The following is a 57,671-nucleotide window of genomic DNA, read 5'->3' as shown; positions in this document are numbered from 1 at the left end:
ATGAGTTATGTGGCGATTGTAATACTCGTTTAGAGTCAAATCCATTACGAGTTTTAGATTGTAAAAAGGATCATAATCATCCTTCAATGAAGACAGCTCCTTCAATTTTAGATTATTTAAATGAGGAATCTGTAAAGTACTTTGAAGCTGTTCAATCTTACTTAACTGCTATGAAGATTCCATTTGAAATTGATGCAAACTTAGTGCGTGGTTTAGATTACTATAATCACACGGTATTTGAAATCATGTTAGAAGGTAAAGGATTCGGTTCAATTTCAACATTAAGTGGCGGTGGTCGCTATAATGGTTTAGTTGAAGAAATCGGTGGCCCAAATACGCCAGGTATTGGCTTCGCATTAAGTATTGAGCGTTTATTATTAGCTCTTGAAACTGAAGAAATTGAGCTTCCTATTCAACAAGAGATGGATGTATTCCTAATTGCACTTGGAGACGAAGTGAAAAAAGAAGCAACAGCTATTTTATATCAATTACGTAAAGCTGGTCTTGTTTGTGAAAAAGATTATCAAGACCGTAAAATAAAAGCTCAGTTCAAAGCAGCTGAACGTTATAAATCAAAATTTGTAGCAGTTCTAGGTGAAGATGAATTATCACGAGGAGTTATTAATTTAAAGGACCAAGAAACTGGTGTACAAGAGGAAGTCGCATTAGACATCTTTGTAAAATACGTAAGCTCTAAATAATCAAGTGGGGGAATTGAAAATGGAACAACGAACGCATTTATGTGGAGAACTAAGAGAATCACATATAGGTCAAAGTGTAACACTTAAAGGATGGGTACAAAAAAGACGTGATTTAGGTGGATTAATTTTCATTGATCTACGTGACCGTTCTGGACTTGTACAAATCGTTTTTAATCCTGAAACTTCAGGTGAAGCTTTAGCTTTAGCGGAAACTGTGCGTAATGAATTTATTCTTCATGTTCACGGGAATGTAGTTTCTCGTGGTGAAGGTACAGTTAATACAAATCTTGCTACAGGAGCAATTGAAGTTTCTGCAGAAAAGCTTGAGATTATTAACAAAGCTAAAAATCCTCCATTTGCGATTGAAAATAAATCAGATGTTGCAGAAGACCTTCGTTTAAAATATCGTTATTTAGATTTACGTCGTCCGGTTATGTATGACACGTTTAAATTACGTTCGAAAATTACAAAATCAGTTCGTGATTTCTTAGACGGTGAAGACTTCTTAGAAGTTGAAACACCAATTTTAACGAAGAGTACACCTGAAGGAGCTCGTGACTATTTAGTACCTAGCCGTGTACATCCAGGTGAGTTTTACGCTTTACCACAATCACCTCAAATCTTTAAACAATTATTAATGGTTTCAGGCTTTGAGCGTTACTTCCAAATTGCTCGTTGCTTCCGTGACGAAGATTTACGTGCTGACCGTCAACCAGAATTTACTCAAATAGACATCGAAACTAGCTTCCTTTCTCAAGAGGAAATTATGGAGATGACTGAAAGAATGATGGTTAAAATGATGAAGGAAACAAAAGGTGTAGAATTAGTTACACCACTTCCTCGAATGAGCTATGATGAAGCGATGAATCGTTATGGTTCTGATAAACCAGATACTCGTTTTGGATTAGAGCTAATCGATGTTTCTTCTTTCGCAAAAGAAAGTGGATTTAAAGTATTTACTTCAGCTGTAGAAAATGGTGGCCAAGTAAAGTGTTTAAACGTGAAAGGTCAAGCGGCAAAATATTCTCGTAAAGACATCGATGGACTTCAAGAATATGCTGGTCGTTATGGAGCAAAAGGCCTCGCTTGGTTAAAACTTGAAGAAGATGGTTTTAAAGGACCAATAGCAAAATTCTTTAGTGAAGAAGAGTTTGCTACTTTAAAATTAGCTGTAGAAGCTGAAGCTGGTGACTTAATTTTATTCGTAGCATCAGATGCTTCAGTAGTTGCAAACAGCTTAGGAGCACTTCGTTTAAAACTAGGAAAAGACTTAGATTTAATCGATCAATCGAAATTCAATTTCTTATGGGTTACTGAATGGCCTTTACTTGAGTACGATGCAGATTTAAACCGATATTTTGCTGCACACCATCCATTCACATCACCTGTTCGTGAAGATATTGCGAAATTAGATACTGATCCTGGTAGTGTAAAAGCACAAGCTTATGACTTAGTTCTAAATGGTTACGAGCTTGGTGGTGGATCTGTACGTATTTATGAAAGAGACATACAAGAAAAAATGTTCAAATGCTTAGGATTCTCTGAAGAAGAAGCGCAAGCTCAATTTGGTTTCTTAATGGAAGCATTTGAATATGGAACTCCGCCACACGGCGGAATTGCGTTAGGTTTAGATCGTATTGTCATGTTACTTGCAGGTCGTACAAACTTGCGTGACACAATTGCATTCCCTAAAACGGCGTCAGCAAGTTGCTTATTAACAGAAGCACCAAGCCCAGTTTCTTCTGCACAATTAGAAGAATTAGCGTTAAAAACAACTGTAGAAGAGTAAAATAAAAAGGAAGGGGAAAGGAATTTATTTTCTTAATCCTTTCCTTTTTATTGTTGTAAGATTATTAAAATTCTTTATTTCTAAAATTCAAGCTTGATGTAAATAGCTTGTATCATGTATATTTAAATCATTGTAATCTGATTAAGATAGTGGGAGTTGAACAAATGTTACACCAATTTTCTCGTAATGAGCTTGCTTTTGGTAAAGCAGGTTTAGAGCGTTTACAAAACAGTACGGTTGCTATTTTAGGTATTGGAGGAGTTGGCTCATTCTCCGCAGAGGCTTTAGCTCGTTCTGGAGTCGGTCGTTTAATACTAGTTGATAAAGATGTAATCGATATAACAAACGTGAATAGACAAATTCATGCTTTATTATCGACTGTCGGTGAGCCTAAAGTAGAAATGATGAAGCAACGTATTCTTGAAATTAATCCTGAATGCGAAGTAATTACACATAGAATGTTTTATACAGAAGAAACATTTGAAAAGTTTTTCGAAATTCCATTAGATTATGTAATTGATGCTTCTGATACGATTACATATAAAATTCATTTAATTAAAGAGTGTCGCCGTCGAGGAATTCCACTTATTTCAAGTATGGGTGCTGCTAACAAGATGGATCCAACACGATTTAAAATTGCAGATATTTCTAAAACAACACATGATCCAATTGCAAAGGTTATTCGAACAAAGCTGCGCAAGGAAGGTATTCAAAAAGGGGTAACAGTGGTCTTTTCAGATGAAAGCCCTATTGTCATTCGTGAAGATGTACGTAAAGAAATCGTACCAGATGAAAATACAAAAATTCGTAAAGCAAAAATGCCGCCATCTTCAAACGCATTTGTCCCTTCAGTTGCTGGCTTAATCGCGGCAAGTCATGCTGTACGTGAATTAATAAAAGATATTGAAATTAAACGTGTAGGTAAAGAATAAAAAAATTAGTGGTAGTCAGACTGTAGGAATTAATTTCCTACAGTTTTTTTATTTATAAATGCAAAAACTAACCTTAAAGTAGGAGGTGTTTGATGTTGAATAGAACATTGAAAGTATGTTGTGCTTTCGGATTATCATTAACAATTTTATCTGCCTGTAGTAGTACGAATAACATGGAAAAAGATCGAACTCAGCATAATGTAGATAATTTATCCAATCGGTTAAATGTTTTATATAAAAAGAAAGATAATGTCGTCAAGAAGAAAGGTAAAGTTGGCAAAGACGGTGTTGTTAACGATATGGAATCAATTGAAATGAATAAACGAAAACCTAATAAGTAAAAAAAGAAACCCTCAAGAAATTGGGGGTTTTAAACTGCTCGCTTTCTTTTGTTTCGCTGTTTTGTGATGCTCAAAAAGAATCTGTGGAATTATCTTAAACCTGTTACATATTTATGTCTTTTTCATTTTTATTTTTACTTTTATGCCTGCGAACAAATCTTCGACCAATTAAAGAAATCACTACAAGCAAAATAACAAGTAGGAATATTTGAATTGTTGATAAGTTAAAATATTTTGCGCCAGTTACAATCAAAAGTGTAGAGAATGTACCTTTAATAATAAAAAATATAATAATCCATAAACCGCCCTTTTTCCAATTCATTTTATTATACTCCTTACTACCCGCATTCGTTTTATTACTTCATTATACAATAGTACAAGTTAGAAAATACGGTAAATGTTTTACAGTATTTTGTCTAAATTAATCAGCTAAATTGATCAATACATCTTGTTTCTTTTGGATCAGCATTTTTAAATTGATTATTTTCTTGTACAATTCCTCATTTTCTATTTTTATTTTCATGACGTTTTCTTTTAAAATGAAATTTTGTTCAATGATTTGAGAATTTGGTTGTAAATTCGTTAAAAATTGAATGACTAAATCTAAATTTAATGAATGATTATTTATAGGTGTTTCGACGATTTGGTTTTTCTCTTTTAATTCATTGCTTTGATTTGTTGATAGTTTTCGGTATCTAGACGCGCATGCGGCTTTTGTCCGATTGACAATATTTGCGACCATTTCAAATGCTTCTTGCTTCGATTTACCTTTGCTTTCATAATTGTTTACTAGTTCGATTAATGTATTTTCATCCTCTATGGACCATTTAGATTTAGGAATATTCATTTTTTCACCTTCTTGAATTCATCTATTATTATCATCACCAATTAATTTGTTTAGTAATGAGAAATATTTTCTAGTGCAGATGAAAAATGTTTCCAATTCATTTACAATAGAAAAAAGAGTTTGTTAAAAGGAGGGTGAAAAATGAGTCATGAACCTCTAGCATACCGTATGAGACCTAGGACAATTGATGAATTGATCGGTCAAGAAAAAATAATCGGAAAAGAATCAGCGTTATATCGATTAATACATAATGGGCGAGTGCCTTCAATGTTAATACATGGAGAACCAGGAATAGGCAAGACTTCATTTGCCCATGCTATTGCTGGTACAGTTGATAAACGATTTGTCACTGTAAATGCTACTACTTCTGGGAAAAAGGAACTTGAGGATATCGTACATGAAGCAAAAATGTTCGGTGAGATCATTCTTTTTGCTGATGAAATTCATCGTTGGTCGAAGCTACAGCAGGATTATTTATTATCGTATGTAGAAAGTGGATTTATTACTTTAATTGGTGCGACAACTGAGAATCCATACCACGATGTAAACAGTGCGATTAGAAGTCGGTGTAACCATATATTAAAATTAGAGCCTCTCTTGCCAAAGCATATTTATAAACTATTAGATAAGGCCTTAAGAGATGAAGATAGAGGATTAGGAAATTTACAAGTTCAAATTTCTGAGGAACAAATATTAAAAATAGCTCATGGAGTGAATGGGGATGCAAGATCATCCTTAAATATATTAGAATCAATTGTTTATGGTTCACCAAAAGAATCAGACGGTACAATTGTAGTACAAGATGAAATCATCGATGAATTCCTTCGTTCGAAAGGATTTAATCATGATAAAAATGGAGATTTTCACTACGATACATTGTCTGGATTTCAAAAAAGTATTCGTGGAAGTGACGTAAATGGAGCGCTTTATTATTTAGCAAGGTTAATTGAAGCGGGTGATATAACTAGTATTATCCGTAGATTATTAGTTATTGCTTATGAGGATATCGGATTAGCTGGTGATCCATGGAAGGTTGTACTAGCTTGTGAAGCAGCAAAACAAGTTGGTTTTCCTGAAGCGAGAATTATACTCTCAAATGCGGTAATTGAACTTTGTTTATCATCGAAATCTAATTCAAGTGTTACATCAATTGATCGCGCATTAAATGATGTAAGAAGTGGGCTACATGATGATATTCCGGCACATTTAAAGGATAGTCATTATGCCGGGGCAAAAGATATGGGTCATGGAATTGGGTATATTTATCCACATGATCATCCATTAGGTAATTTTGGTGGATGGGTAAATCAGCAATATCTTCCAGATCGTCTTGTCAATCAAATTTACTATAAACCAAAAGACGCTGGTAACGAAAAACGTTATGGGGCTATATTTGAAAAACTACAGCAATTTAAGAAGGATCGAAAATAAAAAGGAAGTTCGATTTAAGCGAGTGTATTCGCTTAATCGAGCTTCCTTTTAATATGTTTCTTTAAAATGATCCACTCAATAATGATAAAATTAAGTAATAAGCCTACCCATATATTCACGTTTAAGGCTACTTCGACCATTTTCTCTCTACCACCAGGTATATGCATTCCATTCAGCAAGAAGTAAGCTAAAAATAAAATAGGTACTAAAATTCTAGCACTAACGGCAACTAAAGTAATCCCCATACTTCGAATCATCCAGATTTTGTGATCCATATAATTTTTCTTCTTAATGCTATACACACCTTGAAATGTAGTAAAGATCCAAAGTAATGTTAAAGTAAGAAAAGACGTTGCCCGCGTAAAATCTTCAACATAAAAAATGACAATCAACGCTAAAAGTCCACTTATGTAGACACTTATAAAGTAAACTTTTCCAATCATTCTGTGGATTTGCGGATTACGAATCCTAATACTTTTAACAAATTGTAAGAAACCAGTAATTAGAGCTATCAATGCAAAAAAGATATGTGCTATTAAAGCAGGGTACTGTATTGAAGTAGAAGATATTTGAATACGACTATTTTCTGGATTAAATAGAAAATAAGGAACTATAAATGGAATCATGACACAAAGTGAGAGAATAAATAAAATCCACCAAGTTTTTTTTGAATACATCAAATCTGCCTCCATTATAAAATCTAGCATCATCATAACACCCTAATATGAACCGAGCATGAATAAAAAAGCCGAGATTTTATCTCGGCTTCATTGTTTAGACAAAATACAAAAGCTTGATTTTCAGACTGATTGCAAGCGCTTGTCTTTCGAGCCGCGAAGTCTGGTGAGGAGCGGAGTTACCTAAACGGTAATGAGCACCACAGACAGGCGAAGCAACGAAGAAAGCGAGCGTTTGTCAACAGTCTAAAGCCGAGATTTTATCACGGCTTTAGGCACTGACATCATTTTCAAAAACTTCAACAATTGGAGTTTCAACTAAATGATTTGTTAATAATTTTATTTCAAAGAAAAGTAGCTCTGGTTTAATAAAAGTTGAAGGAATAGAAAGAATTTCTTTGTCTTCCTTATCATAGAAAACAATATAATTTACTTTTCTTTGATAAGCTGCCATTTTCCCTTCATTTTTACCCCATTTTCGAAGCTCGATTTTCATCCGATTTATTTTATGAAGCTCGATTGACTTTATTTCATTTCCTTTTTTAAAGGTTAATTGTCTAGTTGTTAAAATCACTTTTGACTCTTTTCGTAGCTGGATTGTTGCATACACTTTAAACAAGAAAACAATCCATAGTACAGATAGTAGTACGAAATAAAATGGATCGTGATTTCCGAAAGCAGTACCTGTACGAATGGCTGTTAAAAAACCTAAGAAGTACGTGCCAAAGTGCCAACTTGGCTTTGATTCTAATATGACTTCTTGACCTAATTTATCGTTTTCGGTTTTATTTAGTAACTCAAGTTGTTTCTTATGTTCATCTAGCGTATATTTGTCCCAACTCGTAAACGCTGTAATTGTCTCATCAATAAATCTAGGACTTGGGATTTGTTCAGTAATATAGGCTCCGACATATGCTGCCATCCAATCATTTTCGTCCCAGTTTTCTTGGTTACTACGAAATCTAGTTAAATAAAAAGTTACTTCTTCTTCATAATAGTTTGCAGTATCAAATCGTTTAACGACTTCAATATCATCAGGGATGACCCCAAAATCCTCATGTGAAATTAAATAAAGAAACAATCTGTTTTTTACAAAACTATATTGATGGTCTTCGGTAAACGAATACAACTTATTTTTTGACCCTTCATTTAGCTTTGTATAAAACCAATTGGCAGATTCAATATTGTGAGCACAATAGTCGAGTATTTCCATTTCAATCTGAACGTCTTGCTCCATTAATGAGATAACGGCATCAACTTTTAAATACGGGTCTTTAAAATCAATTGCCTCTTCTAAATATCCATGCATAAAATCATCATAATAAAATTGCATTAATTGAAGACAAATACCCATTTCAGTACGAACAAATAAGTATGATTCCTTCCAAGCTTGATAAACGTATTTTAAGTCATAATCGTCATCATAATTTAAATATGAATCGCGTTTAAACTTGTAATAATGTTTAATTTGTTCTTTTACATAATCGGCTTCTTCAGATGTAAAAGAAAGAGATTTTGAATTTCTATGACACAATAGAATTAAATGGAATATTGATACAGCAGTTTCATTGTTTTCAATTAAATGTAGTAATTTTTTTACTAAATGAGGAGTCCAATTTGTCTCTTCAAAAATGAACTGTACATCAATATCTAGTGAAAATTGTAAAATATATTTATCGATTATTCGTATATAAACATCTCTAGCTAAGTCTGATTTAAGATTTATTAATAAATACAGTGATTGAAGTTTTGCTCGTTCACTGTATGCCTCAAAATTTTGTTCGATTGGAATGATCAATTCTTGTATTTCGAACTCTGAACAAAATCCAACTAGATGATAGCTTCCATCATCCCAATCCTCTTTTGATTTTGGGAAGTTACTGCCGGCTTCCTCTAATAAATAAATTAAAGATTCGATTGAAGCACCAGAACCTAGAGACTTCCTAAGTTGGTCTATTCCTTTTGCCCGCTGATATAAATCTTGATGGTGTAGTTGTTTTACGATAGTCTTGAATTTTCTTTGTACGGCCAACTTATTACCTCCTATAGCAGCTTTGTAATTCAAATATATCATAATAAGGTTATTGGGAAATAGTTAATTAGACTTATAGTTTTTTAGGTTAAATATTATTGTAGGACTATTAACTTGTTTTTTGTCACAATTGGATAATTTTTACAAGATTGTTTTGATAATTTTTTTTCTAGCTTTTATAATAATAAGTACAAGCTGTTCATACTTTAATATAGAACTTGTCCAATCCTAGCGATCATTTCGATTAATTTATATTCGAAACGAAAGTAGGAATTTTTTTTGTACCTAAAATTAAGAACGGAGGATGAACATGGTTAAGCTCTATGTCTTGGCGATCGTCATTGGTGGAGTGACCGGATTTATTTTTCACATCCTGTTTAACAAAGGTACGATTATGCTCCCAGTGAGACGAAAGAAAGGCTTTTATTTAGGATTTCTTGCGGATATTTTATTTGGAGCAACAGCCTCGACATTATTTGTTTCTTTATTTATACCAGAGAACATGTTAAAAGATATGCGTATGGTAATTGGATATTGTATATTAGCTGGCCTCTCATCACAGAGCTTTCTTTTAAGTAGGGCACTTAACACTGAACGGGAAAGGGTAAGTTCGCTGCATAATATTTCGAAGCAAATAGTATAGTAGTTTCGATAATATTCTTAGCTAAAAATGAAGGAGGCATGTAATGAGGTTAGTGCTAACACCTGAAGAGAAAGCAATTTATTTAGATTTACTAGAGGACTTATTAAATGCTGATACTGAATACGAAATAAAAAGCATCGAATTCAACATCTTAAATTTTTTAAATAACATAAAAGATTCTAGAAAAAATGTTGAAGATTTCGATGAAAAAGCGGCAGCAGCTCAGTTCGTTCGGGCTGGAAAGTTGAAAAGTTAAGAAAAACGTTATAAGAAATAGTCTCGTAAATATTATCGCTATAATTATAATAAAAAATGAATTGCCTTTCTATTAATTTATATTAAATTCTAATTAAAAGTGGTATTTGAGCGAAAAGGAAAATTTTCTGGATTCCAATAATTGTATTTATCATTACCACTTCTGCATATTACGTGTGCGGTGATTTGTTTAACATTGAATCTTTAAAATGGTTTAATTTTGAGGAAACCACAAATGGCGGATTTACTATTGGTGGTTCATTGAACCCAATTATATTTGGTTTTGCTATTGGTTTCATTGTGGAATGGATCTATAATAGCAGGGATAAAAAGCGCACAGCTTAGTAAAACATTAGCCATGAAAAAACTGGAACTCTATAAAAAGAGTTCCAGTTTTTTTAGTTAACACCAAGTTTTGCTTTAATTGTTTGGATTGTTTGTCCATTCAGCACTTGGACTGGGCTTGGTGTATTTAACACATAGTCATTTTCTTTTAAGTAATTTGATTCTAGTAATTTAAAGTCTTTAGCATCTGTAATACCGTCAAAGTTTATGTCTGTGTTTCGGTTGTTTTTATTCCAATTCGCTTCAAGTAATAGTACATCATTTAGATCTACTACGTTGTCTTTATTTATGTCTCCAGCTTTAGACTTTGCAGTGTAATAAAAAATGCTTTCTCCAATGCTTATATTCCCGTCTTGTCTTCCAACTTCAAGCGGAGTATAAGTTGTAAAGTGTCCTGGAACATCTACGATTACCGTGAATAAAGGTTCGTTTGCTGGTAAGTTATTTATAAAAATTTGACCGTTCTTTTGTATTTCCCCAGCGTATAAATTACCTTTAGAATCTTGTGCTTTAACAGTTGCACCTACAGTTGTGTAATCAGTTGAATAATTGTACGTACCATCTTCCTTATATAAGCCTTGTGCTCCAAGCTGTGCTTGTACTTTTGAATACGATGCATAAATTGGAAGTAGACCTGTTTGGATTAGCGGTCTTACAGTTGCTCCATTCACATCTTTGTATGCACCACCATAAATATTAAAGAGTTGACTAAGCACATTTACGTACTCATCTGCTTTTGTATCAAATACGAGATCAAGTAAAGGTACATCGCCTGAAATCCCCTCGTTAGGCATTTTCAATGTAATGTTTGTTGTTAAACTAGTTGTACCATTAGTAGTCGAAGTTAGTTCGGTTCCTTCTGGTAATGCTTTGTTTTTTACAATCTCTGCTGAATCAAAATATTTACTTAAATAATTTAATGAGAAGCTCATTTCTTTTGCATTCTTTAATCCATGGCTATACAGAGTATACGTTACTTTATCACCCATTGTAATTGATTCTTTATTAGGTTTAGCATAAATATACTGCGTTCCTGCTTTGACATAGTAAATAACCCTTGGAGCAATAGATGTATTTCCAGCTCGATCAGCGCCTACAAATTGAAGCATTGTAGCAGTTGAAGAACCAGTTACAGAGATTTCTTTAGAGAATTTACCATTTTCATCAACGTTAATACTTAAAGCAGGTCCATTAGAACCGTAATATACCTTGTTATTAGCTTGCGTTACATTAATCCCATTATTTTGCATTTCCGTGACTTCGTTATCAATTACAGTACCCGATAAAGTGACTGTTTTTTGATCTGGTGCTAATTCAACAAATGGAAGATTTCCTTTAGGAGTAGCATTTGTTTGATCTAGGGAAAGCTTTGCACCGGAATTATCGATGTATACTTTATCAGTTTGTACAAATTGCTTTCCAACCTGATTTGTTCCAATTGCTTTAATTTTATAAACGCCTTCTGGAGCTAAAATCGAAGTAAACCCAATTGGCTTTTTAGCGTTTCCGGTAAAAGGGAAGTATCTTCCTGTAAATCCGTCTTGAAGATAATAATCATAGTCTACAGTAGCACCAGTAGTATTAATTGAGGTGATTAAACCTAAATCTTTATTTGTTTTTGGATCAACTAATACAAAATCGATCGTTTTCATAGGCGAATTAAAGTTGAAATCTAAATCTGAATCTTTAACACTGTATGGAGCTATTACACGATTAGTTGAGATCGAAGGGGAGTGGACTTTGAAATATTTAAAACCTTCTTCAACAACTCGTGTTCCAAAAGGAATTTGATAATTCTCTTCAGGATTTTTTTCATTTTCAATATGAATATATCCTTCATAGGTTCCTTTCTCAGCTGTTTTTGGAATTGATAATAAAACAGAAATCTCTTTTTGACTACCGGATTTTAACTTTAAAGAGTTCTCAGATACGGTTAAATTTACACCGTTTTTCTGTGCATCTAAAGAACCTTGTGCGCCTATATTATATTCAACAGAAACAGTATATTTTTTCGTTTTTTTGCTTGAGTTAGAGATTACAATTTTTTTTGAATTGTTATATGAAGTATCATCATCCATAGGGATAATTCCGTAGCTTAGACCACCTGTTTGCTCCTGAATGATTTGTTCTTGTCCATTATCGATATACGGAGTTTCATCTGAAACTGAGATTTCTGTGTCTGAATGGATAGCTTCATACGGATCAACTCTGCCAGCACCTACTTCAAATACACTATACTTATCTTTTAAAGGATCTGCTGTATTCATTAAAATGGTTTTAATGATAGCTGGTGTATAATTTGGATTTGCCTGCAGCAATAAAGCTGCTATACCTGCCACATGAGGAGTTGCCATAGATGTCCCTGACATTCTTTCATAAGCAGATGAGTAATCACTCTGATCATTTTTATTTCTAATATAAGAAGGAACTGTCGATAATACATTGACGCCAGGTGCTGTTACTTCAGGTTTTATATCGTATAAAGTACCTGACGGACCTCTTGAGCTAAAGTCTGCTAATACGTCACCAGAAATTTCACTTTCACCTAATGTACCAAATGAAACAGCCATAGTACCAGTTTGTAATAAATCCCTAACTGCTGATCCAGTATTATTATCTAATGAGAAAACTGGTATATAATCATTACTTTCACCTAAGTAATATGGAATTTGTCCTTCAGCGAAATTATTGTTGTAAATAATTATTCCTGCTGCACCGTTTTGTTTAGCATATTGCATTTTATCGATCAAAGCATATGTACCACGTACAACTAATGCTATTTTTCCCTTTACATCTTTTCCAGCATAATCATTTGGACCACCTTCACCAACATTGACAATATTAAATGATTTACTAGATAGGTTACTAAAGTCATCCGTCCACTTTTTAGTCATCAACTGTAAAGTTCCGTTTATTTTTCGTTTGCCTACTTTGAAGCTACTTTTAAAGGTTGTTACTTTAGTAGAAGCTGAGCTAGCTCCAACAGTTAATGCTAGTGCAGCAGCTCCAGGTGAGCCTAATGTAGACATTCCATAATCTCCTGAATTTCCTGCTGCAACAACTGCAGTGACACCGTTTAAGACAGCATTATCAATTGCTAGGCTTGTAGGATCTAATGGATCATTATAATCACTTCCTAATGAAAGATTTATTACATCCATACCATCTTCAACAGACTTGTCGATTCCAGCAATTACCGAAGAGTTAGCTCCACTACCATATGGACCTAAAACTCGATAGACATATAAATCAGCATCAGGAGCTATGCCTGTTACTTTGAAATTTGAGTCGTTTTTAGCTTTCCCAGCGATTGTTACTGAAACGTGCGTACCGTGTTCAGTATAATAGGAACTACCATTATAGAATTCTGGATTTCCAGACTTCTTCCAATTATCATATGTAGTTTCCATTGGATCATTGTCATTGTCTACAAAGTCATATCCGCCTTTATATGCACCCTTTAAATCCGGATGATTATAATCAATTCCGGTATCAATTACCCCAATTTTAACTCCTTTTCCAGTAAATCCTTCTTTATGTAATTCGTCTACTTTTAAAAATGGGATGCTATCGACATTTGTTTGATCGTTCTTTTCATCAGTTTGTTTTGGGGGTTGTAATTGTACTTGTGCATCACTGTAAACTGCTTTTACCCCATCTAATTGCATTAATTGTTTAATCTGATTAGCGGGTAGAGTTAAAGCGACACCATTAAATGAATGTTTATAAGTATGTTTTATTTGATAATAGTCTTGTTTAGATTTTGCATTATTGCCTACTTGTTCTTGTAAATCTTTTTTAAATTGAACATGTGATTGTTCAACTTTGGCCATTGCTGTTGCAAGTGAAATGCTTTTTCCTTCTGCAGCTTCTGTTAGCTGTTCAGTTTTAGCAGGAAGGACTTTAAATTCAACAATTACGGATACTTCTTTCGGACTACTTAAGTTTATATCTGACGATAGATGTAAACCTGTTTTAAATTTGTTTGAATTTAATGCTTGTAATGCTTCTCTTTGTTCAGGGGTCAACTTAGCTAATAAGACTTCACTTGATGAAATTGTTTGTGCATTAGCGTGATAAGTAATAGGTGCAAGGGTTCCAAACAGTAAACTAGTACTTAGTCCGATGGATGCAAGGTGTTTCATTTTTCTTTTGCTTGTTTTTCGCATTTTTCTCAACTTCTTTCTGAATGAATAAATAACTAATATATTTATTTTACAGAATATTCATTGAATTGAAGTCGGGTTATTTTTAATGAATTTTTATCAATTTTATTAATGCAGTTCTAAGGAAATAAACTGAAATCTTGATTTTATAACATTTTTTATAGAAATAAGTTGGGCGGATTTTTAGGATCTGCAGATTATTTAAGACAATGGAGGAGTAAATTTCAAAAATTGATCTTTGGTAAACAGAAAAACTAAATATTATTTGCATACATTATTATGTTACATAATGCACTTTTCCAATTGGATTAGTGGATTTTTCCTCCCTAATGTGAATTTATTGGACAAATAGTGTACAATAATTGTATTACTACAGTTTAAAAATAGGATAAATCTATTAAAATAAGAGATACAGTTAATTGAACGGAGTGAATTCATGAAGATTTCAACTAAGGGAAGATATGGACTAACAGTTATGATTGAATTAGCGAAAAGATATTGTGATAAACCAATTTCGCTTAAGAGTATTGCGAAAGCACAGAATCTTTCTGAGCATTATTTAGAGCAAATTATTTCATTATTACGTAATGCGGGATTAGTTAAGAGTATTCGAGGTGCATATGGCGGGTATATTTTAACAAAAGAACCAAATGAAATTTCAGCGGGAGAAGTGATTACTGCGCTTGAAGGCTCATTATCACCGATCGAAAATATTGAAGATGAAAATCCTGCCCAAAGAGAGCTATGGTCTCGTGTTCAAAAAGCGATCAATGAAGTTTTAGACCATACTACTCTTGAAGATTTAGCTAAGTTAGAATCTGATGATTTGAATGGATATATGTTTTATATTTAAGCTCGTTTTATTGTATTGTTGCATGTTAAGAAATGTAACTTTTAAGAAAGAAGTGTTTGAGGCGGCAAGTGCTTATTAAAAAACAGGGTTGATGAATTAGTAGGGATCGGAAATGGGTTAAATTCTAATCCCGTTTTTCTTAGATTTCTCAATCCATGTACTGAATGCTTCATAAAGAAAGGATTTAATAAAAATGGAACGTATTTATGTAGATCATGCTGCGACTTCTCCGATGCATCCAGAAGTAATCGAAAAGATGGTTGTAGAAATGCAAGAAACTTTTGGAAACCCATCGAGTATTCATTCTTTTGGGAGACAAGCTCGTCAAAAAATTGATACTGCGCGCATGGTTTGTGCTAATAGTATAGGAGCAAAAGCTAACGAAATTATTTTTACAAGCGGTGGAACAGAAAGTGATAATTTTGCTGTGCGTGGAGTTGCATATGCAAATCAAAAATATGGTAAGCACATTATTACCTCAAGTATTGAGCATCATGCTATATTACATACATGCCAGGCTCTTGAAAAGGAAGGCTTTGAGGTAACGTATTTACCAGTTGATGAAACAGGTCGTGTGAAGATCGAATCTGTAAAGGCGGCACTACGTGAGGATACTATTTTAGTATCAATTATGATGGTTAATAATGAAGTCGGAACAGTACAGCCAATCAAGGAAATAGGTGAACTTCTTAGAAATCATAAAGCTCATTTTCATACTGATGCAGTCCAAGCTTATGGCTTGATTCCAATAAATGTTGAAGAACTTGGTGTAGACTTTTTATCAATTTCTTCACATAAAATAAATGGTCCTAAAGGTGTAGGATTTTTATATGTAAGCGAAAATGCAATCTTTACACAATTACAATTTGGTGGACAGCAGGAGCGAAAACGTCGTGCTGGTACAGAAAATGTTCCCGGAATAGTTGGACTAGCTAAAGCTGTTGAATTAATTCATATTGAAAGAGAAGAACGTGTAGAAAGCTATTTGCGTTTTCAAGAAATCTTAATGAATGTTCTAAAAGAAAATGGCATTCGTTTTGAAAAAAATGGAAATGAGACGTTTTTTGCACCGCATGTGTTAAACTTATCCTTTGATGATATTTCAATTGAATCATTTTTGGTAAATCTTGATTTATCAGGTGTAGCAGCATCAAGTGGATCTGCTTGTACTGCTGGTAGTATTGATCCATCACATGTTTTAGTTGAAATGTTTGGAATTGATTCACCAAAAATACGTTCTTCGGTGCGTTTTAGCTTTGGTTATGGTAACACAGACGAACAAATTCGTTTAGTTGGAGAACGCGTATCTTCAATTGTAAAACGATTAGTTAAAATATAAATTTTTTAAATGCGAGAGGATAATATTGATGAATAAAAAAGATCCAAAAGACACTCGCGTAGTAGTTGGAATGTCAGGTGGTGTAGATTCATCTGTGACGGCATATTTATTGAAACAACAAGGGTATGATGTCATCGGGATATTCATGAAAAACTGGGATGACACAGATGAATTTGGCGTTTGTACAGCAACTGAAGATTATGAAGATGTAATTGCAGTTTGTAATCAAATCGGAATTCCGTATTATGCAGTGAACTTTGAAAAGCAATATTGGGATAAAGTGTTTACTTATTTTTTAGATGAATATAAAAAAGGTAGAACACCAAACCCTGATGTAATGTGTAATAAAGAAATTAAATTTAAAGCCTTTCTTGAACATGCAATGGAACTTGGAGCGGATTATGTAGCAACTGGTCACTATGCTGGCGTTGAATATCGTGACGGTGAATTTAAAATGTTACGAGGAATTGATAGCAATAAAGATCAAACATATTTCCTAAATCAGCTTGGCCAAGAACAACTTTCTAAAGTTATGTTTCCACTTGGAGGGTATTTAAAGCCTGAAATTCGTAAAATTGCTGAGGAAGCAGATTTAGCGACAGCTAAGAAAAAAGACAGCACTGGAATTTGCTTTATTGGTGAGCGCAACTTTAAAGAATTTCTAAGTAATTATTTACCTGCTCAACCTGGTGAAATGAGAACGATGAGCGGGGAAGTTAAAGGGAAACATGATGGACTAATGTATTATACAATTGGTCAACGTCACGGCCTTGGAATTGGTGGGAATGGCGACCCTTGGTTCGTAGTAGGAAAAGACTTAGAAAATAATGTTTTATTAGTTGAACAAGGTTTTCACAATGAGTTACTTTATAGTAATGAAGTACTTGCTTCTGATATTAGTTGGACTTCCGAAATGCCAAAAGAAGGTCCATTTACATGTACTGCTAAATTCCGTTATCGTTCTGAAGATAACGAAGTAACAGTTCATATTTTAGACGATAACTCAGTAAGAATTCTTTGCCATGAAAAAATTCGTGCAATCACTCCAGGACAAGCAGTTGTATTCTATGATGGAACAGACTGTTTAGGTGGAGGTACGATTGATCGTGCATTTATCGATGGTGAGGAATTAACTTACTTAAGATAATCTATTTACCCCAGCCAAGGATGGTTGGGGTTGTTTTTTTTTAGGGAAAAGTAAATAAAATACTGAAACAAAATTGAAGAAACGTTCCTTTGAAATGTATTCATTGGTGTGATAGTGTTAAATAGAAAGATTTGGTTATTTCATAAACTTAGTAGTTATGATTAAAAGATAAATTAATTGAAAGAAAATACATAGAGGTGTAATACATGAATAATTTTGAACGCGGAGTTGCAGCCCTTCAAGAAGGAAACTTAGAAGTTGCAGCTAATTTTTTAACGAAAGAAATAGAAGAAAATCCTACTAACTCATTAGCATATGTTAATTTTGGTCAGCTTTTACTATCAATGGGCGATGTAGAACGAGCTTGTCGCTTTTTTGAAAAAGCTTTAGAACTTGATCCAGAACTAGCAGCTGCACACTACGCTGTCGGAACAGTGTATTTTGAGGATGGAAAGTTTGATTTAGCAAAAAATCATTTTCAACATTGTGTGAAACTTGGTATGAATGATAGCGATGTACATTTTATGATTGGATTATGCTGTGTAAATAATGGAGATGATCGTTTTGCACTTCCATTTTTTCAACGAGCGATTGAGCTAGACGAAAAAGACGTAGATGCATTATTCCAATATGGTCTTACTTTAGCAAAATTAGAAATGTTAGAAGAAGCAAAAGTAAATTTAGAAAAAGTATTACAATTAGATGAACATCATGCTGATGCACACTATAATTTAGGTATTATTGCGATGTTTGATGATCAAGTTGAAATTGCTAAAGCTCATTTTAATAAAGCGATTGAAAATCAAAATGATCACATGCTTGCTATGCATGCATTAAAAGTGATTGAAAATAAAGAAGAAGAATAAGTTACTTTAGTTTTAAAGCTTGGGAGGTGGAGAAATGCAAACGCAAAGTGAAATGGAATTGTTTGTTGATGAAACACCTTATATTAAAGGAAATGTCACAACAATCATCTTTTATAATGCAGAAAATTTTTATACTGTTGCAAAGGTAAAAGTGGTCGATACAAATTTATCAAATTGTGAACAGGAAATGACCATTACAGGGAATATTCCAAGAATGAATGAAGATGAGTCATATACATTTAAAGGGATTCTAAAAGACCATCCAAGGTATGGTAAACAATTTCAAATTTCTTCGTTTGAAAAAGAGCTTCCATCTACTAAAAAAGGTGTTATCCAATATTTATCATCAGATTTGTTTAAAGGAATTGGAAAGAAAACGGCCGAAAAAATTGTTGATCATCTAGGTGAAGGTGCAATTAATAAAATTTTAGATAAATCTGATAGCTTAGAAGGGGTTCCCGGGCTGGCAAAAGCAAAGGCTAAAGAAATTTATGAGACCATTTTATCTCATCAAGGTCTTGAAAAAGTAATAAGCTTTCTAAGTAGCTACGGTATAGGTACAGGGTTATCGATTAAAATTTATAAGACTTATAATGAATCAACTCTAGATGTTATACGAACAAATCCATTTAAGTTGATTGAAGATGTAGATGGAATTGGTTTTGGAAGAGCAGATGAAATTGGTCGAGCAATCGGAATTACTGGAAATCATCCTGATCGAATACGAGCGGGTTGTATTTATATTTTAGAGCATTTATCGATGCAAGAAGGACATGTTTATATTACACAAGACCAGTTTATTGACGAAACTAGACAATTATTAATGAAACAAGATAAAGAGCTTGTCGAAGCACTCGACATTTCTCGGGAAATGAAACGTTTAGTAGCAGACGGCAAGCTAGTAATGGAAGACGAGCGGATTTATTTAGCTGCGCTTTATTACGCAGAAAAAGGGATTGTGAATGCAATCCAAAAATTATTAAGCAGTGCTCCAGATTTAGGTGAAATGACTGAATCAAGATTTGTAAAAGAGCTAGAAGAACTTGAAGCAAAGATGAAAGTGAAATATGCACCTTCGCAAGCAGAAGCAATTAAAAAGGCGATGGAGTCAGCGATGATGGTTTTAACAGGTGGGCCTGGGACAGGGAAAACGACAGTAATAAAAGGCATTGTAAATCTTTTCTCGAAAATTCATGAACTATCATTAGATCAACATTCTTACCCGAAAGATGATCCATTCCCATATTTGCTGGCTGCGCCTACTGGAAGAGCTGCAAAACGCATGAGCGAAGCAACAGGATTACCAGCAGTTACAATTCATCGTTTGCTTGGTTGGACAAGAGAGGGCGAGTTTAGCCATCACGAGGACAATCCTTTAAATGGAAAATTACTGATCATTGATGAGTTTTCAATGGTTGATGTTTGGTTAGGGAATCAACTGTTGAAAAGTATCCCAGAAGGCTGCCAAGTGATCTTTGTAGGGGATGAGGATCAATTACCGTCAGTTGGTCCAGGTCAAGTATTAAAGGATTTATTAAACTCTGGGACAGTTCCAACAGTGAGATTAAAAGACATTTACCGTCAATCAGAAGATTCCTCGATTATTACACTTGCACATTATATAAAAGATGGAACAATTTCCGAGGATTTATTTGAGCAAAGAAAAGATCGTTCGTTTATCGGTTGTTCAAGTCAACAAGTTGTTGAAGTCGTCAAAAAGGTGTGTGAAAATGCCAATAAAAAAGGTTTTCCTGTAAGAGATATTCAAGTGCTAGCACCGATGTATCGCGGTCCAGCAGGAATTGATGCACTAAATGTTGGGTTGCAAGAGGTGTTTAACCCTAAAAAAGAAAAGCAGCGTGAAATGCATTTTGGAGATACAACTTACCGTACAGGTGATAAAGTACTCCAACTCGTAAATGTCCCTGAAAACAATGTTTTTAACGGTGATATGGGTGAGATCGTTAATATATTTTTCGCTAAAGAAAATGTAGAACAACAGGACATCATAATCGTTTCATTTGATGGAAATGAAGTGACCTATACTAGACCAGATTTTTCTCAATTAACACTTGCTTATTGTTGCTCAATCCATAAGTCACAAGGTAGTGAATTTGATATTATTGTGCTTCCGATTGTAAAAAGTTATTATCGAATGCTACGAAGAAATTTAATTTACACGGCAGTGACAAGAAGTAAGAAGTTCTTAATTATATGTGGTGAACAAGACGCATTTATTCAAGGGATCGGTCGAACGGATGATGGACAAAGACAAACTACACTATGTATGAAATTAAAAGGGATCGAAAATGGTGAAGTACAGTTAGATAATGATTTGCCATTTCAGCTTTCAGATGAATTACCAAATCTTTCACCTTATGATTTCATGTAATTGACTAAGAATATATAGTGCAAGACGATTCCTGTACTAACGTATATTTTTATGAAAATTTGGTCACAATGCTTAGAAACATTGCCTTTTTTAGGCTAAGGGAGCGAGCGTTGTGATTTGTCCAAATTGTCATAGTAAAGACTTAGGGAAAATCGGTGTAAATCAATATTACTGTTGGGGTTGCTATATTGAACTAACAATTAATAAAGGCATGATTTATACCCACCAAGTTGAAGAAGATGGTACGTTAAGTTCGTTAGATGATTTATTTGACGATGAGGATCGAAAACTTAGTATGTAGGAGTGGTTAATTAATGGCTAGAAAAAGCTCTTTATTAGGTTTAGGTTTAGGTGCAGGTGCACTTGCGATGAAATTGGCGTACGACAATAAATGGCTTTCTTCAAAAAACATGAAACGCATGAGAAAGTCATTGAAAAAAATGCTTTAATTTTTGAGGCACATGTCTATATAGGCATGTGCTTTTTTGTTGTTGAAGTATAAATTAGTCAATAGTTAAAATGTTACTAAGTGATTTATCTGATGGTAAATCTTTTTTTGATGATGTTATTTATTTGTTTTAATAGATAATTTGTTTTTGAAATATCAACATTTTTTAGTAATGGTTTTTTTTCAGAATATAAATTATTGATGTTAATTGTTTGAACAAATTCAATGATTAGTTTATAAGTGACGATTTACAGATATGAGCAAAATAACCGAGTATTTTAATCTCTTTTTTCTAACCAAAGGGGATTAGTAAAGTTCTTATTTCATACTTTTTTTATTTCGAAGAAGTTGATTGGAACGGAGGGGTTCTCGACTCCTATGGGAAATGCGGGAAGGCTGAGACCCCGCAGGCTAGCCGAGGAGACTCAGGTCTCGCCCCATGGAAAGCGAGAATCCTGTAGTGGAAATCAACAACATATAGCTTCCCTTACTTGAAAAAAATTATGATTTCAGATCCAGGTGGAAGCGAGAAGACTTTTCAAATTTTATTGAAAGTCACATAAATTGATTGAAATTCTCCATACTATTATCAGTATGGAGGTTTTTTATGGACGGGTTAAAATTAAAGTGGATTTATCGATTATGTTTAATTCTATTAATTGGATTAGTTGGTATTGTATTTTATTATTTAAAACCAGTTTACTTACATATTGTGATTGGTATTTTGAAGTCGATGGTGCCGTTTTTGATTGGACTAGTTATTGCTTATTTATTGCACCCAGCAATTGAATACATTCATAGAAAAGGGTTAAAACGAGTATATGCGATTTTACTTATTTATTTTTTATTTTTTGGAGGATGTGTACTAGGATTATATTTGCTATTACCAATCTTCAAACAACAATGGGAAGATATATTGCGATCTTTCCCAAAAGTAATGGCATTATATGATCAGTTTTTATCTAAAATTGAGAAGAAAACTTCAAGAATGCCAATTTTTCTTCACAATCGAATTGATTTAATGATTAATGGGGCTGAAAAATCTGGTTTATCATTATTGAATAAATCAGGGGTATGGATGAAACAATTAGTAAACAATATTATTTCGCTCTTTATTATTCCATTTATCGTGTTTTACTTTTTAAAAGATTATAAGGTCTTAACGAAAATGTTATGGAAAATAATACCTTATAAATGGCGTTATGAAACAAAGGGTATGGCAAAGGAACTTGACAATACATTTGGAAAATATATTCGCGGTCAAATATTAGTTTGCTTTTTGCTTTTTGTTTTAGCAACAATTTTTCTTTGGATTGTTCGAATGAAATATGCTCTAGTGTTAGGGGTAATCATTGGCATAACAGATATAATTCCTTATTTTGGTCCAGTAATTGGAGCTGTACCAACTTTATTTTTAGCTGCTTCAGAAGGTACAAGTTTACTAATTAGAGTAGGTATTATATTAATTATTTTACAATTAATCGAAGGGAATGTTCTTTCTCCACTTATTATTGGGAAATCGATTCATACTCACCCGGTAATCATCATGTTTTCTCTCCTAGTTGCAGGTGAAGTAGCCGGGTTTGTAGGATTACTACTTGCTGTTCCATTGCTTGTTGTCGTCATTTCCGTTATACGGTATTTCAGTAATAGAAAAGAGCGACTCTCAACTTGACTTTCATTTTTTACAATGATACTATTTTTTCATACAATTATATTTGCAAAATTTTGAAGGAAAAAGTATGTCACAGACCATTTAAGCATTTACTAAAGAGAGAAGTTTCCTAGGCTGAAAGAAACTTTAATGAAGGGTGACAGAAAAGCTACTCCTGAATGCAGCTAATCACTGACGTCAGGCCACGTTACGGTCACTTGAGGTGATGAATAGACATCGAGGCAGCAAATGCCTAAGCAATTTGCTTTCTATTCATAATCAGGGTGGTATCGCGAGTACATCTCGTCCCTGTTTTAGGGACGGGATTTTTTTGTTTTTTTAAGTCATTTTATAACATGATAAATTTACTAAATGGAGGTTAATATAATGAAAAAGCTAACGGCTGCTCAAATTCGCCAAATGTACTTAGATTTCTTTAAAGAAAAAGGTCACTCTATAGAGCCAAGTGCATCTTTAGTACCAGTAGAAGATCCAACTTTATTGTGGATTAATAGTGGTGTAGCGACATTAAAAAAATATTTTGATGGTCGTGTAATTCCAGAGAATCCAAGAATAACAAATTCACAAAAATCAATTCGTACGAATGATATTGAGAATGTAGGTATAACAGCTCGTCACCATACATTTTTTGAAATGTTAGGTAACTTCTCAATCGGGGATTATTTCCGTGAAGACGCTGTAACATGGGGATGGGAGTTATTAACTTCATCTAACTGGTTTGGTTTTGAAAAAGAAAAATTATACGTTACTGTCTACCCAGAAGATAAAGAAACTTATGATTTATGGATTAAATTAGGGCTAGATCCAGAGCATATTATTCTGTTAGAAGGAAACTTCTGGGAAATCGGTGAAGGACCATGCGGACCATGTACAGAGATTTTCTATGATCGTGGAACAAAATACGATCCTGAAAACATTGGAATTAAATTATTAAAAGAAGATTTAGAGAATGATCGATATTTAGAAATTTGGAATATTGTATTATCTCAATTTAATTCAAAAGATGGTTTAGACCGTAAAGAATATCCTGAATTACCGAACAAGAACATTGATACTGGAATGGGCTTAGAGCGTATGGCAAGTGTACTACAAGAAGTTGATACAAACTTTGACACTGATTTATTTATGCCTATTATCAATGTAGTTGAAACAATCTCTAATGAAAAATACCGCAATGGTGATTTAGATAAAGATACTGCTTTTAAAGTAATTGCTGACCATATTCGTACTGTATCGTTTGCTGTTGCAGATGGTGCACTTCCTTCAAATGAAGGGCGTGGATATGTATTACGTCGATTAATTCGACGTGCTGTACGTTTTGCTAAAAAACTAGGCGTTGAACGTCCATTCATGTTTGAGCTTGTACCAGTTGTTGCAGAAATTATGGAAAGCTATTATCCAAACGTGATGGATAAGGTGCCATTTATTCAAAAAGTAATTAAAAACGAAGAAGAGCGTTTCCATGAAACTTTACATGAAGGCTTATCACTTCTTACAAATGTAATGAAGGATGCGAAAGCTAATGGAAGTACAGTCATTAATGGTGCAGATGTTTTCCGTCTTTATGACACATACGGATTCCCTATTGAATTAACAGAAGAATATGCAGAAGAAGAAGGATTAACTGTCGATCATGATGGTTTCGAAGTTGAAATGGAAAAACAACGTGAACGCGCTCGTTCTGCAAGACAAGATGTAGACTCAATGCAAGTACAAAGTGAGGTACTACGTGAAATTAAGGAAGCTTCATCATTTGTAGGGTATAGCGAAGGCTCGGTTGAATCTACAGTTCTTGTTCTAGTTCAAGACGGTGAAAGAGTTGAAGATGTAGCAAATGGTGAGGAAGCTCATTTAATTCTTGATGTAACGCCTTTCTACGCTGAAAGTGGAGGTCAAATTGCAGACCGTGGAACGATAACAGCTCCTGGTTTAAAAGTTGAGGTTCTTGATACACAAAAGGCACCTAACGGACAAAATTTACATCGTGTAAAGGTTGTTGAAGGTGCACTATCAGTAGGTTCAAAAGTTACTTCAACTATTAATAAAGCTAATCGTTCAAGTATCGTAAAGAACCATACAGCTACTCACTTATTACATCAAGCATTAAAAGATGTACTTGGAACTCATGTAAACCAAGCTGGATCATTAGTAAACCAAGAGCGTCTTCGTTTTGACTTCTCGCATTTTGGTCAAGTAACTGCAGATGAACTAGAAACAATTGAAAAAATTGTGAACGAAAAAATTTGGGAAAGTATCCCAGTTCAAATTTCTGAAAAAGCAATTGCTGAAGCAAAAGCAATGGGTGCAATGGCATTATTCGGAGAAAAATATGGTGATGTAGTACGAGTGGTACAAGTTGGAGACTATAGTTTAGAGCTATGCGGTGGTTGCCATGTTGATAACACAGCATCAATCGGTACGTTTAAAATTGTATCTGAATCAGGTATTGGAGCTGGTACTCGTCGTATTGAGGCAGTGACAGGAAAATCAGCTTATGAGTATATGCAGGAACAAATTGGTCAATTAAAAGATGCAGCTAGTCTATTAAAATCGAATACAAAAGACGTTGTTTCTCGTATTGAAACTTTACAATCAGATTTAAAACAATCACAAAAAGAAAATGAATCACTTTCTTCAAAATTAAGCAATATTGAAGCAGGAAATATTAGTAATAGTGTGAAAGAAGTAAATGGAGTGAAATTCGTTGCTGCTAAAGTAAACGGAGCAGATATGAATAGTCTTCGTACGATGGTTGATGATCTTAAAAATAAAATTGGATCTGTTGTTGTTTTACTTGGTTCTGCTAATGAAGGAAAAGTAAACTTAATTGCTGGTGTTACAAAAGATTTAGTTGGCCAAGGATATCATGCAGGAAATCTAATAAAAGAAGCTGCTACAATTTGTGGCGGCGGAGGCGGAGGCCGTCCAGATATGGCTCAAGCTGGTGGTAAAGATCCTTCAAAATTAGACGAAGCGGTTGCTTTTGTTGAACAATGGATGAACACGATTTCAAAATAAAAGAAAAATCGTGTACAATAACGAAAAATAAAAATTTTTAGCTGATTCGTAACTGTTCAATAAAAATGGTACAATGTAATTAGCTAAAAATATACGGATAAGTGGGGTGCTTTGTATGGATTCATTTGATAAAACGATGAAGTTTAGTTTGCAAGATGAAGGTCAAGATATACGAGTTAATGAAGTTTTGTTAAAGGTTCATGACGCGTTACAAGAAAAAGGCTATAATCCAATCAATCAAATAGTAGGATATTTACTATCAGGTGATCCTGCATACATTCCTCGTCATAATGACGCAAGAAGTATGATGAAAAAGCTAGAGCGCGATGAAATAATCGAAGAACTAGTTAAATCTTACTTACAACAACATCGTGGAGAATAATTAATGAGGGCACTTGGATTAGATGTAGGAACTAAAACAATTGGTGTAGCTGTAAGTGATGCTCTAGGTTGGACTGCTCAAGGTATTGAGACAGTTCGAATTGACGAAGAACGTCAGAAATTTGGACTAGACCGACTGAAAGAAATCATCGACAGCTACGAAATTGAAAAAATAATAGTAGGTTTACCTAAAAATATGAACGGAAGCATTGGAGAACGCGGTGAAGCTTGCAAGCGTTTTGGAAAAATGGTTGAAGAAGAATTCAATCTTCCGGTTATACTATGGGATGAAAGACTTTCAACGATGGCTGCTGAGCGTTTACTAATTTCTGCTGACGTAAGTCGTAAGAAAAGAAAACAAGTAATCGATAAAATGGCAGCAGTAGTTATTTTACAAAACTACCTAGATAGTATAAAGTGATAAAGAAGAGTGGAGCTTGGCCGAATAGAGGGCAAACTCCACATATTCACTTTTATACTTGTACATAAAAGGATTAAAAAATAGAGGTGATATAAATGGAACACGGTGAAGACAGACAAATTACAATCATCGATGAGGAAGGTAATGAGATTCTTTGTAATATTATTATGACTTTTGAATCAGATGACTATGGTAAATCATACGTAATTTACAGCCCAGTAGGACAAGAGTTTGATGAAGATGGAGATCCAATCTATCATGCTTCTAGCTTCATTCCTGCAGAAGACGGTGAAGATGGAGAGTTATATCCAATCGAATCTGACGAAGAATGGGAAATGGTTGAAGAAGTATTAAATACTTTCTTTGATGAAGAAGAAGGAGAATAATATTCTCGAATTTAAAAAATGCTAATCACTTATAAGGTGTTTAGCATTTTTTTTATGTAGAAAATTGCCGATTCACGACTTATTTGTAGTATACTATAACGTGGAAAAGGAGGTTGGTAACTTGACTTATAATGAATTTAATCAAAATGGATTCAATAATTCAAATAAAAAAGGCAGAGTTATGCGTATTTTTACATATCTTATCATTGCTTTAATTGTCTTAGTTGGAGCAGGCTTTGCTACATATAAATATATGTTAAAACCTGTTAATGCATCCGATAAACAAATTAAATTAGTAACAATTCCTGAAGGAAGCTCAGTTGATAATATTGCAGCAATTTTCAAAAAGAAAAACTTAATAAAAAATACAACAATTTTTAAACTATATGTGAAATTGCATAACAACGCTAGTCTTAAATCAGGCAACTATCATTTTAGTGAAAATCAAGGAATCTCAACAATTGTAAACCACCTACAAGTAGGGGGAAAATACCAAGTAGCGGTTAAGGATTTAATGATTCCAGAAGGATCTCAATTAAAGGAAATCGCTGCGATTATTGCAAAAGAATTTAAATTAGATGAAGCGAAAGTATTAAAGCAGTTAAATGATAAAGCATTTATCCAAGGTTTACAAAAAAAGTTTCCTCAATTATTAACAAATGAAATCTTTAAAAAAGGAATTAGATACCCACTAGAAGGATATTTATACCCTTCGACTTATATGTATGGAGATTTCACACCAAGCTTAGAGCAAATTATTACGCCAATGTTAAATGAAACTGTAAAAATTTTAGATCAATATAAAGTGGAAATGGCTAATAAAAAGCTTACACCACATCAAACTTTAACAATGGCTTCGTTAATTGAGGAAGAAGCTACAGGTACTACAGACCGAAAGTTGATTTCAAGTGTGTTTTACAATCGACTGAAAGTAAATATGCCTTTACAAACAGATCCAACTGTTTTATATGCTTTAGGTAAACATAAAGAACGTGTATTATATAAAGATTTAGAAGTTAAATCTCCTTATAACACTTACTATGTAAAAGGATTACCGGTTGGCCCAATCGCAAGTGCTGGTGTGGATAGTATTGTTGCTGCGCTAGAGCCTGCTAAATCAGATTATCTATATTTCCTAGCTGATAAAACAGGTAAGGTAATCTTCACTAAATCATTAGCAGAGCACAATACTGAAAAAGAAAAGCATATAAAATAAAAAATTGGAAATACTTGTATACAAAATATTAAATTCCTCAGTAGAACAAATAGTCTACTGAGGAATTTTGTAAATCAAAAAATAGTGTAAGCGTTGCAACAATTCTTGGTACTAGCCAAGGGTCTTTTTTTTATGTTAGAATATTACGGGTCTAAAAAATTCAGATACACAGAAATTTTACTTACACCTTGTTTTAAACAAGGTTGTATTTCTATTGGAGGCTTTATAAGCAATGAATGACGTTTTAGTTCGTCAATACTTGGCGAATTTTTATAAACATAGAGAACCTTTTATAGAAGAAATGGAAACATATGCATTGGAGCATCATGTACCAATCATGGATAAAGCAGGCATGGAATTTATGCTTGGTTTACTTTATTTAATTCAGCCAACTTCAATACTTGAAATTGGAAGTGCAATTGGCTACTCGAGTATTCGAATGGCAAAAGAGTTTCCAAATGTAAAGATTGTTACAATGGAGCGAAATGCAGAAAGAATTCGAAAAGCAAAAGAGTTTATAGGTCGAAGTGATTACGGTGATCGAATTTTACTTTTAGAAGGGGACGCTCTACTTTTAAAAGAAAAATTGCCTGACAATCGACAATTTGATGTTATTTTTATCGACGCAGCTAAAGCTCAGTATCAGCGATTCTTTGAATTATATGAGCCGTTATTATCAGATAGAGGTGTTATTATATCGGATAATGTACTATTTAAAGGTCAGGTTGCTGAAAGTGCGGATTTAGTTGATAATCGACGCAAGAAAGCTTTAATAAAAAGGATTCAAAACTACAATGAATGGCTAATGAACCACCCAAAGTATGATTCAACAATTATGCCGATTGGTGATGGAGTTGCTATTAGTAAGAGAAGGGGAGTTAATAATGATGAAGCCTGAATTATTAGTTACGCCAACTAACCTAAATGATATAGATAAATTAGCTGATGCTGGAGCAGACGCAGTTATTATTGGTGAACAACGCTTTGGATTACGCTTAGCGGGTGAATTTAATCGTGAAGCTGTAAAAGAGGCAGTAGAAATTGCACATAAAAAAAATGTAAAAGTATATGTAGCTATGAATGGCGTATACCATAATGAAATTCTTGATGAAATAGAAGACTACATTGCGTTTTTAAGAGATGCAAATGTTGATGCGATTGTTTTTGGTGACCCAGCAGTCCTTATGTCGGTACGTCAGATTGCACCAAACATGCAGTTACATTGGAACACAGAAACAACAGCAACAAACTGGTTTACATGTAATTACTGGGGTAAACGAGGCTCAAAACGTGCTGTATTAGCTAGAGAGCTAAGCTTTGAAGCTGTTGCTGAAATTAAAGAAAATGCGAATGTAGAAATCGAAGTACAAGTACATGGAATGACGTGTATGTTCCAATCTAAACGTTCTCTAGTAGGTAATTATTTTGAATACCAAGGTAAAAACTTAGAGATTATTCAACAAAAGAAATATGAAGAAAATATGTTCTTAGTTGACCATGAACGTAATAACAAATATCCGATTTTTGAAGATCAAAACGGAACTCATATTATGAGTCCAAACGATATTTGTATTATTAATGAGCTAGAAGAATTAGTTGATGCAGGTATAGATTCATTCAAAATTGACGGTGTCTTAAAATCTTCAGAATATATCGTTGAAGCAACTAAACTATACAGACAAGCAATTGACTTATGTGTAGATGACCGTGAAGCATATGAAGAAATCAAAGACGAACTTTTCGATAAAATCGAAGCAATTCAACCAGTAAACAGACCACTGGACGCAGGATTCTTCTTCAAAGAAACAGTTTATTAATAGAGCTTTTAAAAGAGGACAAACAGGTAAGGCAGAGAAAACTGGATTTGTAAGAGTTTTAGATTTCTGGGCTCACAATCCTGTATTAAAGAGGAGGATAAATGATGGCAATTGGACAATTAGATAAAATAGTTGATGGCAAACGTGTGATCGTGAAAAAACCTGAGCTATTAGCACCAGCTGGTAATTTAGAGAAATTAAAAATTGCAGTAAGATATGGCGCTGATGCTGTATTTATTGGTGGTAGAGAATTTGGTTTACGTTCGAATGCAGATAACTTCTCTTTAGAAGATATGGCTGAAGGGGTAGAATTTGCAAATAAATTTAATGCGAAAATTTATGTAACAACAAATATTTTTGCTCATAACGAAAACATGGACGGATTAGTTGAGTATTTGCAAGGAATTGAAGCAGCAGGAGTTACAGGTATTATCGTAGCTGACCCTTATATTATTGAAACATGTAAAGAGGCTGCTCCTAAATTAGAAGTACATTTAAGTACACAACAATCTTTATCAAACTATCGTGCTGCACAATACTGGAAAGAAGAAGGTTTACACAGATTAGTATTAGCACGTGAGACAAGCTATGAGGAAATTAAAGAGATTAAAGAAAAAGTTGACGTTGAAATTGAAACATTTATTCATGGAGCAATGTGTATTGCATACTCTGGTCGTTGTACATTAAGTAATCATATGACTGCACGTGATTCAAACCGTGGTGGATGCTGTCAATCTTGTCGTTGGGACTATGATTTAGTTCAAACTGAGTCTCAAAATCCAGATTCAGCGGAAAATGCTCTATTTGATGCAGAAGATTCACCATTTGCAATGAGCCCTAAAGATTTAAATTTATTACGTTCAATTCCTAAATTTATTGAAATTGGTGTAGATAGTTTAAAAATTGAAGGTCGTATGAAATCAATTCATTATGTTGCAACAGTTGTATCTGTTTACCGTAAAATAATTGATGCATATTGTGCTGACCCAGAAAACTTTGAATTTAAAGAAGAGTGGGTTGAAGAACTAGATAAATGTGCTAATCGTGACACTGCTTCTTCATTCTTTGAAGGATTCCCAGGAATGAAAGAGCAAATGTATGGAAATCATAGCAAAAAAACAACGTATGATTTTGCAGGTCTTGTATTAGACTATGATGAGCAAACAGGAATCGCAACAATCCAACAACGTAACTACTTTAAACCAGGTGATCAAATTGAATTCTTTGGTCCAGAAATCGAAAACTTCAAACAAACAGTTGGTGTAATTGTGAATGAAGAAGGTACAGAAGTAGATGCAGCAAGACATCCATTAGAAATTATAAAAATTAAAGTAGATCAAAAAGTATATCCTTACAACATGATGAGAAAAAAGTTAGTTTGATAAGAAAGAGGGATTGAAGTATGGGGAATAAGCCCATTGTAATTGGAATTGCTGGAGGGACTGGCTCTGGTAAAACTTCTGTAACAAAAGCAATCTATGATCAATTTAAAGGTCATTCAATTTTAATGATACAGCAAGATTCTTATTATAGAGATCAAACTCATTTGCCAATGGAAGAAAGATTGAAAACAAATTATGACCATCCATTAGCATTTGATAATGATTTGTTTATTGAGCATATCAAAGAATTATTGCAATACAAAGCAATTGAGAAACCTGTATATGACTATACAATTCATACAAGATCTTCAGAAACAATCCCTGTAGAACCAAAAGAAGTTATCATTTTAGAAGGTATTCTAGTTTTAGAAGACGAGCGTTTACGTGACTTAATGGATATAAAAATATTTGTAGATACGGATGCTGACTTACGAATTCTTCGTAGAATACAGCGAGATATAAAAGAACGTGGAAGAACAGTTGATTCTGTAGTAGATCAATATGTAAATGTTGTACGACCTATGCATAATCAATTCTGTGAACCATCTAAAAAATTCGCTGATATTATTATACCTGAAGGCGGTCAGAACTTTGTTGCTATTGATTTAATGGCTACAAAAATTCAGACTATACTTGAAAGAGTAAGTGTATTATAATACCTTCATATGAGAGAATAATTCCTTAAAATAATTTTGGAAAGATGGAGAAGCAAAAACTTCTTCATCTTTCTATATAAAAGAATGCGTTTTCAAAAATTGAATGTTTCATTAATTATTCTCATACACTGTTTGTACAACCATTGTATAAACATATATTTAGAAGTTCTACATAAAGAAACGGTGGATACTAAAAGGAGTGTACAAAAATGGCTAACGAAAAAAAATTCCCTATGACTTTAGCAGGGAAACAAAAATTAGAACAAGAATTAGAAAACTTAAAAACTGTAAAACGTGCAGAAGTTGTAGAGCGTATTAAAATTGCTCGTAGCTTCGGTGACCTTTCAGAGAACTCTGAATACGATGCAGCTAAAGATGAGCAAGCGTTTGTAGAGGGTCGTATTACTACTTTAGAAAATATGATTCGTAATGCAGAAATTATTACTGAAAGCAACGAAGCATCAGATACAGTAACTTTAGGTAAATCTGTTACTTTCTTAGAATTACCTGCAGGTGACGAAGAAACTTACACAATCGTAGGTAGTGCTGAGGCTGACCCATTTGAAGGTAAAATTTCAAATGATTCTCCAATCGCTAGAAGCTTATTAGGTAAAACAGTTGGTGAAGAAGTAACTGTTAGTACTCCAGGTGGAGATATGCAAGTGAGAATTACTGCTGTTAAATAATTTGATTTGTTTAACAATTTAATAGTTTGAAAAGAGAACACCCCGTCTACACTGTAGATGAGGTGTTTTTTTATGCATAGACGGATAAAAGCCATTTTAATTATATTTACGTTATTATTTTCTTTAATCCTATACAGATGTTTAGATATAGGTGTACTTAATCAAAAGGATTTTGGGCCACAGAAGGTAAACTTAATTGAACGAAGCGTTGCTCAAAGGACTTTTCAATTTCGTATTGATAATGGTCGTGGAAAAATACTTGACCGTAATGGAAAACTATTAAGCGCAGCCTATACCCCAAAAGTTATTTTATTTCCCTTTTTAAAAACTATTAATTGGCCGATTGAAAAATTATCTCAAATCACAGGAGTATCGGTTACAAATATAAAAAATCAGTTTAATAATAAAAAAGAACCTTTTACATTGGATGGGATTAAGAAGACATTAACATCTGAAGAAATTGACGAAATTAATAATTTACATGTTTCTGGTTTAATTTCAATGCTGTCACAAGATAAAGATGATAAACAATTAGCAGAACATTTAATAGGAATTGCAAGAGAAAATAAAGAACAATATGAAAAGCAGTATGAGAGTGATCGAGACTATAAACCTAAGGAATTTGGAGTAATCGGATTAGAAGCTCAGTTTGAAGATTTCCTAAAATCTGATGGTACATCTAATCTAATGCTTCATGTAGACAATTTAGGTAAACCAATGTTCGGAAATGAAGTAAAGTATGCCAAGCCAAGTAATCCCTTTTATCCAGTTTCCCTTTCTACAACACTTGATAAGAATTTACAGCAAATACTAGAACAATCAGTTGACCAAGCTAAACTTAAAAAAGGCGCAGCGGTACTAATTGACGTGAAGACGAACAAATTATTAGCTATGGTAAGTCGACCTACTATGGATTTCCAAAATTTATTTTCTCAAAATGACAATACAGCAACGAATTATGCATTATTAGCTAGTACTCCTGGGTCTGTTTTTAAAACAGTAGTAGCGGCTGCTGCGATTGATCAAGGAATTGTGAAAGATAATCAAATGTTTAATTGTAATAATAATCTAGTTGGTAAATACGAAGACGAAGAGAAAAAACGAAAAGGTAATTTAAACTTCCAACAAAGCTTCTATGAAAGCTGTAATTACACATTTGGACAATTAGGAAAGCAATTAACTAAAAAAAATAAAGATATGTTTCAAACTTATGCTAAAAAGCTAGGTTTAGATGGTCCCGTAGGTTGGACAGGTTCAGTTTATCACGAGGCTAGTTTTAGTCAATTTCAAAATGAGGGAAAACCAACTTATTTTGTAGGAAACAATTTAAGTGATAAACTCTTAAATTCATCCATTGGACAGCAGGATGTAAAAGTTTCACCTCTTGCAGTAGCCAATATGATGGCGACAATAGCGCGTGGAGGAAGCCCAAAACAAGTAAAGGTTGTAGATTCTGTATTATATAAAAACGGTACAGAAATGTTTAAATTTCCAGATCAAACATTGGCAGATGATTATTTAGCTCCAGATTCAATGGGAAAATTAAGAGAGCTATTAAGAGGAGTAGTAACGGATGCTAAAGGAACTGGAAGTAGATATGCTAGTTTACCGTATACATTAGCTGGTAAAAGTGGTACTGCAGAAACAAAAGTAGTCGATGGTAAAATAGTTGAACAAAACAAATGGTTCGCAGGATATTTCCCATATGACAAACCAAGATATGCATTTGCAGTAGTTAGTTTAAATGTTTCTAACGAAGTCACATCTACGTCTGATACTGTTACAAATTTAGTAAAATCTATTTATAACTTTGATAAAAGCCACACTAAATAACTTTTTTTCTTAATTAACTCTATGATAAAATAGGGAAAATTAGTTGTTTTTGGAGGATTTTGTCAATGTCTTCGATTGAAACAAACAGAAGGGTCCAAAAGTTAAGAAGTGTACGAAGAGGGAATTATTTTTACCGTTTACTACTTATTCCACTTCTTTTTGGAATTATCTATTTAGGGATAAAAATTGCGCTACCAATCATTAAGCAAGAAAAAATGGAGCCTAAAACTGCAAAAGCTGAGCTAACTACATCAGTCCAAGAACCAAAGCAAATGACGGATATACCGAATCCATACCAAGCCAAATATCGTGAAAGAGTAAATGAGATTATTCGAGATTCAGTAAATGATGAAAATATAATCGAGTCAACTGTGAAAGAATGGAAGCCTAATATAACGAAGCAAATTGAACCGCATATCGTTAGGTATAGTTATAAATCTCAAGACTTCTACGAAATGGAAGAAGCAGTTTCAAAAGCTACTTCCTTAACAAAAGAAGATTTCTCCGTGTGGCATCTCGGTAAAGGATACGATCTTCAAAGTATAAAAGTATATATAGCCACAAATGACTTAAGCTATAAATATGTCGTTTACTTACACTGGGTTGAAAAAGAAGGGTGGCTCCCGATACTAGTCCAGGAAGTAAAGGCTTTAAAGTATTAAATGCGGGTTGCATTCTGAAAGATGAAAGGTATGTCTGTATATGTTAAAATGATTAAAGTTTGATAGAAAGTAGGGAATAAAAGAATGAAAATAGCTATTATTGGAGCAATGGAAGAAGAAGTACATGTATTACGTGATAAATTAGATAACCTGAAAAAAGAAGAAATTGCAGGTTCAGAATATAATATTGGTACATATGAAGGTAAGCAAGTAATTTTATTAAAGTCTGGGATTGGTAAAGTTAATGCAGCAATGGCAACTGCAATTCTATTAGAAAAATATCAGCCAGACGTTGTTATTAATACAGGTTCTGCAGGTGGCTTACACACAGATTTAAATGTTGGTGATGTAGTGATTTCAACAGAAGTGCGTCACCATGACGTAGACGTAACTGCATTCAATTATGAATACGGCCAAGTACCAGGTATGCCAGCAGCATTCCCTTCAGATGACAAATTAAAGTCTATTGCTAAAAAATGTGCTGAAAAGATTAATGGAATTCAAGTAGTTGAAGGACTAATTGTAACTGGTGACTCATTTATGAATGATCCTGTTAGAGTTGAGTTCGTAAAAGGAAAATTTGGCGATCTTTATGCTGTAGAAATGGAAGCAGCTGCAATTGCTCAAGTTTGTTATGCCTTTAAAGTACCGTTTGTTGTAACGCGTGCATTATCAGATATTGCGGGTAAAGAATCAGATATTTCATTTGATCAATTCATTCATACTGCAGCAGTAAATTCAACATTAATGGTTGAGGAAATGATTAAAGCATTATAATTCTGTTGGGAAAGATGTCTTTATAGGCATCTTTCTTTTTTTATCCAAATATAATGAGTGAGTACTCACTTTTTATTGACTAGTAATAAAAAGTGATTTAAGATGAAGTTGAAGAGTGAGTACTCACTCATTGTGAAAAATATGAAAGTAAATATATTTGAACGGAGGATTAAGATGAGCAATGTTGTTCAAATCCAACAGGTCGATCGTTTATTTGGAAAAAGAGCTGTGCTAAAAAATATTTCTATGACTATTCAAGAAGGGGAAATTTTTGGAATATTAGGCCCATCAGGCTCTGGAAAAACAACTTTAATTAAATTGATTGCTGGAATTGATAAAAGTTCAAAAGGAGAGGTACTTGTTTATAACAAACAGATGCCTGATTTCTCCGTCCTGCCGTCGATAGGATACATGGGTCAATCTGATGCATTGTATAGTGATTTAACTGGTGCTGATAATTTAAGTTTCTTTGGTGCGCTATATAATTTAAAAGGTAAAGAACTAAAGGCGAGAATTCAGGAAGTAGCTGAAATTGTTGGTTTAGAGGATGCATTAAGCAAACAAGTTAATCAATACTCTGGGGGAATGAAAAAGCGACTTTCTCTAGCAATTTCAATTCTGCATAAACCTACATTACTAATTCTGGATGAACCAACAGTTGGAATTGATCCTGTACTTAGAAAGCAAATATGGAATCAGTTTTTTGACATGAAAAAACAAGGCACTACGATCATTATTACAACCCATATCATGGAAGAAGCTGAAAAGTGCGAGCGTATTGGATTAATTAGAGAAGGTGAACTAATCGCATTAGACACGACTGAAAATTTAATCTCGAAATCAAAAACTGGCAAGATTGAAGACCTATATTTTAATAATGAGGTGAGTTCATGAGAATCTTTGCTATTTCAAAACGAATCATTAAACAATTTTTAAAAGATAGAAGATCTCTTGCAATGATTTTCGTAGCACCTATTGTGTTATTATTTTTATTTTCTTATATCTTAAAACAAGATGATACAAAGCCTACATTAGCTCTTGTAGATGCCCCGCCAGCATTTGAACATGTAATGAAAGACTATGCGAAAGTAAAAAATGTTAATCCTTCAGATATAAAAGTTAAATTGAAAAATATGAAGCTTGATGGTGCTGTCTTATTTAAGTCAGGAGAAATAGTGGTACAGATTGAAGGGACTGATAAAGCAAGAACTACTGCAGTTATGGATGAGATTCAATCAGCAGTGAAGGAAATCACACCGTCTAATCTTAAAATTGTAATGGATCCAATTTACGGTAGTAAAAATATGGAATCGTTTGATTCGATTGGACCTATTTTTATTGGATTCTTCTCGTTTTTATTTGTTTTTATCTTATCAGGTATTTCATTTGTGCGAGAAAGATTAACGACAACTTTAGAACGATTACTAGTTACACCTGTAAAAAGATGGGAAATTGTAGTAGGTTATATTCTAGGATTTGGATTTTTTGCTCTTATACAATCAATTATTATCACAATCTTTTCAATCACAGTATTGGATATGTATAATGTAGGAAGCGCTTGGGAAGTTTGTGTAGTTAATATTTTGCTATCTCTTACTGCATTAACACTCGGAATGTTATTATCTGCATATGCAAATAATGAATTTCAAGTCGTGCAATTTATTCCAGTGATTGCTGTTCCTCAAATACTATTTTCAGGTATTTTTTCAACAGCATTCTTACCAAATTGGTTTAAAGTTATTGGAGGCATTTTACCACTGACATATGGAGCAGAGGCACTAAGAGGAATTATGATTAAAGGTCAGTCCCTTGTAGATGTTGGCTTCCAGCTATTAATTTTACTAGGATTTTCGATACTGTTTATTTCTTTAAACATAATTGCTTTAAAGAAACAGCGTTCAATTTAAGGAGTGTTTCCAATTAAATTAGAAGAGTTTTTACCAGAAGAAAAATTACAGGAAATGAATGAAAAAGAAATAAAAATTCTTGAAGCAGCAATCGAAATATTTGCTGAAAAAGGCTTTGTTAGTACATCAACAAATGAAATAGCAAAAAAAGCAAATGTTGCTGAAGGTACAATTTTTCGTTATTTCAAAACTAAAAAAGAATTATTAAAAAGCATCATAAAGCCCACTTTAGTAAAAACAATTGCTCCTTTTGAAATGGATCGTTTTTCTAAAGCAGTGTTTCATTTAGAACACAAAACATTTGAAGATTTTTTACATGCACTAATTAAAAATCGAATGGAATTTGTGAAAAAAAACAAGTCAGTAATAAAAATAATCATACAAGAAATGCCATTTCAAGATGATATGCAAGAAGAATTAAAAAAACTTTTTAAAGAGAAAATGTATCCTAAAATTGCGCTTGTTTTACAATCGTTTATTGATAAAGGTCAAATAAAAGACATACCGATTCCAACCGTACTAAGATTGATTATTTCATCTGTTATTGGCCTTGTAGTATCGTCAATCGTGCTTGAAAATATTCCGTTATGGAATGAAGAGCAAGAAACACAACGCACTATCGAGTTTATTAAGGCAGGGTTAAATGCTAAAGAATAGTTAAAAAGACTAGGTTCTTTTTGTGAAAGGGATGGCTAAAAAGTCAGGGAAACTGACTCGGTAGCGTCCCTTTTTTTAATGATAGAGTAATTAAGAAAGTAGGGTATTCAGCCTACTTTTTCTTCCTAATACCTGCATTTCTTGCCTTTAATTACCTTCTCTTTTCGGGTATAAAATATGTTAAAGTTAATAAGTCAAAGAAGAGAAGGGAAGGTGCAGTAATCGTGAATATTAAAAATCTACAGGCAAAGGTAAATGATTTTAAAACATTCGGTGCAATAACAACAGCATTGGCTACTTTTTTCTATTTCGGGACTCTTCTTCCAAAGGACGGATTAACTCAAACAAAAATATTGACGATTGAGAGTATCGTTTTTGCAATGTTGATCTTTGCATTAGGCTTTTTCCTTACATCAAATTATTTTAAACGAAAACTTCAAAAAGAAGAACAAGCATAAAACCACTGAAAATGAATTGACTCCAATCGTTAGATTTGACTAACAATTGGAGTCGGAACCATCATCAGTGGTTTATTTTTTATCCTTTTTCTTTTCTTTTTCAGCCCTTAAAAACTCATGGTACATTTTCATTAAGGCACGTTTTTCAATTCTTGAAACATAGCTTCTTGAAATGCCTAATTTCTTTGCAATTTCGCGTTGAGTTAATTCTTTATCCATATCAATTCCAAATCGTTGAATAATAACATCCTTTTCACGATCATCTAGAATCTTAATGTATTGTTTGATTTTTTCAAGCTCCATATTTAGTTGAATTTGATCAACTACATCTTCTGTTTCCGTTTTTAAAATGTCTAAAAGTGAAATTTCGTTTCCTTCTTTGTCTTGCCCAATCGGGTCATGAAGGGAGACATCTTTTTTTGTTTTCTTTAGCGCACGTAAATGCATAAGTATCTCGTTTTCAATACATCTAGCCGCATATGTTGCTAATTTCGTTCCTTTACCTTGGACAAAGCTTTCGATTGCTTTAATTAAGCCAATAGTCCCGATTGAAATTAAATCTTCAGCATCTTCACCAGTGTTTTCAAATTTTTTGACGATGTGAGCAACAAGCCTTAAATTATGTTCAATCAATAAATTTCGTGCTTCGCCATCACCGTTTGCCATACGATTTAAATAGAGCGTTTCTTCTGCTGAAGAAAGAGGCTGAGGGAAGGCATTATTTTTTACATACGAAACAAACACGAACACTTCTTTTAAGAACAGACTTAAAGCTGTAAATAAACCAGGCATATGATCACTCCTAAGGAAGGTAAGGTAAGTTGTTATTTATATGTTTATGTATTGTACAAATTCATTGTGTCTGTACCATAAAAAAAATGTAGTGGGTATAAAAAAAATGTTGAAAATAGTAAGCGCTACCAATTCAGTAATGATGTATCTTTTTAAAAATCGTTACATATTCTAAAAAAAATATGCATTGACATCATATTTAAAAGTGCTTTATAATCCTCATTAATAACTTTTTTAATGAATCTTTTGACAATTAAATACATTGCGCTGAAAAGGGCAAAGTAAGCATAGCTTCCCTGTTTAAGAGAGCTGACGAAGGCTGCGAGTCAGTACATAGGCTATGGTGAATTACATTCTTGGAGCAATTTCTATTTCGTTATACGAAATTAGAAACGGTCATTATTTGATCGTTAACAAAATGAAGGTGGTGAGCAGAATTTTTGTTCACAACTAGGGTGGTACCGCGATTAAATAATTCGTCCCTACTGTTTATTCAGTAGGGACTTTTTGTTTTCAATTTTACATACTTACTTCAAAGAAGTGGTATTGGAATAGAATTTTAAAATTTGAGGAGGAAAAAGAAATGAGTACAAATGAATTAGTGCAATTACGTGATAAGGTTGATGAAATTAATTTAAAAATCGTGGAATTATTAAACGAGCGTGGGGCAGTTGTTCAAGAGATAGGTAAACAGAAGATTAAACATGGTATTAAGCGTTTCGATCCAGTTCGTGAGCGTGAAGTTTTAGATATGATTGCAAATGTGAATGAAGGGCCATTTGAAACTTCAACATTACAACATATTTTTAAAACAATTTTCCAAGCAAGTTTAGAGTTACAAGAAGATGACCACAGAAAAGCTCTTTTAGTATCTAGAAAGAAAAAGCCTGAAAATACAATTGTCACAGTGAAAAACGATATTGTTCTTGGTGACGGTTCACAATCATTTATTATGGGACCATGTGCAGTTGAAAGCTATGAGCAAGTACGTGCAGTTGCACAAGCAATGAAACAACAAGGTTTAACAATGATGCGAGGCGGTGCATTTAAACCTAGAACTTCTCCATACGATTTCCAAGGACTTGGATACGAAGGTCTTCAAATTTTAAGAGAAGTGGCAAATGAGTTTGATTTAGCGGTTATTAGTGAAATACTAAATCCAAATGATGTTGAAAGATCATTAGAATATGTTGATGTCATTCAAATTGGTGCACGTAATATGCAAAACTTCGATTTACTGAAAACAGTTGGTCAAGTAAATAAACCTGTTTTATTAAAACGTGGATTGTCAGCAACAATTGAAGAATTTATTAATGCAGCAGAATACATTATTTCTCAAGGAAATGACCAAATTATTCTTTGTGAAAGAGGAATTCGTACTTATGAGAAAGCTACAAGAAATACATTAGATATCTCAGCTGTACCTATTCTTAAGAAAGAAACACATTTACCAGTTGTTGTCGATGTTACTCATTCTACAGGACGTAAAGACTTACTATTACCAACTGCAAAAGCGGCTCTAGCAATTGGAGCGGATGCAGTAATGGCTGAAGTACATCCAGACCCAGCAGTTGCTTTATCAGATTCAGCTCAACAAATGAATATTCCGCAATTTGAAGAGTTCATGTTTGAGTTAAAAGACTTCCGTTCAAAGCTTCAAGGGTAATTAAACTTAATGAAAGATAGGCGGTGAAAGCCTTGAAAAAGAACGTCCTTTTAATTGGCACTGGTTTAATTGGAGGCTCAATTGCCTTGGCAATAAAAAAAGTGCATGATGTGAATATCATTGGCTATGATATAAACGAAAAACAACTTGAAATAGGAAAAAAAATTCAAGTTTTAGATGAAACCTCGGTACAGCTTAAAACCTGTGCCGAGAAGGCTCATCTAATTATCTTTTCTTGTCCTGTTGAGGAGTCAATAAAATATATACATATGTTAAGTGAATATGAACTAAAGAATGATGTCATATTAACAGATGTAGGTAGTACGAAAAGTGAAATTATGAGACACTCTAGGACACTTACAGATAAAGGATATTGCTTCATTGGTGGTCATCCGATGGCGGGTTCACACAAAACTGGTGTTGAGAGTGCGAAAGTTCATTTATTCGAAAATGCATATTATATTTTGACACCGAGTGAAAATACTGTAGATGGTCAAATTGATGAATTGAAAGAATGGCTTAAAGGAACAGGCTCACATTTTGTTGTGATTGATGAAGCAACACATGATCAAATTACAGGAGTGGTAAGTCACTTTCCACATCTAATCGCTTCTAATCTTGTAAAACAAGTTAAGAACTACTCAAAAGACGAGCCCTTAGTAACTTCTCTTGCTGCAGGTGGATTTAGAGACATTACAAGAATCGCATCAAGTAGTCCAAAAATGTGGACTGATATTGTGATTCAAAATAAAGATATTTTGCTTTCTCTAATTTCCAACTGGATAGATGATATGAAGCAAATGTATCAGCTTGTAGATAATCAGAATAAAGATGAAATCTTTCAATATTTTAAGGACTCAAAAGACTATCGTGACAATATGCCAGTAAAAGCAAATGGTGCCATTCCAAGTTATTTTGATTTATATGTTGACGTCTTAGATCGTGTTGGTGAGCTTGCTAATATCACAACAATCCTATCTATTCATCAAGTTAGTATTACTAATCTGAGAATTATTGAGTCACGCGAAGGCTTACCAGGTGTACTTCGAATAAGTCTTCAAACTGAAAATGACAGAGTGAAAGCAGAAAACTTCTTAAATGTAAATGGATATGAGACGTATATTGTTTCATAAGAAAGCACTTTTAATAGTGCTTTTTTTTGGTTGGAAAGTTCGATTACTTGATATAGTTATGTCCTATTTGCTAAAGCCTCTGACATTTCAAATAAAAATGAATAGTCAGTCTCTTTTAAGTACCAATTTTCTGAACTTTATATTATAATTTAGTAGGTTAGGTTATTAAAAAGTTAAACATGGAGGGATATCAATGTCTCAGTTTGAAAAATCTTTAGAAAAATATGCTGAACTTGCTGTAAAAAGTGGAGTTAATATCGTAGAAGGACAAACACTACAAATAAATGCACCAATCGGAGCTGCAGAATTCGTTCGTAAAGTTGTAAAATACGCTTACGAAGCAGGAGCAAAAAATGTAAATATCGAATGGAACGATGATGTAATTACTCGTACAAAATACGAATTAGCACCAGAAGAAGTATTCTCAGAATTTCCAGGTTGGAAAGTTACTGCTTTAGAAGAATTAGCTGAAAACGGTGGAGCTGTGTTATCAGTAATCTCACCAAACCCTGAATTATTAAAAGGAATCGATCCAAAGCGTATTGCTACTTTTAATAAGACTGCTAGCTCAGCATTACATAAATATCGTGAATACATGATGGCTGACCGTATTCGTTGGTCAATCGTAGCGATTCCATGCGTGGAATGGGCAGAAAAAGTGTATCCAAATGAGCAAATTGACAAAGCTATGGAATTACTATGGGATTCAGTTTTCAAAATTTGCCGAGTTGACAATGAAAATCCAGTAGAAGCTTGGGTTAAACATAACGATTTCTTACAAGAAAAAGTTGTTCAATTAAATGACAAGCGCTACAAAACATTACATTATACTGCACCTGGTACTGATTTAAAACTAGATTTAGTAGATAATCATGTATGGAAAGGTGGCGGAGCAAACAGTGAGGATGGTAAATGGTTTAATCCAAACATTCCAACTGAAGAAGTTTTCTCTATGCCACATAGCCACGGTGTAAACGGTACAGTTCAAGCTACTTTACCATTAAATTACGGTGGAAATTTAATCGAGAACTTCTCTTTAACATTTAAAGATGGTAAAGTTGTCGATTTCACAGCTGAAAAAGGCTATGATACACTGCAACACTTATTAGATACTGATGAAGGTGCTCGCCGTTTAGGTGAAGTTGCATTAGTACCACATGATTCACCTATTTCTAATACAGGTTTAATTTTCTTCAACACATTATATGATGAAAATGCTTCTTGCCACTTAGCATTAGGTAAAGCATATCCAAACAATATGAAGGATGGAGAAAAATTACCTTCTGAAGAACAAGAAAAATTAGGAATCAACCAAAGCTTAACTCACGTTGATTTCATGATCGGTTCTCCAGAATTAAACATCGATGGTATTAAAGAAGATGGAACAGTTGAACCAATTATGAGAAATGGTAACTGGGCATTTTAATAGAACATAAAAAAAGAGGGTATCTCATTATTTTGAGATACCTTTTTTGTTTAGACAAAGTCTTAAATATCTGATTTTCAGACTGAGGATTAAGCAAGTTCTTGGAACACTTCATTACTTCTTAATACGGTAATAAAACCATCTAAAATTGTATGGCTAACTGAAAATCCTTTACGTTTATAAAATTCAAGCGCGTCTTCATTTCCATTAGAAACAAAAATAAAATAATCCTCTACATCATCAAACTGTTTCAGCCACTTCATAGACATTTTGAATAGTACAGAACCAACGCCATATTTTCGATATTCTTCTTTTATGTAAAATTGAGACAAACAACCAACATTCTTTTTATGAACTGAGGATAGATCGAAAAATGTTGCAAATTCATTTGAATATGCCTCTTTTGGAGAAATATTTGAATAAACATAACCAACGACTTTGTCTTCATCTTTTACGATAACAATATAATTATGTATGGCTTTTTTTACTGAAGGAACCATTCGTGTATCAAAATTCATATGATCAAACAACTCTTGTTTGATTGTCGCTTTTGCCTTTTGAAAAGTCATTAATTCATTACATAAATCTCTACATAATTCAATTTGATCTTCGTCGATCGCTTCATAAGTTAAATTCATCTTGTCACTCCTCATTAAAATCGAGATTTTTAGCATTAACTAATTTCATATGATTTAATTTTAATATATAAATTTATGAAAACAAATGAATTTATAAGTTGAATCATTTTTGGTATATAATGGAAGGGTCAACTAGAATCAAAATTCATCACCTAAACATAAACCAAATGGAGGATGAAAAAATGGAAGATCTAAATTATGAGTTTTATATTGGTGCTAAACCAGAGGAAGTTTGGAAGATATTTGTAACACCAGAAGGAACTAAGGCAATTTTTTTCGGTTGTATATTGAAGTCAACATTTGAAGTTGGGGCGCAATATGAATATATTGGACCAGGTGAAGATGGAGATCATACAGTACATGTTTATGGAAAAATATTAGCATTTGAGCCTTACAAAATGATGAGTTATACAGAACATCCTGGTCCAGTTTACCGTGAAAATCATGCTGAATTAGAAACAAAAATTACTCTTACACTTGAAGAAGTGGGAGAGTGTACAAAGCTAACATTAGTTAACGATCAATGGCCAGAAAATCACCCTTCATATGAAAGTACAAAATCTAGTTGGCCGATGATATTAAGTAATGTAAAAACATATGCAGAATCAGGTAAAACATTAGATTTTGGCTGGTAAATATAAAACTAAAAACCTCTGAGATTTTGTCAGAGGTTTTTAGTTTATCGGAATAGATGAAAACCAATATATGCACAAAAAATACTAATAATTGTAGATAAAATGATGTAAGATAAAGCGGTTTTGAATTTTTTTGAGATGATTAATTGAATGGCTTCATAGCCAAATGTAGAAAAGGTAGTAAAACCACCTAATATTCCTACACCAATAAACAACCACATAGTTGTAGAGATGGACTGATCTAGATAAAGATGGTTAGTTAAACCTAAAATAAACGACCCGAGTATGTTTATAACGAAGGTGCCAAAAGGAAAAATTGTTGTATGCTTTTTATTAACATAATTACCAAGAGCATAACGACAAATTGCTCCAATTCCCCCACCTATTCCAATAATGATCATGATGAGGTTACTCCTTTTGCTTTATTAAATTTCTCAGCCGTTTTCACACCAAGATATGACAAACTTATTCCAATTACTAAACTTAGTAGTATATAGGCAAAACTTACTAGCATCTTTTTTTCATCAATTAGAACCACATTTTCAAGTGAAAAAGTTGAAAATGTTGTAAACGCTCCAGTAAAACCTGTTCCAATTAATAAAGTGTATTCAGGTTTTAGATTAACTTTAGCCATCGGTAAGAAAAATCCTAAAAAGAAGCATCCAATTATATTGATTAAAAATGTATGAATTGGAAAACCATTAGTTAGTGGATGAATTGCTGTCCCAAATAAGTATCGTAGAATTGCTCCAAAAAAACCTCCAACAAATATAAGTAAATAGTTCATAAATCACCTCATTAATACATGATAAAAACGCTCACTAGGAGCGTTTTTGTTAGTTTGTAGCATAAAAAAGAATAATCGAAACTAAATTATTCAAAAAGTGGGCAAAAATAGTAACCTCAATTTTTTTTGTTTTGATATAAATAATACCAAAAATTAACCCAGCTAAAGAGTACGACAGTAATGCATAGATAGAAAAACCAGCAAGCATATGCAATAAACCAAATCCAAATGAACTTACGATCAAACCAATAATCGGAGAATGTTTAAAAATAGAACCAATGATTAATTTTCGTGTAATCCATTCTTCTTTAATCGGTGCTAATATTACAGCAGAAATAATCATAAGGGCCGGATTGGTACGCAGCAAGCCTTCAACTTCTTTTTGATTATCTGGAGTTGCTATCGAATAATTGAAATGTTGGAAAATTACATCAAGAAGTTGTGAAGAAACAATAAGAACCACATATGCGCCTAAAACAATTACAATATCAATTACAGTAATGTTTATTCGTCTTAAAGTTAGAAGACCTTTTTTCTTCGTATAATAATATAGCCAAAATAAACTGAGGACACCAAAGATTGAATCCGCATAAATCGAAACAGTATTTAAAAGATTATAAAATTGTTCTCTAGTTAGACTAATATGCGCGGTTTTAACAAAAATCGCACCCCATATCGTTGCAATCACTAGAAGTAAGTTCAAACCAACTATAAATATTAAAAAATAGAAGACAAGTGTTTTTATGGCAGACTTACGTTCATTCGGTATATTTTCTGGTATGAGTGTTTTATAGTTTAATTCATTATCCAAATCGGCTCCTCCAATTTTTTGATCTATGATCTCAAACTTTCTAACAATCTAATTTATATTTATACTAACATATCCTATTTTATCTTAAATATAAAGCTGAAAGAACCAAAATTAAATTAAATAAAACTAATTATTTTCAAACCATTTAAGATTCAATCTAGCTTGTGATAGAAAAGAGAACTTTAATTATGTGCAAAAGTACACAGAATGTTCTAATTATTGTAACTTTCATTTTGTTAGATGATTGTTAAATCATATTAATCTTTTTGTAATCGCATGAACTTAGATCGGGTTGCTGAGGTCATTTCTAATTACACAGGGATTTATTACTTCAAAAGCTTTTTTGTATCAGATAGTATACTTATTTTCTTTCTAATTATTTTAATCTTTGGATGCATAAATTTTTTGCGATCAGATCGCTTTACGAACAATATTTTTAAGTTTATTTTTGCACAAGTATTGTTCTTATCATCATATTTATTTTGCTATTTTCTAATTGTATTTATGTTCTCCGTTTTATTTATAAAATGATTGGTTTTTGCTAGTTGCTATCGGAAAGTACAGATAAAAACATGAAGAAAACAAGGTATACTGATATACCTTGTTTTCTTTAATCCTGCTCGATTCAATTCAATTGCTCAACTTGATCCCTAATCCGCTCCATTTTAAAGTCTAATGAATTTACGGTTGCAGAAGCTTCATTCAAACTATCTATTATTTCTTTTGGAACCTTTTTATTGTATTTATAAAAAATCTTATGTTCAAGGCTTGCCCAAAAGTCCATCGCAACAGTTCTAATTTGAATCTCTACTTTTACCCTTCTTGTTTCAGATGCAAGAAAAATTGGGATTTCAATAATCATATGAAAACTTTTATATCCATTTGATTTAGGCTTTTTAATATAATCTTTTACTTCTATTATATAAATGTCATCTTGCTGTTTTAAAAGTTCATAGATCATATAAATATCACTAATAAATGAACAGCTAATACGAACCCCAGCTATATCATTAATATATTTTTCTAGATTATCGTTTGTTAATTCTAATCCCTTACGCTCAAGCTTTTCCATTATACTTTCAGGTTTTTTTAATCGAGACTTTACGTGTTCAATTGGATTATGATTATGAGTTAAAGTAAATTCTTCATTTAATATTTTAATTTTAGTATTGATTTCATCTAACGCAAATTTATATATTAAAAGTGTGTTAGTCCATTCACCTAAGCTTAGTTCTTTCAAGATAGGCAACCTCCTAATGTATATTACGTAAGTATTCTATCAGTCCAATGTGAACTTAGTGTGAATTATTTGTAACAAGACGATTAGTTCAAGACTTAGAGTATAGGAAGTGCAGAGAGACAATTGTACAAGATCATGGGTTTAGAGTTCAGTAGGTGCATAGAATAGATTGATTTAAATTATTCGATTCAAAAGCTTCAATCTTGAGTTTAAATTCATTAAATTAGTGCTAGATTAAAGTTAAAATAAACTACTGTGGGTTTTATTTTGGGTTTTGTTAGTTTTGAAATAATGTGTTATAAATTATATATATATTTTGAGTTAGGGGTACATAGATGAAACAGAGTTTTTATCGTTTGTTTATTGAATTAACTAATAATCGTTTTACTTCAGGTCTTTTGCGTAGGTTTTCTACTTCTAGATTGAGTAAGCTATTTATTAAGCCGTATATTAAAGCGTTTAATTTAAATATGGATGAGAGTAAAGAATCTTCTTTTTCTTCATTACATGCATTGTTCACTAGGGAATTAAAGCAAAATGCTAGACCGATCCATGCTGATGAAAGTGAATTAGCTTGTCCGGTAGATGGTGTGTTAGAGTCTTGTGGGAAAATTGAAATGGATATTAAATTTGTTGTTAAAGGAAAAACATATAGCATTATTGATATGTTAGGTTCAAAGGAAATGGCAGATAAGTATGATGAGGGTTATTATATGGTGTTGTATTTAAGTCCTAGCCATTATCATCGTATGCATAGTCCAATTGAAGGCGAAGTTGTTTCTCAATTTGAATTAGGTTCAAAATCTTATCCTGTTAATAAAGCAGGTTTAACGTACGGTAAAGATCCACTTTCAAAAAATTATCGCATTGTTTCAGAAGTATTATGCAATGATAATAATAAACATATTGCGATGATTAAAGTTGGTGCGATGTTTGTTAATACAATCGTCGTAACTAAAAAAGAAAAACAATTAAAAAAAGGTGAAGAGGTAGGTTATTTTTCTTTTGGGTCTACGGTTGTGTTACTTTTTGAAGCAAATAGTTTTACACCGAATGAGAAACTACAGTCTGGACAAGCGATAAGAGTTGGTCAAAATCTTGGGAAATTAGTTTAAAAATAATAAAAGTATGCACTTTTTTTCACGAAATGGGAGCCATCGTATAGAAAGATGGTTCTTTTTCTGTTATTGTAAAGAGTGCTTGTATTTTAATTTCACTTGTATTATTTGCGTATATTGAAAATAATAAAAATGATTAAGATGTTTTTTTTATATAGAAATCTAGTCCTCTTCGTTTAATTTCTTTTTCAATTAAATAAATGAAGGCCGGATCTAGCTGTAAACCAAGAGCTTTTTTGTATGACTCAAGTAACAACTCATCATTTAATTTGTACATATTTTTTGCCCGGTTGGGCGTTCACCTCCGAGTGATTAGAATTTTTTTAATTTCTTTGTAAACTTAATGTATCAAATTTTTAAAAAGAGAACAACCGTTCGTTTATCCACAGAAATAGGTGGATAACTTGTGGGTAAATTGTTTATATTTTCTGAAAAAGTATGTTATAGGACTAAGGATAATGTGTATAGATTTATCCACAGTTTAAATGGTTGTAGTTATTTGTCGAACGATTTATAGAATATATCGAGGTGTAATAATGTTTAATAAATTTTTACCGAGTGAAACTGTTAATAATGTTTATGCAATTACGCCTGAGCATCTGAAAGGCTTAGGAATAAAGGGGATCATTACGGATCTAGATAATACGTTAGTAGAATGGCATAGACCACTAGCAACCCCTGAATTAACAAAATGGTTTAAAGGTATGGATGATGCTGGGATTAAAATAACAGTTGTATCAAATAACAATGCTGAACGTGTTGGGAAATTTTGCGACCCTCTAGGCATTCCATTTATTCATCGAGCACGTAAGCCACTAGCTACTTCATATAAGAAGGCTTATAAACAAATGAATTTAAAACCGACTGAAGTTGTAATGATTGGTGATCAATTACTTACGGACGTATTTGGTGGTAATCGTCAAGGAATTCACACGATTTTAGTAGTTCCAGTTGCGAGTACGGATGGTATTTGGACAAGATTTAATCGAATGGTAGAACGTAGAATTCTTTCTTCTTTAAGAAAGCAAGGATTGCTACAGTGGGAGGATAAAAAATGAGTCATACAGAAATAAGATGTATTGGTTGTGGGGTTGAAATTCAAACTGAGGATAAAGAAAAGCTTGGATATGCACCTCCATCTTCATTAGAAAAAGATGAAATTATTTGTCAACGTTGTTTCCGTTTAAAAAACTATAATGAGATTCAGGATGTGGAGTTAACTGATTCTGACTTCATTCGTATTTTAAATGGAATTGGTTCAAAGGACTGTCTAGTCATAAAAGTAGTTGATGTTTTTGATTTTTCTGGTAGTTGGTTAAATGGGATCAATCGATTTGTTGGAAACAATAAAATTTTATTAGTTGGAAATAAAGCAGATTTAATTCCGAAATCAGTTAAGAAAAATAAGCTTACTCAATGGATGAGTGGAACTGCAAAACGCTGGGGGCTAAGGCCAGTAGGTATTCATTTAGTTAGTGCAGTTAAAGGCACTGGTATTGATGAATTAGCAGAAAGTATTGAGAAGTACCGTGAAGGCAAGGATGTATATGTAGTAGGGTGTACAAATGTTGGAAAATCAACATTTATAAATACGATGATTAAACGTTATAGTGAAGAGAGCAGTAATATCATTACAACATCTCACTTTCCGGGTACAACACTTGACCTAATTCAAATACCACTTGATGAACATAGTGATTTAATCGATACTCCTGGAATCATTAATCATCATCAAATGGCTCATTTTGTTGATAAAAAAGGTTTGAAAATCATTACACCGAAAAAAGAAATTAAGCCGATGGTTTATCAATTAAATGAAGGTCAAACATTATTCTTTGGTGGCTTAGCTCGCTTTGATTATTTAGAAGGTGGAAGACGTTCTTTTACTTGTCATTTCTCAAACGAATTATCAATTCATCGTACAAAACAAGAAAATGCCGATGAATTATACGAAAGACAAGCTGGTGAATTATTAGTTCCACCATATGGAGAACAAATTAATGAGTTACCTAAATTAGTAAGGCATGAATTTATGATAAAAGATGCTAAAACTGATATAGTTTATTCAGGGTTAGGATGGATTACAGTGAATGACCCAGGTGCTAAAATCGTTGCTTATGTACCAAAAGGTGTAGCTGTAACTCTTCGTAATTCTATTATATAAGAATAATTTTGGGGGCTAAAGAGAAATGAAAGACCAATACTATGTAATCGGTCAGCCGATTGGTCATTCAATGTCACCAACTATGCATAATGAATGGTTTCTCTCTAATCATATTTCAGGTCACTATTCTGCAAAAGAAGTTGGGATAACAGAATTAAAATCAGTTATGACAGAGTTTCGTTCAACTGTTAAAGGATTTAATGTAACAGCACCACTTAAAGTAGAAGTAATGCAGTATTTAGATGAAATTGATCCATTAGCAAAAGCAATTGGAGCTGTTAATACGGTTATCAATAAAGATGGAAAATTATTTGGTAAAAATACTGATGGTATTGGATATATTAGAGGTCTATCTTATGTTTTGGAAAAACCGATTGAAGAAGAAACTATTTTAATTATTGGTGCAGGCGGTGCTGCTAGAGCAATTCTTTATAGCCTACTACACTTAGGAGTTAAGCATATTACCGTTACAAATCGAACGGTGGAAAAAGCAAAAGAGCTCTTAGATGGTAAGTTGATGAATGAGGTTAATATTATTTCAATTCAAGAGGCTGAAGAACAACTAGGAAGATTTTCGCTGATTATTCAAACGACTTCGGTTGGAATGAAGCCAAACGAAAATAGCACTCCTTTAGCACTAACTAATTTATCACCAAATGCAATTGTATCGGATCTAATTTATAGCCCGTTTAAAACAGTATTTTTAAAAGAAGCTGAAGACAGAAATGTAGCTATACAAAACGGATTACCGATGTTTATTTATCAAGGAGCATTAGCATTTCAAGAGTGGACAGGAATTTTTCCTAATACTATTGATGCTTATTCATTATTAGAAAGAAAACTTGGAGGAACAAAATGTTAACAGGTAAACAAAAAAGATTTTTACGCTCAAAAGCTCATCACTTAAACCCTATTTTTCAAGTAGGTAAAGGTGGAGTAAATGAAAATATGGTTAAGCAAATTTCAGAAGCACTTGAAGTAAGAGAACTTTTAAAAGTAAGTATACTTCAAAATTGCGATGAGGACCGTTATGAAATAGCAGATCAACTAGTTGAAGGTACAGACGCTGAACTAGTGCAAGTAATTGGACATACAGTCGTTTTATATAAAGAGTCAGAAGAAAATAAAACAATCGTATTACCTTAATAAGTTAAATACCGTTAATTAGAGGAGAAGCGGATTAATGGATAAACAAAAAGCACTTTCATTTGTAAAAGAAAAACTAACGAATGGGCGTTTTACACATACTATTGGTGTGATGGAAACTTCAGTTAGACTTGCCGAAAAATATGGTGCGGATGTAAAAAAAGCAGAGTTAGCTGCAATTTTCCATGATGTCGCAAAATGCATGCCGATTAAAGAGTTAAAAGCAATTATGGAAGAAAATGAACTTTCACTAAAGCTTTTAAAGTATAATAAAGAACTTTGGCATGCTCCTGTTGGTGCATTTCTTACAAAACATGAATATGGAATTGATGATAAAGAAATTTTACGAGCAATCAAATACCATACAAGTGGTCATAAAGAGATGAATTTATTAGATAAAATAATATATGTAGCAGACTATATTGAACCTAATCGTAACTTTCCTGGTGTGGAAGAAGCTCGTGAATTAGCCGAACAAAATTTGGATAGAGCATTATTATTCGCATTAAAAAATACGATTACATTTTTGATCAATAAAGAACAGACAGTCTACCCATTAACGGTTAAAACATATAACTCAATTTTAAAGCAAGTTCAAAGCCAGGGGGAACAAAAAAATGAATGAAAAAGAATTAATGATATTAGCAGTAAAAGCAGCAGACGACAAGAAAGCTGAAGATTTAGTTGTATTAGATATGAAGGGAATCTCTTCAATTGCAGATTATTTCATTATTTGCCAAGGGAATTCAGATAAGCAAGTTCAGGCAATTGCTAGAGAAGTAAAAGATCAAGCGTATCAACATGGTAAAGATGTAAAACGTCTAGAAGGATTTGACGAAGCTCGTTGGGTATTAGTCGATATCGGTGATGTTGTCGTTCATATTTTCCATCGTGACGAAAGAAACTATTATAACTTAGAAAAGCTTTGGGGAGATGCGCCATCTCTTGATGTATACGGAGAAATTCTTTCATGACATACAATCGCTTCGCGTACTTGTATGATCAATTAATGAATGACGTCCCTTATGAAAGATGGGTCGAATTCTTAAAAAATGTGTTTCAAAAGTATGATGTAAATCAACCTGAAATTTTAGATATCGGATGTGGTACAGGAACTTTACCGATTCTTTTATCAAAATTGAACTATTCAGTTAGTGGGGTCGATTTATCTGAGGAAATGTTAAGTGTTGCGATGGCAAAAGCCGAACAGGAAAAAGTGAATATACCTTTTTTTCAACAAAATATGGTTGAACTAGAAGGATTTAATGAATTAGATTGTGTAACGATTTTCTGTGATTCACTTAATTATTTAGAAACGGAAGATCAAGTAAAACAAACATTTCGTAATGTACATGAAAGTTTAAAAGAAAATGGTTTGTTTTTATTTGATGTACATTCGCCTTATAAAATTGAAGAAATATTTGCTGAAGAGACATTTTTTATTGATGATGCAGAGTTAAGCTTAGTTTGGTCTTGTACACAAGGCGTGCAACCTTTAAGTGTTGAACATGATTTAGTTTTTTTTATGAAAGATGAACATCGTGATCTATATGAACGTTTTGAGGAATATCACAATCAACGAACATATCCAATCAATACTTATAAAACATGGTTGAATGAAAATGGATTTGAAATAAAAGAAATCATTGCTGATTTTGATGAGTCGGTAGAAGAAATGTCTGAGCGAATCTTTTTTATAGCAATGAAAAAATAAAAAACCCTTATAAGAAAACTCTTTTTCTTAAAGGGTTTTTTGCTTTATTAACCATATAAAATTAAATTTTGTATTTTTGTGTGCAATTGAATAAACAAGTACAATTAACAACAAGTTAATCAAAACTGCTCCTTAACCCGTTCGATTTCTTGATCAAATTTATTATGTGTTTTTTCAAAGATTTCTTCAAATAAGTCCCCAACTCGGGCTTCAAGTACTTTGATTCCTTCACCAGTAATTCCGCCTTTTACACATACCTTTTCTTGAAGTGTTTCAAGCGTAAAATGTTTTTGTTCAATGAGTTTTCCAAACCCAATAATCATTTCTTCTGCTAAAATCGTTGCTTGCTCTTTTGAAATGGATGTTTGATATACAGCTGCATCAATAAATTTTTGGAGTAAATAACTAAAAAATGCCGGTCCACAGCTTGCGATATCAGACGAGACTCTTGTAATATCCTCTGAAATCATAACAGGTTTAGAGACTTTCGAAAATAGCTCGATAATTTGCTCCTTATTTTTGGCTGTACACCTTTTTCCGAAATTAACTAAAGTAACACCACTCAATGCTTGGTTAGTTATGCTAGGAATAACTCTTGCAACTTGACAAGGTAAAATGGCTTCTAATTGATCGACATTTATTGGACTTGTAATCGATATAACACAATGTTTTTTTGTGAAATATTTTTGTAAAGATGAAAGTAATGGTTGTATTTCTAATGGTTTTACGCATACGATTACAATTTCTGAAGAGGTGATGACTTCTTTTGCTGTCTCAACAACATTTAAATCAGGATATATATTTTTTAGCTCATAAGCTTTATACATTGAACGGTTTGTAATTGTTAACTCGGAGGGCTTCAAGGCAATCGACTTTATAAATCCATTAAGCAAGATAGTTCCCATATTTCCTGTACCTATGATGCCTACGTTCATGAGTACATCCCTTCCTTTGCATACATTCTCTCCTACACTATATGATGAAAAGTCGAAAATAATGATATAAGTTAAAACGGAGGACGAAAATGAAAAAGTTAATTCACAATAAACTAGTTTGGTTATGTCTATTAATTGTAGTAGTTCTAATAGTAAATTATTATCAAACTGAGCGTAAAAATGATGTTGTTTTTGCAAATCAATCTCATGAAGAAAGGGACGATGAAGAAAAGAAAACCGTGTCTAACAAAGAAATTAGTGCGCCAGCTCAATCAAAAGTTTTCATGGTTGATGTAAAAGGTGCAATTCAAAAACCAAGTGTCATTGAATGCAAGGAAGGAGATCGAGTCATTGATGTAATCAAATTAGCAGGAGGATTTCAAAAGAAAGCGGATGTGAATAAAGTAAATTTAGCTGAAAAAGTTTTTGATGAGATGGTAATCTATGTACCATTGATTGGTGAAGAAATAGAGGTTGTTCCGTCTTCGACTAATAATAATACTGAAAAAAATGAAGCAATTGATATTAATCATGCAACACAATCAGAATTAGAAAAAATACCTGGAATTGGTCCAACAAAAGCAAAAAATATATTAGATTATATTGAATCTAATGGGCCGTTAACTTCGATTGAACAATTAGATGCAGTAAATGGAATTGGCAAAAAATCTCTTGAACAAATGACTCCATTTATTTTAATTCGATAAATTATAATGAGTATTTTTCTAGCCTATATAGTTATTGTACAAATCATTACAACAGTCCTTTTTAAAGATTATAATTTGATTTATTTATTGATTTTACTTATTCTAAGTTTATTTTTAGTTATGAAAAGAAAATGGTCAATTCTATTTGCTTGTCTAATTTCAATCCTATTTACCTCGTTAATATGTTTTTTACAAAATAATATAATTAATTCCCCTAACCCAAAACCTGCTCAAAGTGTTCGAGGTGTAATTATTTCGTCCCCTATAATAGATGGAAATAAAATTTCTTTTACATTTAAACTTAATAATCAAAAAGTCTTACTTAATAGCTTTGCTAATTCTAAGGACCAATTAAAAGTATTTCAAAACCGACAAATTGGTGAGATTTGCGATGTAACAGGTGATGTTGATCTACCTCAAAAAAATTCGAACCCATACTTATTTAATTATCAAAAATATTTATTAAACCAAGGGATTCAGTGGACTATTACAACTAATCCAAAAAGTTTAATGAAATGTAAAAATGGAACTCGAACATTACTTCAATCTTTAGTTTATAACCGACAAGCTTTAACTAACTATGTTGAAGATCATTTTGATTCCATTACAGAAGGGTATATAAATGCTCTATTATTTGGTGATCGCTCAAAAATGAACGTAGACACAGAATCGCAATATCAGATTGTAGGAATTGTTCATTTACTTGCAATTAGTGGTTCACACATTAGTTTATTGAGTCTTTGCATTTATTTTTTATTAATTAGAGTAGGTGTAACGAAAGAAACTAGTTTATTTATAACCATTGTTTGTATTATTTCCTATGGCTTTTTAGCAGGCGCATCAGCGTCAGTTGTAAGGGCAGTTATTATTGGAGCTTTAGTTTGCATATTTAGACTAGCAAAAATAAAAGTGGACCTAACTTCGCTCTTATATCTTTCTTGTATAGTGATGTTATTGATAAGACCAAATTATATAGATGATCTAGGCTTTCAATTTTCCTTTGTGACAAGTTTTGTGCTTATTTTAACGAGTAAGCAGATCTCGAATTATAAAACATGGTATGCCAAAGCCTTATTTACTTCGAGTATTACTCAATTAGTTTCCATACCTATATTACTTTACAATTTTCACGAATTGTCGCCTTATAGCATTTTTATCAACTTAATTTTCATCCCATTTATCAGTTTTATCGTTATGCCACTCTGTATTATTTGTTTTAGTCTTAGTTTAATAACACCAGCTTTAAGTGTTTATTTTACATTTCTTTTAACGTTTTTCATTAATTTGTCAGATGAATTACTTAGTCTTTGTATGCAATTACCATTTATTAAATTAATTTTTACACACCCGTCAAGGGAGATTCTGTTTCTCTATATAATCCTTATATTTTTAATTTTATATTTCATGGAATCTGAAAAAGAAAAGAAAGTAGTTATTAATTGTGTAATCGGATTTTTCATTCTTATCATTGGGCATTTATTTTTTCCTTTTATCAATCCAATCGGAAAAGTAATGTTCATTGATGTAGGACAAGGTGATTGTATTCTTATTAAACTGCCATTTAATAAGGGGAACTATGTAATTGATACCGGTGGCAAACTAATTATTAATGAAGAAGATTGG

Annotated in this window: 59 protein-coding genes and 1 other annotated feature (2 of these 60 running past the window's edge); of the genes, 46 read left to right on the top strand and 13 right to left on the bottom strand. The window is 32.9% G+C overall.

All coding sequences use genetic code 11. The features are described 5' to 3' along the window. From hisS to ACFCYN_RS03230, 4 genes are all read left to right on the top strand, one after another. A protein-coding gene (gene hisS, locus ACFCYN_RS03245) for a histidine--tRNA ligase (RefSeq protein WP_375947467.1) crosses the window boundary here: on the top strand, positions 1-701 show its 3' portion. 565 nt of this gene lie to the left of the window's left edge; only the last 701 of its 1,266 coding nucleotides appear in the window; the start codon falls outside the window, past its left edge; it ends in the stop codon at positions 699-701. Positions 702-720: 19 nt separating this feature from the next. Next, entirely contained in the window at positions 721-2,490 is a 1,770-nt protein-coding gene (gene aspS, locus ACFCYN_RS03240) for an aspartate--tRNA ligase (RefSeq protein ID WP_172447407.1), read from the top strand. Positions 2,491-2,654: 164 nt separating this feature from the next. Further along, a complete protein-coding gene (locus ACFCYN_RS03235; protein ID WP_172447408.1) occupies positions 2,655-3,422 on the top strand; it encodes a tRNA threonylcarbamoyladenosine dehydratase in 768 nt (255 codons plus the stop codon). A gap of 92 nt (positions 3,423-3,514) precedes the next feature. Further along, positions 3,515-3,763, top strand: a complete 249-nt coding sequence (locus ACFCYN_RS03230; protein WP_098121825.1) for a hypothetical protein — start codon at positions 3,515-3,517, stop codon at positions 3,761-3,763. A 103-nt stretch (positions 3,764-3,866) separates the two neighbouring features. On the opposite strand, the gene ACFCYN_RS03225 is transcribed toward ACFCYN_RS03230, so the two are convergent. Both ACFCYN_RS03225 and ACFCYN_RS03220 read right to left on the bottom strand, forming a co-directional pair. Further along, complete coding sequence (locus ACFCYN_RS03225) at positions 3,867-4,085, bottom strand: hypothetical protein (RefSeq protein WP_172447409.1); 219 nt, start codon at positions 4,083-4,085, stop codon at positions 3,867-3,869. Positions 4,086-4,184: 99 nt separating this feature from the next. Next, entirely contained in the window at positions 4,185-4,610 is a 426-nt protein-coding gene (locus ACFCYN_RS03220) for a Myb-like DNA-binding domain-containing protein (protein ID WP_172447410.1), read from the bottom strand. A gap of 141 nt (positions 4,611-4,751) precedes the next feature. Between ACFCYN_RS03220 and ACFCYN_RS03215 the strand changes: the two genes are divergently transcribed. Continuing rightward, on the top strand, positions 4,752-6,041 hold the full coding sequence (locus ACFCYN_RS03215; RefSeq protein WP_172447411.1) for a replication-associated recombination protein A: 1,290 nt from the start codon (positions 4,752-4,754) through the stop codon (positions 6,039-6,041). Positions 6,042-6,073: 32 nt separating this feature from the next. Here ACFCYN_RS03215 and ACFCYN_RS03210 read toward each other — a convergent pair whose 3' ends face one another. After that, a complete protein-coding gene (locus tag ACFCYN_RS03210; protein WP_172447412.1) occupies positions 6,074-6,718 on the bottom strand; it encodes a DUF2306 domain-containing protein in 645 nt (214 codons plus the stop codon). A gap of 271 nt (positions 6,719-6,989) precedes the next feature. Then, entirely contained in the window at positions 6,990-8,750 is a 1,761-nt protein-coding gene (locus ACFCYN_RS03205) for a hypothetical protein (protein WP_375947462.1), read from the bottom strand. Positions 8,751-9,060: 310 nt separating this feature from the next. Here ACFCYN_RS03205 and ACFCYN_RS03200 point away from each other — a divergent pair, with 310 nt between their 5' ends. Together ACFCYN_RS03200 and ACFCYN_RS03195 are read left to right on the top strand one after the other, a co-directional pair. Then, positions 9,061-9,393 carry a DUF4257 domain-containing protein gene (locus ACFCYN_RS03200; protein ID WP_172447414.1) on the top strand — a complete coding sequence of 111 codons (333 nt, stop codon included), beginning with the start codon at positions 9,061-9,063 and terminating at the stop codon, positions 9,391-9,393. Positions 9,394-9,436: 43 nt separating this feature from the next. Next, positions 9,437-9,649, top strand: coding sequence for a hypothetical protein (locus tag ACFCYN_RS03195; protein ID WP_375947460.1), 213 nt, complete (start codon positions 9,437-9,439; stop codon positions 9,647-9,649). A gap of 397 nt (positions 9,650-10,046) precedes the next feature. Here ACFCYN_RS03195 and ACFCYN_RS03190 read toward each other — a convergent pair whose 3' ends face one another. Further along, the gene (locus tag ACFCYN_RS03190; protein ID WP_375947458.1) at positions 10,047-14,162 is read right to left on the bottom strand and encodes a S8 family serine peptidase; all 4,116 of its coding nucleotides are present in this window, start codon (positions 14,160-14,162) and stop codon (positions 10,047-10,049) included. A 433-nt stretch (positions 14,163-14,595) separates the two neighbouring features. On the opposite strand from ACFCYN_RS03190, the gene cymR reads away from it, so the two are divergent. The 25 genes from cymR to ACFCYN_RS03065 all read left to right on the top strand — a co-directional run bounded on the left by cymR (position 14,596) and on the right by ACFCYN_RS03065 (position 39,136). Continuing rightward, the gene (gene cymR / locus ACFCYN_RS03185) at positions 14,596-15,012 is read left to right on the top strand and encodes a cysteine metabolism transcriptional regulator CymR (RefSeq protein ID WP_098121816.1); all 417 of its coding nucleotides are present in this window, start codon (positions 14,596-14,598) and stop codon (positions 15,010-15,012) included. A gap of 193 nt (positions 15,013-15,205) precedes the next feature. Beyond that, positions 15,206-16,351, top strand: a complete 1,146-nt coding sequence (locus ACFCYN_RS03180) for a cysteine desulfurase family protein (RefSeq protein WP_375947456.1) — start codon at positions 15,206-15,208, stop codon at positions 16,349-16,351. Between the two features lie 28 nt (positions 16,352-16,379). Continuing rightward, positions 16,380-17,498 carry a tRNA 2-thiouridine(34) synthase MnmA gene (mnmA, locus tag ACFCYN_RS03175; protein ID WP_098121814.1) on the top strand — a complete coding sequence of 373 codons (1,119 nt, stop codon included), beginning with the start codon at positions 16,380-16,382 and terminating at the stop codon, positions 17,496-17,498. A gap of 206 nt (positions 17,499-17,704) precedes the next feature. Continuing rightward, entirely contained in the window at positions 17,705-18,364 is a 660-nt protein-coding gene (locus ACFCYN_RS03170; protein WP_375947453.1) for a tetratricopeptide repeat protein, read from the top strand. Between the two features lie 34 nt (positions 18,365-18,398). After that, positions 18,399-20,756 carry an SF1B family DNA helicase RecD2 gene (gene recD2, locus ACFCYN_RS03165; RefSeq protein WP_172447420.1) on the top strand — a complete coding sequence of 786 codons (2,358 nt, stop codon included), beginning with the start codon at positions 18,399-18,401 and terminating at the stop codon, positions 20,754-20,756. A gap of 112 nt (positions 20,757-20,868) precedes the next feature. Next, positions 20,869-21,057 (top strand): hypothetical protein, encoded by a 189-nt coding sequence (locus ACFCYN_RS03160; RefSeq protein ID WP_098121811.1) that lies wholly within the window; start codon positions 20,869-20,871, stop codon positions 21,055-21,057. Positions 21,058-21,070: 13 nt separating this feature from the next. Then, on the top strand, positions 21,071-21,205 hold the full coding sequence (locus ACFCYN_RS03155; protein WP_098121810.1) for a DUF3918 family protein: 135 nt from the start codon (positions 21,071-21,073) through the stop codon (positions 21,203-21,205). Between the two features lie 606 nt (positions 21,206-21,811). Further along, on the top strand, positions 21,812-22,879 hold the full coding sequence (locus ACFCYN_RS03150) for an AI-2E family transporter (RefSeq protein WP_172447421.1): 1,068 nt from the start codon (positions 21,812-21,814) through the stop codon (positions 22,877-22,879). 366 nt (positions 22,880-23,245) lie between these two features. Next, the gene (gene alaS, locus ACFCYN_RS03145) at positions 23,246-25,897 is read left to right on the top strand and encodes an alanine--tRNA ligase (RefSeq protein WP_375947450.1); all 2,652 of its coding nucleotides are present in this window, start codon (positions 23,246-23,248) and stop codon (positions 25,895-25,897) included. Positions 25,898-26,012: 115 nt separating this feature from the next. Further along, positions 26,013-26,279, top strand: coding sequence for an IreB family regulatory phosphoprotein (locus tag ACFCYN_RS03140; protein ID WP_056472706.1), 267 nt, complete (start codon positions 26,013-26,015; stop codon positions 26,277-26,279). A 3-nt stretch (positions 26,280-26,282) separates the two neighbouring features. Next, a complete protein-coding gene (ruvX, locus tag ACFCYN_RS03135; RefSeq protein ID WP_172447423.1) occupies positions 26,283-26,699 on the top strand; it encodes a Holliday junction resolvase RuvX in 417 nt (138 codons plus the stop codon). A gap of 95 nt (positions 26,700-26,794) precedes the next feature. Beyond that, positions 26,795-27,085 carry a DUF1292 domain-containing protein gene (locus ACFCYN_RS03130; protein WP_056472710.1) on the top strand — a complete coding sequence of 97 codons (291 nt, stop codon included), beginning with the start codon at positions 26,795-26,797 and terminating at the stop codon, positions 27,083-27,085. 181 nt (positions 27,086-27,266) lie between these two features. Continuing rightward, on the top strand, positions 27,267-28,301 hold the full coding sequence (mltG, locus tag ACFCYN_RS03125; RefSeq protein WP_172447810.1) for an endolytic transglycosylase MltG: 1,035 nt from the start codon (positions 27,267-27,269) through the stop codon (positions 28,299-28,301). A gap of 232 nt (positions 28,302-28,533) precedes the next feature. Next, entirely contained in the window at positions 28,534-29,199 is a 666-nt protein-coding gene (locus ACFCYN_RS03120) for an O-methyltransferase (protein WP_098121805.1), read from the top strand. After that, positions 29,186-30,118: a peptidase U32 family protein gene (locus ACFCYN_RS03115; protein WP_172447424.1), complete on the top strand. Its 933-nt coding sequence runs from the start codon at positions 29,186-29,188 to the stop codon at positions 30,116-30,118. Before ACFCYN_RS03120 ends, ACFCYN_RS03115 begins: the two co-directional genes overlap by 14 nt. A 104-nt stretch (positions 30,119-30,222) precedes the next feature. Next, positions 30,223-31,500 (top strand): peptidase U32 family protein, encoded by a 1,278-nt coding sequence (locus tag ACFCYN_RS03110; protein ID WP_172447425.1) that lies wholly within the window; start codon positions 30,223-30,225, stop codon positions 31,498-31,500. A 20-nt stretch (positions 31,501-31,520) separates the two neighbouring features. Continuing rightward, positions 31,521-32,156, top strand: coding sequence for a uridine kinase (gene udk, locus ACFCYN_RS03105; protein ID WP_098121802.1), 636 nt, complete (start codon positions 31,521-31,523; stop codon positions 32,154-32,156). A 209-nt stretch (positions 32,157-32,365) separates the two neighbouring features. Beyond that, complete coding sequence (greA, locus tag ACFCYN_RS03100) at positions 32,366-32,842, top strand: transcription elongation factor GreA (protein WP_098121801.1); 477 nt, start codon at positions 32,366-32,368, stop codon at positions 32,840-32,842. Between the two features lie 72 nt (positions 32,843-32,914). Continuing rightward, positions 32,915-34,675, top strand: coding sequence for a peptidoglycan D,D-transpeptidase FtsI family protein (locus ACFCYN_RS03095; protein WP_375947446.1), 1,761 nt, complete (start codon positions 32,915-32,917; stop codon positions 34,673-34,675). A gap of 65 nt (positions 34,676-34,740) precedes the next feature. Beyond that, a complete protein-coding gene (locus tag ACFCYN_RS03090; protein WP_172447427.1) occupies positions 34,741-35,337 on the top strand; it encodes a YrrS family protein in 597 nt (198 codons plus the stop codon). Positions 35,338-35,421: 84 nt separating this feature from the next. After that, a complete protein-coding gene (gene mtnN / locus ACFCYN_RS03085) occupies positions 35,422-36,114 on the top strand; it encodes a 5'-methylthioadenosine/S-adenosylhomocysteine nucleosidase (RefSeq protein WP_375947443.1) in 693 nt (230 codons plus the stop codon). Positions 36,115-36,288: 174 nt separating this feature from the next. Continuing rightward, positions 36,289-37,008: an ABC transporter ATP-binding protein gene (locus tag ACFCYN_RS03080; RefSeq protein ID WP_216854017.1), complete on the top strand. Its 720-nt coding sequence runs from the start codon at positions 36,289-36,291 to the stop codon at positions 37,006-37,008. Then, positions 37,005-38,021, top strand: coding sequence for an ABC transporter permease (locus ACFCYN_RS03075; protein ID WP_375947441.1), 1,017 nt, complete (start codon positions 37,005-37,007; stop codon positions 38,019-38,021). The genes ACFCYN_RS03080 and ACFCYN_RS03075 overlap by 4 nt, the downstream gene beginning before the upstream one ends. A 3-nt stretch (positions 38,022-38,024) precedes the next feature. After that, complete coding sequence (locus ACFCYN_RS03070) at positions 38,025-38,678, top strand: TetR/AcrR family transcriptional regulator (RefSeq protein WP_172447430.1); 654 nt, start codon at positions 38,025-38,027, stop codon at positions 38,676-38,678. Positions 38,679-38,902: 224 nt separating this feature from the next. Beyond that, positions 38,903-39,136, top strand: a complete 234-nt coding sequence (locus ACFCYN_RS03065) for a YrhC family protein (protein WP_172447431.1) — start codon at positions 38,903-38,905, stop codon at positions 39,134-39,136. Between the two features lie 72 nt (positions 39,137-39,208). Here ACFCYN_RS03065 and sigK read toward each other — a convergent pair whose 3' ends face one another. Continuing rightward, positions 39,209-39,928, bottom strand: a complete 720-nt coding sequence (gene sigK, locus ACFCYN_RS03060; protein WP_098120429.1) for an RNA polymerase sporulation sigma factor SigK — start codon at positions 39,926-39,928, stop codon at positions 39,209-39,211. Positions 39,929-40,186: 258 nt separating this feature from the next. Next, positions 40,187-40,415: a binding site (T-box leader), on the top strand. A 96-nt stretch (positions 40,416-40,511) separates the two neighbouring features. Between sigK and ACFCYN_RS03055 the strand changes: the two genes are divergently transcribed. From ACFCYN_RS03055 to ACFCYN_RS03045, 3 genes are all read left to right on the top strand, one after another. Continuing rightward, complete coding sequence (locus tag ACFCYN_RS03055; protein ID WP_098120430.1) at positions 40,512-41,594, top strand: bifunctional 3-deoxy-7-phosphoheptulonate synthase/chorismate mutase; 1,083 nt, start codon at positions 40,512-40,514, stop codon at positions 41,592-41,594. Between the two features lie 32 nt (positions 41,595-41,626). Further along, on the top strand, positions 41,627-42,727 hold the full coding sequence (locus ACFCYN_RS03050; protein WP_172447432.1) for a prephenate dehydrogenase: 1,101 nt from the start codon (positions 41,627-41,629) through the stop codon (positions 42,725-42,727). A gap of 193 nt (positions 42,728-42,920) precedes the next feature. Next, positions 42,921-44,153, top strand: coding sequence for an aminopeptidase (locus ACFCYN_RS03045; protein ID WP_172447433.1), 1,233 nt, complete (start codon positions 42,921-42,923; stop codon positions 44,151-44,153). A gap of 89 nt (positions 44,154-44,242) precedes the next feature. On the opposite strand, the gene ACFCYN_RS03040 is transcribed toward ACFCYN_RS03045, so the two are convergent. After that, the gene (locus ACFCYN_RS03040) at positions 44,243-44,791 is read right to left on the bottom strand and encodes a GNAT family N-acetyltransferase (RefSeq protein WP_375947437.1); all 549 of its coding nucleotides are present in this window, start codon (positions 44,789-44,791) and stop codon (positions 44,243-44,245) included. Positions 44,792-44,973: 182 nt separating this feature from the next. Between ACFCYN_RS03040 and ACFCYN_RS03035 the strand changes: the two genes are divergently transcribed. Further along, complete coding sequence (locus ACFCYN_RS03035; RefSeq protein ID WP_172447435.1) at positions 44,974-45,426, top strand: SRPBCC family protein; 453 nt, start codon at positions 44,974-44,976, stop codon at positions 45,424-45,426. A gap of 44 nt (positions 45,427-45,470) precedes the next feature. On the opposite strand, the gene crcB (ACFCYN_RS03030) is transcribed toward ACFCYN_RS03035, so the two are convergent. The 4 genes from crcB (ACFCYN_RS03030) to ACFCYN_RS03015 form a co-directional block, all read right to left on the bottom strand. After that, a complete protein-coding gene (gene crcB / locus ACFCYN_RS03030; RefSeq protein ID WP_216854018.1) occupies positions 45,471-45,827 on the bottom strand; it encodes a fluoride efflux transporter CrcB in 357 nt (118 codons plus the stop codon). Beyond that, positions 45,824-46,213, bottom strand: coding sequence for a fluoride efflux transporter CrcB (crcB, locus tag ACFCYN_RS03025; RefSeq protein WP_375947434.1), 390 nt, complete (start codon positions 46,211-46,213; stop codon positions 45,824-45,826). Before crcB (ACFCYN_RS03025) ends, crcB (ACFCYN_RS03030) begins: the two co-directional genes overlap by 4 nt. A 49-nt stretch (positions 46,214-46,262) precedes the next feature. Further along, positions 46,263-47,024, bottom strand: coding sequence for a CPBP family intramembrane glutamic endopeptidase (locus tag ACFCYN_RS03020; protein ID WP_172447437.1), 762 nt, complete (start codon positions 47,022-47,024; stop codon positions 46,263-46,265). 625 nt (positions 47,025-47,649) lie between these two features. Continuing rightward, positions 47,650-48,264 carry a GTP pyrophosphokinase gene (locus ACFCYN_RS03015; RefSeq protein ID WP_375947432.1) on the bottom strand — a complete coding sequence of 205 codons (615 nt, stop codon included), beginning with the start codon at positions 48,262-48,264 and terminating at the stop codon, positions 47,650-47,652. Between the two features lie 335 nt (positions 48,265-48,599). Between ACFCYN_RS03015 and ACFCYN_RS03010 the strand changes: the two genes are divergently transcribed. Then, complete coding sequence (locus ACFCYN_RS03010; protein ID WP_375947430.1) at positions 48,600-49,379, top strand: phosphatidylserine decarboxylase; 780 nt, start codon at positions 48,600-48,602, stop codon at positions 49,377-49,379. 139 nt (positions 49,380-49,518) lie between these two features. Here the strand turns inward: ACFCYN_RS03010 and sda are convergent, their stop codons facing one another. Then, positions 49,519-49,659: a sporulation histidine kinase inhibitor Sda gene (gene sda, locus ACFCYN_RS03005; RefSeq protein WP_056473113.1), complete on the bottom strand. Its 141-nt coding sequence runs from the start codon at positions 49,657-49,659 to the stop codon at positions 49,519-49,521. A gap of 259 nt (positions 49,660-49,918) precedes the next feature. Here sda and ACFCYN_RS03000 point away from each other — a divergent pair, with 259 nt between their 5' ends. From ACFCYN_RS03000 to ACFCYN_RS02970, 7 genes are read left to right on the top strand one after another with little or no spacing between them, the layout of a single operon-like run. Further along, on the top strand, positions 49,919-50,440 hold the full coding sequence (locus ACFCYN_RS03000; protein WP_098120441.1) for a YqeG family HAD IIIA-type phosphatase: 522 nt from the start codon (positions 49,919-49,921) through the stop codon (positions 50,438-50,440). Beyond that, complete coding sequence (gene yqeH / locus ACFCYN_RS02995) at positions 50,437-51,546, top strand: ribosome biogenesis GTPase YqeH (RefSeq protein WP_375947427.1); 1,110 nt, start codon at positions 50,437-50,439, stop codon at positions 51,544-51,546. Before ACFCYN_RS03000 ends, yqeH begins: the two co-directional genes overlap by 4 nt. 25 nt (positions 51,547-51,571) lie before the next feature. Beyond that, positions 51,572-52,408, top strand: a complete 837-nt coding sequence (gene aroE, locus ACFCYN_RS02990) for a shikimate dehydrogenase (protein ID WP_172447441.1) — start codon at positions 51,572-51,574, stop codon at positions 52,406-52,408. Beyond that, entirely contained in the window at positions 52,402-52,692 is a 291-nt protein-coding gene (gene yhbY / locus ACFCYN_RS02985; protein ID WP_098120444.1) for a ribosome assembly RNA-binding protein YhbY, read from the top strand. The genes aroE and yhbY overlap by 7 nt, the downstream gene beginning before the upstream one ends. A 37-nt stretch (positions 52,693-52,729) precedes the next feature. Next, positions 52,730-53,317 carry a bis(5'-nucleosyl)-tetraphosphatase (symmetrical) YqeK gene (yqeK, locus tag ACFCYN_RS02980; RefSeq protein WP_172447442.1) on the top strand — a complete coding sequence of 196 codons (588 nt, stop codon included), beginning with the start codon at positions 52,730-52,732 and terminating at the stop codon, positions 53,315-53,317. Further along, on the top strand, positions 53,310-53,666 hold the full coding sequence (gene rsfS / locus ACFCYN_RS02975) for a ribosome silencing factor (protein ID WP_098120446.1): 357 nt from the start codon (positions 53,310-53,312) through the stop codon (positions 53,664-53,666). Before yqeK ends, rsfS begins: the two co-directional genes overlap by 8 nt. Continuing rightward, a complete protein-coding gene (locus ACFCYN_RS02970) occupies positions 53,663-54,406 on the top strand; it encodes a class I SAM-dependent DNA methyltransferase (protein ID WP_172447443.1) in 744 nt (247 codons plus the stop codon). The genes rsfS and ACFCYN_RS02970 overlap by 4 nt, the downstream gene beginning before the upstream one ends. Before the next feature lie 119 nt (positions 54,407-54,525). Here ACFCYN_RS02970 and comER read toward each other — a convergent pair whose 3' ends face one another. Beyond that, positions 54,526-55,341: a late competence protein ComER gene (comER, locus tag ACFCYN_RS02965; RefSeq protein ID WP_172447444.1), complete on the bottom strand. Its 816-nt coding sequence runs from the start codon at positions 55,339-55,341 to the stop codon at positions 54,526-54,528. Between the two features lie 89 nt (positions 55,342-55,430). Between comER and ACFCYN_RS02960 the strand changes: the two genes are divergently transcribed. Both ACFCYN_RS02960 and ACFCYN_RS02955 read left to right on the top strand, forming a co-directional pair. After that, positions 55,431-56,048: a helix-hairpin-helix domain-containing protein gene (locus tag ACFCYN_RS02960; RefSeq protein WP_172447445.1), complete on the top strand. Its 618-nt coding sequence runs from the start codon at positions 55,431-55,433 to the stop codon at positions 56,046-56,048. A 6-nt stretch (positions 56,049-56,054) separates the two neighbouring features. Continuing rightward, positions 56,055-57,671, top strand: partial view of a DNA internalization-related competence protein ComEC/Rec2 gene (locus ACFCYN_RS02955; RefSeq protein ID WP_375947423.1) — the 5' portion only. 711 nt of this gene lie beyond the right edge of the window; 1,617 of the gene's 2,328 nt are visible here — the first part of the coding sequence; the start codon lies at positions 56,055-56,057; its stop codon lies off the right edge, out of view.

Origin of the sequence: Gottfriedia sp. NPDC056225 (assembly GCF_042267765.1) — a bacterium.
Taxonomy (GTDB): Bacteria; Bacillota; Bacilli; order Bacillales; family Bacillaceae_G; genus Gottfriedia.
This window is presented reverse-complemented; position numbering and strand designations above follow the sequence as displayed.

Coding starts and splice junctions, on each gene's coding strand:
- aspS (WP_172447407.1), top strand. CDS start 721: ATGGAACAACGAACGCATTTATGTGGAGAACTAAGAGAATCACATATA.
- ACFCYN_RS03235 (WP_172447408.1), top strand. CDS start 2,655: ATGTTACACCAATTTTCTCGTAATGAGCTTGCTTTTGGTAAAGCAGGT.
- ACFCYN_RS03230 (WP_098121825.1), top strand. CDS start 3,515: ATGTTGAATAGAACATTGAAAGTATGTTGTGCTTTCGGATTATCATTA.
- ACFCYN_RS03225 (WP_172447409.1), bottom strand. CDS start 4,085: ATGAATTGGAAAAAGGGCGGTTTATGGATTATTATATTTTTTATTATT.
- ACFCYN_RS03220 (WP_172447410.1), bottom strand. CDS start 4,610: ATGAATATTCCTAAATCTAAATGGTCCATAGAGGATGAAAATACATTA.
- ACFCYN_RS03215 (WP_172447411.1), top strand. CDS start 4,752: ATGAGTCATGAACCTCTAGCATACCGTATGAGACCTAGGACAATTGAT.
- ACFCYN_RS03210 (WP_172447412.1), bottom strand. CDS start 6,718: ATGTATTCAAAAAAAACTTGGTGGATTTTATTTATTCTCTCACTTTGT.
- ACFCYN_RS03200 (WP_172447414.1), top strand. CDS start 9,061: ATGGTTAAGCTCTATGTCTTGGCGATCGTCATTGGTGGAGTGACCGGA.
- ACFCYN_RS03195 (WP_375947460.1), top strand. CDS start 9,437: ATGAGGTTAGTGCTAACACCTGAAGAGAAAGCAATTTATTTAGATTTA.
- ACFCYN_RS03190 (WP_375947458.1), bottom strand. CDS start 14,162: ATGCGAAAAACAAGCAAAAGAAAAATGAAACACCTTGCATCCATCGGA.
- cymR (WP_098121816.1), top strand. CDS start 14,596: ATGAAGATTTCAACTAAGGGAAGATATGGACTAACAGTTATGATTGAA.
- ACFCYN_RS03180 (WP_375947456.1), top strand. CDS start 15,206: ATGGAACGTATTTATGTAGATCATGCTGCGACTTCTCCGATGCATCCA.
- mnmA (WP_098121814.1), top strand. CDS start 16,380: ATGAATAAAAAAGATCCAAAAGACACTCGCGTAGTAGTTGGAATGTCA.
- ACFCYN_RS03170 (WP_375947453.1), top strand. CDS start 17,705: ATGAATAATTTTGAACGCGGAGTTGCAGCCCTTCAAGAAGGAAACTTA.
- recD2 (WP_172447420.1), top strand. CDS start 18,399: ATGCAAACGCAAAGTGAAATGGAATTGTTTGTTGATGAAACACCTTAT.
- ACFCYN_RS03155 (WP_098121810.1), top strand. CDS start 21,071: ATGGCTAGAAAAAGCTCTTTATTAGGTTTAGGTTTAGGTGCAGGTGCA.
- ACFCYN_RS03150 (WP_172447421.1), top strand. CDS start 21,812: ATGGACGGGTTAAAATTAAAGTGGATTTATCGATTATGTTTAATTCTA.
- alaS (WP_375947450.1), top strand. CDS start 23,246: ATGAAAAAGCTAACGGCTGCTCAAATTCGCCAAATGTACTTAGATTTC.
- ACFCYN_RS03140 (WP_056472706.1), top strand. CDS start 26,013: ATGGATTCATTTGATAAAACGATGAAGTTTAGTTTGCAAGATGAAGGT.
- ruvX (WP_172447423.1), top strand. CDS start 26,283: ATGAGGGCACTTGGATTAGATGTAGGAACTAAAACAATTGGTGTAGCT.
- ACFCYN_RS03130 (WP_056472710.1), top strand. CDS start 26,795: ATGGAACACGGTGAAGACAGACAAATTACAATCATCGATGAGGAAGGT.
- mltG (WP_172447810.1), top strand. CDS start 27,267: ATGCGTATTTTTACATATCTTATCATTGCTTTAATTGTCTTAGTTGGA.
- ACFCYN_RS03120 (WP_098121805.1), top strand. CDS start 28,534: ATGAATGACGTTTTAGTTCGTCAATACTTGGCGAATTTTTATAAACAT.
- ACFCYN_RS03115 (WP_172447424.1), top strand. CDS start 29,186: ATGATGAAGCCTGAATTATTAGTTACGCCAACTAACCTAAATGATATA.
- ACFCYN_RS03110 (WP_172447425.1), top strand. CDS start 30,223: ATGGCAATTGGACAATTAGATAAAATAGTTGATGGCAAACGTGTGATC.
- udk (WP_098121802.1), top strand. CDS start 31,521: ATGGGGAATAAGCCCATTGTAATTGGAATTGCTGGAGGGACTGGCTCT.
- greA (WP_098121801.1), top strand. CDS start 32,366: ATGGCTAACGAAAAAAAATTCCCTATGACTTTAGCAGGGAAACAAAAA.
- ACFCYN_RS03095 (WP_375947446.1), top strand. CDS start 32,915: ATGCATAGACGGATAAAAGCCATTTTAATTATATTTACGTTATTATTT.
- ACFCYN_RS03090 (WP_172447427.1), top strand. CDS start 34,741: ATGTCTTCGATTGAAACAAACAGAAGGGTCCAAAAGTTAAGAAGTGTA.
- mtnN (WP_375947443.1), top strand. CDS start 35,422: ATGAAAATAGCTATTATTGGAGCAATGGAAGAAGAAGTACATGTATTA.
- ACFCYN_RS03080 (WP_216854017.1), top strand. CDS start 36,289: ATGAGCAATGTTGTTCAAATCCAACAGGTCGATCGTTTATTTGGAAAA.
- ACFCYN_RS03075 (WP_375947441.1), top strand. CDS start 37,005: ATGAGAATCTTTGCTATTTCAAAACGAATCATTAAACAATTTTTAAAA.
- sigK (WP_098120429.1), bottom strand. CDS start 39,928: ATGCCTGGTTTATTTACAGCTTTAAGTCTGTTCTTAAAAGAAGTGTTC.
- ACFCYN_RS03055 (WP_098120430.1), top strand. CDS start 40,512: ATGAGTACAAATGAATTAGTGCAATTACGTGATAAGGTTGATGAAATT.
- ACFCYN_RS03045 (WP_172447433.1), top strand. CDS start 42,921: ATGTCTCAGTTTGAAAAATCTTTAGAAAAATATGCTGAACTTGCTGTA.
- ACFCYN_RS03040 (WP_375947437.1), bottom strand. CDS start 44,791: ATGAATTTAACTTATGAAGCGATCGACGAAGATCAAATTGAATTATGT.
- ACFCYN_RS03035 (WP_172447435.1), top strand. CDS start 44,974: ATGGAAGATCTAAATTATGAGTTTTATATTGGTGCTAAACCAGAGGAA.
- crcB (WP_216854018.1), bottom strand. CDS start 45,827: ATGATCATTATTGGAATAGGTGGGGGAATTGGAGCAATTTGTCGTTAT.
- crcB (WP_375947434.1), bottom strand. CDS start 46,213: ATGAACTATTTACTTATATTTGTTGGAGGTTTTTTTGGAGCAATTCTA.
- ACFCYN_RS03010 (WP_375947430.1), top strand. CDS start 48,600: ATGAAACAGAGTTTTTATCGTTTGTTTATTGAATTAACTAATAATCGT.
- sda (WP_056473113.1), bottom strand. CDS start 49,659: ATGTACAAATTAAATGATGAGTTGTTACTTGAGTCATACAAAAAAGCT.
- ACFCYN_RS03000 (WP_098120441.1), top strand. CDS start 49,919: ATGTTTAATAAATTTTTACCGAGTGAAACTGTTAATAATGTTTATGCA.
- yqeH (WP_375947427.1), top strand. CDS start 50,437: ATGAGTCATACAGAAATAAGATGTATTGGTTGTGGGGTTGAAATTCAA.
- aroE (WP_172447441.1), top strand. CDS start 51,572: ATGAAAGACCAATACTATGTAATCGGTCAGCCGATTGGTCATTCAATG.
- yhbY (WP_098120444.1), top strand. CDS start 52,402: ATGTTAACAGGTAAACAAAAAAGATTTTTACGCTCAAAAGCTCATCAC.
- yqeK (WP_172447442.1), top strand. CDS start 52,730: ATGGATAAACAAAAAGCACTTTCATTTGTAAAAGAAAAACTAACGAAT.
- rsfS (WP_098120446.1), top strand. CDS start 53,310: ATGAATGAAAAAGAATTAATGATATTAGCAGTAAAAGCAGCAGACGAC.
- ACFCYN_RS02970 (WP_172447443.1), top strand. CDS start 53,663: ATGACATACAATCGCTTCGCGTACTTGTATGATCAATTAATGAATGAC.
- comER (WP_172447444.1), bottom strand. CDS start 55,341: ATGAACGTAGGCATCATAGGTACAGGAAATATGGGAACTATCTTGCTT.
- ACFCYN_RS02960 (WP_172447445.1), top strand. CDS start 55,431: ATGAAAAAGTTAATTCACAATAAACTAGTTTGGTTATGTCTATTAATT.